This window comes from Anoxybacillus sp. TBDG-1, assembly GCF_054815885.1.
Map to the genome: position 1 here is coordinate 1 of NZ_JBTZSY010000011.1, position 57,671 is coordinate 57,671.

The following is a 57,671-nucleotide window of genomic DNA, read 5'->3' on the forward strand; positions in this document are numbered from 1 at the left end:
CTTTATAAATAATGAATAGATTATTTATAAAGTTTTGTAAGTTTTCTGTAACGGAAGATGATGCGTATTTCGACAATTGATGCAGTACGTGGTTTGGCGTTGCTTGGCATTTTGCTTGTGAACGTCCTTGATTTTTCGCTTCCGATGCTGTATGTCGATGCCTCGGTGTTTGCGAATGATGGTGTTGACCGCTTGTTGCTTCTGTGTGTCGATCTATTTGTGCAAGCGAGCTTTTATCCGCTTTTTTCGTTGTTGTTCGGTTGGGGAGCATGGGTGATGCTTGAAAAAGGTGGCGAGCAGTTTCGAGTGGCTTTTTTGCGTCGGTTGCTAGCGTTGTTGCTATTTGGCGTCATTCATGCGTTTTTCATTTGGCACGGTGATATTTTAATCGGCTATGCAGTCGTTGGTTTGTTTCTTTTTCCGTTTTTTCAAGCGACTGCAAAAACGTTGCGTAACTGGGCGCTTTTGCTTTGGAGCGGTTGGGCTTTCGGTTCAACAGTATTAATGTGGCTTATGTGGAAAATAAGTGGCGATGTCGATTTTTCACAACCGACGTTGGCGCAACAAGCGATAGCAAATTATCAACAAGGCACGTGGGAACAAATTTTTATGCAGCGAGCGTATGATTGGTTGTACGTCAATTCATTGACACAAGCATTTATTTTTATATTGACGATTTTACCGTTTTTTTTATTTGGTGCATATATCGCAAAAGAAAAGTGGTTTCATGATGTCAATCGACATCGCGCTACGATACAAAAATGGTGTATCGGCTCGTTTATTGTTGGTATGGTTTTTAAATGGCTCCCGTATGTCGAAAAAAATATCGTAACCGAGTATGCCCAAGATATGATTGGAGGTCCTGCGCTCGCTCTGTTTTATTTGACCGCATTTTCGTTTGTACCAGCGAACGTTATTCGTTTTTTTGCGCCTGTCGGCAAAATGGCATTCACGAACTATCTTATGCAATCTGTCATTTGCACGACCATTTTTTATTCATATGGCTTCGGATTGTATGGAAAAGTAACACCGAAACAAGCGCTCGCTGTCGCACTCGTTGTATATGTCATACAAATATGTTGGAGCCGTTGGTGGCTTAAAAAACATGACATCGGACCGCTGGAACGTATATGGCGATGGATGACGTATGGAAAAAAGAAAACGACATGAGTCGATCATGTCGTACACGGCTTGTCTTCTTTTTCTTTATGAAAAAGCACGGCTTCTTTCAAATGCTTATTTAACAATTCGTCAAGCTCTTGGCTACATTGGATCGTTTCTTTTGCAGAAAAACCGTACATTTGCGCCAATTCAATTAATTGTTGTCTTTTCTTTTCGATGAGGGAAAGAGACATAACGTTCACCAACATTTTTCATTTTCGTCAACAGTCTGTAAACGACTGTATGTATAAACTATTATACATATTCTGAAGAAAAAGGAAATAGTATAATGTGCTGAAAAATAATTTTTTTACAAAGGAGTTTAGTTATAAAAAAGAGAAAATAATGATGTTCGATCATACGAAAAAGGGGTTGAGGAAATGAAATTTGTTACAGCGCACGCCGGATCGGATGTGTTTGTGGGGGTTGTTCATGGGAAGAAAGTCGTTCATTTATCGAAAGCAGATGAAACGATACCGCATACGATGATCGAATGCATAGAACTTGGTGAATCGTTTATTGAAAAAGTGCAACGTGTACTTGAACGTGTGCGGCCGGAGTGGATGTATGAACTTCATGATGTCCAATTGCTTGCGCCGATTCCGCGTCCGACAAAAAATATTTTTTGTATCGGAAAAAATTATGCCGACCATGCGCAAGAAATGGGAGGTGTAGCGGATCACGAAAACATCATTGTATTTTCGAAAGCGCCAACGACAGTGATCGGGCATGAGGGAACGATTTTACGCCATGCGGATGTAACCGATCAGTTAGACTATGAAGGGGAACTTGCGATTGTTATTGGGAAAAAGGGAAAAGCGATCCCGAAAGAGCAGGCGCTCGATTACGTATTTGGTTATACGATTGTCAACGATGTGACGGCGCGCGATTTACAAGAAAGACATAAACAATATTTGCTTGGGAAAAGTTTAGATACGTCATGTCCGATGGGACCGTGGATCGTTCATCGTTCGGCAATTATTGAGCCACATGCGTTACATATTGAAACAAAAGTGAATGGAGAAGTGAGGCAATCGGCGTCGGCAGCGCAATTTATTTTCGACATTCCAACAATCATTGCGACATTATCGAAAGGAATGACGTTAGAGCCGGGAGATATTATCGCGACAGGGACGCCAGCAGGTGTTGGAAAAGGGATGCATCCTCCGCGCTTTTTACAGTCGGGAGATGTAATTGAAATTACGATTGAACAAATCGGGACGTTGCGTAATGTCGTGAAATAAAAAGCTGGGGAGTCCCAGCTTTTTACTGTTCAAATACTTTTTTCACTTTTTCAATTGCCCAATCGAGCTCTTCTTTTGTAATGACGAGCGGAGGGGCAAAGCGGATGACTGTATCATGCGTCTCTTTACATAATAGCCCTTCTTGTTGCAGTTTTTCGCAATACGGACGCGCAGGGACGTGTAATTCGACGCCGATAAATAACCCTCTGCCACGCACTTCTTTAATGTCTGGATGATCGATTTCGCGCAATTTTTCTTGGAAGTATTGACCGAGCTCCAATGAGCGTTCTGGTAATTTTTCTTCGACGATGACATCAAGCGCAGCGATGGAAACGGCGCAAGCGAGCGGGTTGCCACCGAATGTCGATCCGTGCGAGCCTGGATTGAATACACCAAGAATGTCGCGGTTTGCTGCTACGCATGAAATTGGGAATACGCCGCCACCAAGCGCCTTACCGAGAATGTACATGTCTGGTTCAATTTTTTCCCAATCGCATGCAAACATTTTACCTGAGCGGCCGAGACCTGATTGAATTTCGTCCGCAATATATAAAACGTTATGTTGTTTACATACGTCGTATGCCGCTTTTAAAAATCCTTCTTTCGGAATGTTAATGCCTGCTTCTCCTTGAATCGGTTCAAAAATAAAGGCGGCGGTGTTTGGTGTAATCGCTTGCTTTAACGCTTCTACGTCGCCGAACGGAATAACTTTAATGCCCGAAAGCATCGGACCGAATCCGCGCTTGTATTCTGGGTTTGATGACATCGATACCGCGGTCATCGTCCGTCCGTGGAAGTTATCTTCACAAACGATAATTTCCGCTTGATCAGCAGGAACACCCTTGACGTCATATGCCCAGCGTCGTGCTGCTTTGACTGCTGTTTCGACCGCCTCTGCCCCTGTGTTCATCGGTAATACCATTTCTTTGTTCGTTAATTTTGCTACTTTTTCATACCATGGACCGAGTTGGTCGTTATGGAATGCGCGCGATGTTAATGTAATTTTATTTGCTTGTTCAATAAGCGCTTGGACGATGCGCGGATGGCGATGTCCTTGATTGACCGCTGAGTAAGCGCTTAACATATCCATATAACGATTACCTTCTGGATCTTCTACCCATACACCTTCGCCTTTCGATAAGACGACTGGAAGTGGATGATAGTTATTTGCTCCGTACTTTTCCGTTAGTTCAATGATTTGTGCTGTCTTCACGTCAATCCCTCCGATTTCAATAGTCACATATATAACATACTTGAAGTGAATATAGAAAGTAAATAGAAAAGGTGAGCGTTTTCTTTTTCAAATTTTATATGGACGTGCTATGATAGGCATATATGAAATGAAGAAAGGAGCATCATTATGACACATGCACATATTACAACGTGGGTTGTTGCGCTTATTTTATTTATCGTGGCGATTGCGTTTCAAGCAAAAGGACATGAAAAAACAAAAATGGTGCACATGTTGTTGCGCTTATTTTACGTGTTCATTATAGCGACAGGTGCGTGGATTTTACATACCATGTCCTCATTTCCGTTCCTTTATATTGTCAAAGTGATTGTCGGTTTATGGGTGATCGGAACGATGGAAATGATTCTCGTTCGAACAGCGAAAGGAAAAAATACGAACATGTTTTGGCTTCAGTTTATTGTGGCGTTTGTGATCGTACTATATCTCGGATTTAAACTACCGTTCGGCTTTTCGTTCTTTTTATAAAGTTGGCATATGCGCCAACTTTTTTCTTTTTCCATCATATAGAAATGTGTTATAATGTTAATTGATTGATAATTCTAAAAATATAAAGAGAAAGAAAGAGTGGGAAAAAGGGGATGAAGTTATTTCAAACGGTTTGTCACACGTTTGCCGATTGGGAACAGTGGGTGAGCGACTATCGTTTATATGAGTATGACCAACTAACGATTTTCGTTTCTTCCCTCTCTCCTTCGTTTCGCATGCAAGTCGAACAATATGTGCAACATCATTTACCCCAGGCAAAGCTGTTTCCGATGATTGGGGATGCATCGGAACAAGCAGTCATTTGTGCCCTCGTTTTTGACGAATGTCGAGCGGATTTAGACGAAATGCGTCAAAAAATGAAGCTATCTGAACAATATTACCGCTCCTTGTTTGAACACAATCCAGATATTGTATATTCCACCGATTTAGAAGGCAATTTCACAAGTGTCAATCCTGCATTTGAACAAGTGTTCGGGTATAAAGCAAACGAAATTTTGCATACAAATTCACTTAATTACATTAAAAAAGAAGACATCCCGCGCGTTCGTCGCTATTTTTATCGCGCGCTAAAAGGAAAAGTGCAACAATACAATTTAGAAATTCCAGCAAAATCAGGAGAAGTATATTTATTCCAAATTAAAAACGTCCCGATTATCGTTGATGGACAAAAAGTCGGTATTTACGGCATCGGGCGCGACATTACGGAACAAAAGCGCGCGGAGGAACATATCAAATATATTGCATATCACGATATTGACACAGGGCTACCAAATCGGCTGAAATTTACAAATATCGTGAAAAATGCAATCGACAAAGCGAAAGAAACAGGCGATTCACTTGCAGTATTGTTTATTGATATGGATCGATTTAAAATCGTGAACGATACGATCGGTCATTACGGCGGGGATGAAATATTAAAGCAAATGGCGGAGCGGATAAAAAATATATTGCCATCGGGCGCGCATTTCGGCCGTTTTGGCGGAGATAAGTTTAGCCTATTGTTCACTGAGCAAACGGACGTGCAAACGGTCGTTGAATGGGTGAAAAAACTGCTTCAACATATTGCTTTACCGATCGTGTATGAAGAAAAAGAGTTTTTTTTAACCGCAAGCGTTGGTATAAGCTTTTATCCGACGGATGGGGTTGATGCGCATTCGCTATTAAAAAATGCGGATACAGCCGTGAATCGAGCGAAACAAAACGGCGGCAACAATGTGAAATTGTACGCGACAAAAATGAACGAGCAAGTGATGCATCGCGTCGAGCTAGAACGATATTTACGGAAAGCGCTCGACAAAAATGAATGTTTTCTCGTCTATCAGCCGCTTCTCGATTTAATGACAGGAAAAATTATCGGGAGCGAAGCGTTGTTGCGTTGGAAACATCCGAAAATTGGTCTTGTTTCTCCACTTGAGTTTATTCCGATTGCTGAAGAAATTGGATTCATTCACGATCTTGGGCGCTGGGTGTTAACAGAAGCGTGCATGCAAACGAAAAAATGGCACGATCTCGGCTTTGATTCGTTAATGATTTCTGTCAACGTCTCAGCAACGCAATTTCAGCATCCGACGTTTTTTGAAGACGTCCAACAAGCGCTCAAGCAATCGCAACTTCCTGCCCATTGTTTACATTTAGAATTAACGGAAAGCTCGATGTTGCGCAATATGTATTACAGCATTCACGTCATGAAAAAATTGCAACAACTTGGCGTGCACGTGTCGATTGATGATTTTGGCACAGGCTATTCATCGCTTAGTTACTTAAAAAATTTGCCGATTCATACGCTAAAAATTGACCGATCGTTCATTTATCAACTTCATAAAGATCGCTCAGATATTGCGATCGTCAAATCGATTATTACGATGGGGCACGGTTTGCGCTTAAAAGTTGTTGCAGAAGGCGTTGAAACGGCGGAACAAATGAAATTGTTGAAACGATTAAAATGTCATTATGCGCAAGGATACGCCATTTTTAAACCACTTCCTGCCGAACAGTTTGAACAACAAGTGTTGCAAGGAAGCGAATCCACCATTCAATGATCGAGTTGTACGCCAATCATTTTTTTTCCTGTTTGCAACGTCAGCTCGAAACGGTGTTGTTTCCCATCAAAATAATGTTGGACGTTACACATGTCGAGCGAGTTGTCGAACATTAAAAAATTAACCCCTTTTTCAGCAAATAACATATAGTTATAACAATACAAACAGTCATATACTGAAAAATTCCATTCGTTAATTAAATGAATGAAATGGAAAAACGCGTGATCGGGTAGCTGAGCGAGCCATTGTTCGTATGCGTGCGATAACGGTTTCGTGTAGCGAAGACGATCACCGTTTTTTAATGTATAACGTTCCGACATGTATATGTCTCCATGTTCGCCAAGCCATCCTTTTATCCATTGACCGAAGCGAAAAAGTTCAACCTCTTCAGGCAAACTTGTAAACTCATGTGCTTCATCGTCTTCGTCAAAAAACACCCATTCGCCATTTACTTGTTCAACAACACCGTAGATGTAAGCGCGTTTTTGCGCGCGTAATGATGCAAGGCGATCCATGTGTTCCACTCCTTTCGTATCAATTCCCTCCGTACGCCATTATAGACAACTCATCATTTATATAAACGGTGCATAAAATAAAAGCATGCTTCATACTTGTTTACAACAGAAGGGAATGATTGACGTGTGCGGAATTACCGGATGGGTTCATTTTAGACGTCGTTTACATCAAGAGGAAGAAACGGTACTCAAGATGACCAATACGCTCTCTTTCCGAGGGCCTGATGATACGAACGTTTGGCTTGATGACCATGTTGCATTTGGACATAAGCGGCTTATTGTCGTTGATCCAGCAGGTGGCGTGCAGCCGATGACGCGAATGAAAAACGGCTATCGTTATACGATTTGTTATAATGGGGAGCTATATAATACAGAAGATATTCGAACAGAGTTATTGAAAAAAGGATATACGTTTCAAGGACATTCGGATACAGAAGTGTTGCTTACGGCATACATGGAATGGCGCGAACAATGCGTCGATCATTTCAATGGCATTTTTGCATTTGCGGTGTGGGATGATGAACGGCAACGGTTGTTTTTAGCGCGCGATCGTTTAGGAGTGAAGCCGCTTTTTTATCGCCATGAACAAGGAGAGTTTTTGTTCGCTTCAGAAATTAAAGCGATTTTAGCACATCCAAACGTTCGAGCAGAAATTGATCGCGAAAGTTTATGCGAAATTTTAGCGCTTGGCCCGTCGCGCACTCCGGGACATGGCGTATTTCGAACGATTTATGAACTGCGACCGGCCCATGCGATGATCGTTGCTGAGCGTGGCGTGCATCAATGGCGCTATTGGAACGTACAAAGCGTACCGCATGTCCATTCATTTGATGAAACGGTCGAGCATATTCGAACATTGCTTATTGATGCGATTACACGTCAACTTGTGTCAGATGTTCCGGTGTGTACGTTTTTGTCAGGGGGCGTCGACTCAAGCGCCATTACAGCGATTGCGGCGCAGGCGTTTGAACGAGAAGGAAAAGGACCGCTTCATACGTATTCCATTGATTATGAAGAAAACGAACAATATTTTACAGCCAACGCATTTCAACCGAATAGCGACGGACCGTGGATTAAGCAAATGTCCGATGCGTTTCAAACCGTTCACCATACGTGTGTCATTTCGCAACAACAGTTAGCTGATGATTTAAAAGCGGCAGTCGTTGCCCGTGATTTGCCTGGGATGGCGGATATTGATTCCTCGCTTCTCTGGTTTTGCCGTCAAATTAAGCAACAGTTTGTTGTTAGTTTGTCAGGTGAATGCGCGGATGAAATTTTCGGTGGCTATCCATGGTTCCATAGAAAAGAAGATTTTGAGCGAGATGGATTTCCGTGGATGCGGTCGTTAGATGAACGATTTCATCTTTTAAATGAAGTATGGCGAGAAAAACTGCCACTTCATGAATATGCGCATATGCGTTATAAAGAAACGCTTCGTGAAGTTCCCCACGCAGACGGAGAAAGTGTGGAAGAAGCGCGCCGACGCGAATTATTTTATTTAAATATGATTTGGTTTATGACGACACTTTTAGATCGAAAAGACCGAATGAGCATGGCGGCAAGTTTAGAAGTGCGTGTGCCATTTGCTGATCATCGTCTCGTTGAATACGTATGGAACGTTCCGTGGGAGATGAAAATGCACAACAATCGTGAAAAAGGCATTTTACGTAAAGCGTTGGAAGGGATTTTGCCAGATGGCGTTTTGTATCGGAAAAAAAGTCCGTATCCGAAAACACATCATCCGCGCTATACGGACATCGTTGCTGAACGATTAGAGACAATTTTGGCGAATCGCTCGTCCATTTTATATGAATTGTTTGATGAAAAGAAGCTAAAAGAATTAGTTGAGACAAAAGGTAACTCTTTCCGCATCCCATGGTTTGGGCAGCTGATGTCTGGTCCGCAACTTTTAGCGTATTTTATTCAATTTCACGAATGGTTTGAGCATTATAACATTCGTTTAAAAGACAGCTAAAAAACGGCTGTCTTTTTTTCTTTCTTATTTTTTTATTATCTTGTATAATGTTTGTATAACTTTTGTTTAATGGTGGTGGATAGCGTGAAAAAAATTGTTGTCGTTGGGGCGGGACCTGGTGGGCTTGCTGCAGCGATGTTGCTTGCCGCGAAAGGATATGACGTTTCCGTATTTGAAAAACAATCGTACGTAGGCGGACGAAATGGACGATTTGAGCTTGGACCGTATCGCTTTGACATCGGACCGACGTTTTTAAGCATGCCTCATATTATTGAAGAACTATTTACAGCCGCAGGAAGAAACATACATGACTATGTTAAACTAGTTGAATTAAATCCGATGTATGAACTGATTTTTAACGATGTGAAGTTAGCGATGACGATGAATCGGAAACGAATGAAAGAACAAATTGCTGCGCTATTTCCAGGAAACGAAGGCGGTTATGACCGGTTTATGAATGAAAACGAGCGGAAGTTGCAGGCGCTTGCCCCAATTTTGCAAAGTAAAATGGATAGATTATACCATTATTTGCGACCGACGGTGTTAAAAGCGTTGCCGCAATTGACGTTATCGCAATCGCTATACGATATATTAAGCCGATATTTTCATGATGAGCGCCTTCGTTTAGCATTTACGTTTCAAGCGAAATATTTAGGCATGTCCCCTTGGGAATGTCCAGGTGCATTTTCCATTTTATCGTATATGGAACATGCGTACGGCATTTATCACGCCATCGGTGGATTAAATGAAATTCCAAAAGCGATGGCGCGCGTCGTTGAAGAATATGGAGGACGCGTGTATGTCAACACAGGGGTAAAAAAGCTTTGGCTTGATGGTCGTACGGTGAAAGGCGTCATACTAGAAAACGGTGAAAAAGTGGCGGCTGATGAAGTCATTATTAATGCTGATTTTGCTTATGCGATGACAAATTTCGTTGATGATGGGGTATTAAACAAATATCGCAAAGAAAAGTTGCAACAAAAGAAATATTCATGTTCAACGTTTATGATGTATGTCGGGATAAACAAGCAGGTTGATCTTGCTCATCATACGATTATATTTGCGGATGATTATAAGCGAAATGTCGATGAAATTACGAAAGAAAAAACGATTCCGCACGATCCATCTATTTACGTACAAAATGCGATCGTGACAGATGAAACAGTAGCACCAAAAGGAAAAAGTGCGCTTTACATTTTAGCGCCTGTGCCGAACAATACAAGCGGAATTGATTGGGAAAAAGAGAAAGAACCGTTTCGCCAAAAACTATGGGATACGCTTGCGAAAAAGTTAGGATGGGGGCGTATGGAACAACATGTTGAATATGAAAAAATCATTACCCCACACGATTGGGAGCATGACATATTCGTTTACGAAGGGGCGACATTTAACTTAGGGCATCAGTTGTCGCAAATGATGGTGTTTCGTCCACATAACGAATTTGAAGAGTTGCAACATTGCTGGCTTGTCGGTGGTGGGACGCATCCGGGAAGCGGTTTGCCGACGATTTTTGAATCGGCTCGCATTACCGCAAACGGCATATTGCATGCTCATCGTCAACCGCTTATTCCTGTTGGCGCTTTGCCGAAACGGAGGGAAGCGTGATGAACATTGCCGTTGTCGGTGGCGGAATTGGTGGAATGATGACGGCGTTATGGCTAGCAAAACGCGGCGCGCATGTGACGATTTTTGAACAAAACGATCGACTTGGCGGGCGGCTTTCGTTTGTTGAGCGAGACGGGTTTCGCATCGATGCTGGTCCAACGATTGTATTACTGCCAGAAAAGTTGCGCACGTTCCTTTCCGATGTTGGTATAACAGAAGATGAATACGAGCTTGTTCGCTGCGATCCGATGTATACGATTCATTTTGCAGACGGCATATCGTATACAAAATATGCGGAAGAAGAAAGACAAGTAGAAGAAATTGCTCGCCTGTTTCCTGGAGAAGAAAAAGGGTTTCAACGTTTTATGAATGAGATGAGGGAATATTTTGCGAAAGGCGATGAGCTCATTTTAACGAAGTCATTTATAAAGAAACAAACGTTTTTCACGAAAGAAACGATGGCGCTTTTTTCTCGTATGCGCGCCTATCAATCTGTGAAAACGAGAATGAGCCGTTATTTTCACGACGAACGGTTGCAGCTTGCTTATTCGTTACAAACGTTATATATTGGCGGCAATCCGTATGCAACGCCATCGCTTTACTCGCTCGTTTCGTTTAGCGAGCATGCGCACGGTGTGTATTACGTAAAAGGCGGCTACGCAAGTCTCGTTTCTTTGCTTGCAAGAAAGCTAGAAGAAACAGGAGTAACCGTTCGATTGCAAACGGAAGTGGAACGGTACGAAGTGAACGGTCCTACTGTTGAGGCGCTTTATGCGAAAGGAGAAAAGCATCGTTTTGATGTATTTGTGATGAATACAGATGAGCCGACAATGATGACGAACAAACGAACGTGGACTCCTTCATCGAGCTGCGTGTTGCTTTATATCGGACTTGGGCGTACGTACGATGCACCGATTCATCAATTTTTTTTACCGCATCATTTTCAACAACATATGGACGATGTATTTGATCGCAAAGTCGTCCCGCAAGATCCGTCATTTTATACGTTTTATCCGTCAGCAGTCGATCGTTCGCTCGCACCTGAAGGAAAAAGTGTGTTATATGTGTTAATTCCCGTGCCAGCTGGACGGCATATCGATTGGACGAAACAAGATCGTTGGATCGCTCGCATCGTCGATGAAGTAGAAAAACGGGCGTTTCCGAATGTCAAACAGGCGATCGAGTGGATGCATGTGCGTACGCCGCTTGATGCACAAAAAGAAGGGCTGTATGATGGTGGTATGTTTGGGATCGCCCCGACGTTATTTCAATCGGGTCCATTTCGCCCGCAAGTGAAGTCGACACGCTATGAAAACGTATATGGCGTTGGTGCGTCGATTCATCCCGGTGGAGGGGTGCCGATTGTCATGCAAGGAGCACAGTTATGTGCACAACAAATATCGTATGATTGGAGTGGGGAATGATGAATATAAGGCAAGCGTATGCGCAATGTGAAGCGTTGACGGCACATCATTCGAAAACGTTTTATCGCGCATTTTCAGTTTTATCGTTACATGATCGCAATGCGATTTGGGCGATTTACGCATTTTGTCGTCGCGTCGATGATATTGTCGATGAAGGGAAACAGCCACATCAACAACTACGACAGTTTGAAAAACAATGGAAATCGTTTTTGGACGGATATACAGAACATGACTTTATGTGGGTAGCGCTTCGCGATGTCTTTTCGCGCTATGACATGGACGCTGAACCGTTTTCGCATATGATTGAAGGACAAAAAATGGATTTAACCGTTCATCGTTATGATACGTTTTCACAGTTGCTGCACTATTGTTATTGTGTCGCAAGCACCGTTGGCTTAATGTTATTGCCGATTTTAGCACCGCATCGCCGCGAGCAGTTAAAAGAAAGCGCCATCGCGCTTGGGGAAGCGATGCAGTTGACGAACATTTTGCGCGACGTCGGGGAAGATATGATGCGCGGTCGCGTGTATTTGCCACGCGAATGGATGAATATGTATGGAGTGAATGAACAACAGCTCGCTTTTGGTCAAGTCACGAGCTCATTTATTGATTTATGGGAGCATATTGCACAAGAAGCGGAAAACAGATATGCGGATGCGGAAAAAACGTTTTCTCTTTATCCACTGTCTGCCCGTTTTGCCGTAAAAGGAGCGGCGCTTATGTACAAAAGTATTTTACACGTTGTTCGTGAGCAACAATATGACGTATTTACGAAGCGAGCGTTCGTGTCAGACGAGCGGAAAAAAGCGTTGCTCCAACAAATTGGAGGCGAAAACGTTGAAGTGGGGTGAGCGTTTATACCGCCTTTTTCTTATTTGGTATGGATGCGGACTTGTGCTCGTCGGCTTTCATCTTCTACCGCCGTGGTTAGAGTGGGCGAATGTTGTCTTTTTAATGCTTGCAGGAATGATTGGCGCATTATTTTTAATCGAAAGGTACGGTCGACGGGGAATCATCGCAACGATTGCAATCTTCATTGGTACAATGGCGGTGGAGTATGTTGGGGCGACGTATAGTCTCATTTTTGGCTCATATGATTATACGAATCAATTTGGTATGACCATATTTGGCGTTCCGATAGCGATCGGTTTTGCTTGGCTTGCGGTTATCGGTTGCACGCATGCGCTCGCGTTACGTTTCGTTTCGCAAACAAGCCCCATTGTTGCTTCCGTTGTTGGCGCATCTTTGGCGGTCGTATTAGATTTAGTTATTGACCCGGTGGCATATGTTGCAAAACAATATTGGCTTTGGGAAGGAACGAGCGTATATTATAACGTTCCGCTCCAAAATTTTGTCGGATGGTTTGTTGTTGCGTTTATCATTCATCTTTTATTGTTCGTTCTCCCTGCGCATGAAGCAAGTTCAGAGAGGAGAGCGATTTCTCTGTTTTTTCTTCTTGAAGTGATGTTTTTATTTCTTGCTTTACTAGAACAATTGTACGTTGCTTTTTTGCTTGGGTTGTCGCTTGCGACGTTTATTTTTTGGAAATGGAGACGGTCGGCATGATTGAGGCGAAAAAAAGCCGCGCATTTGAATGGATGTTTTCGCTTTACAACACATGGTTGTTGCGTACATCGTTTCATCGATTGTACGTACGGGGACATGTTGTACGAACACCTGCGTTATATGTGGCGAATCATAGTTCATGGTGGGATGGGCTCATCGCTTTTCAATTGAGCCGTTTTCTGTTTCGACAAAATAGTTATGCGATGATGAGCGAAGAAGGGTTAAAACAATATCCGTTTTTTCGTAAGCTTGGCGGTTTTTCGATTGATCGGACGAAACGAAAAGAGATGGTGAGGTCGCTTGACTATGCCGTTTCGTTATTGCGTGAGGGAAAAAGCGTTTGGATGTTTCCGCAAGGAGAGGAACAACATATTGAAAAACGACCGCTTCAGTTTTTCACAGGCGCTGTATATGTAGCGGAACGGGCGAACGTGCCGATTGTGCCGCTTGCGTTTTATCATAGTTTTCGTCACCATCGCAAGCCAGAATGGTTTATTCATATTGGCGAGCCGTTACGTATTTGTGACGTTTCAGGGAGCAATCGAAAAGAAAAAACGGCTGAACTCGAACGTATTTGCATCGCACAACTAGACGAGGTGAGGAACTTAGTTGCTAGTGAAGAGCTTCAGTCGTTTACACATTGGAACGGAGGGACGTTATGATTGGCGTATGGGCAAGTTTTTTCATTTGGACAGTTTTTAACTCTTTGTTTCTTATTTCGCTTCCGAAACGTCCGCAAATTGCTGATCGCCCGCTTGTCAGCGTCCTTGTTCCCCTTCGCAATGAAGAGCGCAATGTCGTGCGACTTGTTCGTTCGTTGAAGCAGTTGACGTATGAACGTGTTGAGTTTTTACTTCTTGATGATCAATCGACTGATCGCACGTATGAATTATTGTTGAAAGAAACGAAAGGGGACGATCGTTTTACGCTTTTGCAAGGAAAGGCGCTTCCTGACGGCTGGGCAGGGAAGGTGCATGCGTGTCATCAACTCGCTCAGCAAGCAAACGGGGCGTATTTGTTTTTTATTGATGCGGATGTCGAGTTAAAGCCTGCAGTCATTGAAAAATTGTTGGCGGTCGCCGAAGCGTATGATGCGAAATTAGTGACCGGTTTTCCGTCGTTTCATCCATCGTCGCTTCCACTTGTAGGAAAATGGCTCGTTCCGTTGCAACATTTTTTTATTTTGTTTCATTTACCGTTATTTTTAGCAAATTATACGCATATGCGTTCGGCGACCGCGGCGCATGGGGCATGTTTGTTTTTTGAACGCGCTGCGTATGAAGCGATCGGTGGGCATGCGTCTGTAAAAAGTGAGCTCGTTGAAGATGTGATGATTGCGCGTAAAATGAAAGCACGCCGTTACCGTGTCATTTTAGCGAACGTCAGCACACATGTTGTTTGTTATATGTATGAAACGAATAAAGAAGTATGGGAAGGTTTTTTGAAAAATGTATATATCGGGTTAAATCGCTCACCGTTTTTTGTTGTAATGCTCACGATGTTTTACGGACTATTTTACGTCGCGCCGCTCATTGTTGCTCCGTTGTCGTTGATGTATGGGATAACGTATGCGTTGCCGCTCATCATCGTTATTGCTCAAAAAGCGTATGTCGAATGGAGGACAGAGCGCTCGATTTCGACTTGTTATTGGATGCCGATAAGCGCAGTTGCGTTTATCGTATTAATGTATGCATCGATGCGCGCGAAACGTTATGAATGGAAAGGGAGGACGTACATGTGAAAAAAGTCGTCATCATTGGCGGGGGGCTCGGTGGGTTGTCTGCTGCTGTGACACTTGCACATCGTGGTGTTGATGTGCAGCTATTTGAAAAAAATCGTCATTTTGGCGGCAAGTTAATGCCTGTTCAACTTGGCGACTATTATTTTGATTTTGGGCCGAATACGATTACGATGCCGTTTGTGTTTCAACACGTCATCGAGCAAACAGGTGAACGCCTTGAAGATTACATGACGTTTCGGAAATTAGCTGTCCATACGAAAAACGTATACGAAGACGGAACGACGTTTTTTCTATCAAGCGATCGTGACTATATGAAACATCAGCTTGCGACGATCGATCGCGTCGGGGCATTAAAATACGATGATTTTGTACGCGAAGTGGAGAGGTTGTATAAACTTGCGAAAACGTACTTTTTTCCACGCATGTTTCGCTCGTTTGTTGATTATATGTCACCGTCGCTTGCGCTTGCTTTATTGAACGCTCGCCCGTTTCAGACGCTTCATTCTTTTTTTAGTCGCTATTTTACAAATGAACATGTCATTCAAGCGTACGACCGTTACGCGACGTACATTGGCTCATCACCGTATATGGCGCCAGCGACGTTTGCGATGATCGCTTATTTAGAAATGGTTGATGGCGTATATTATGTGGAAGGAGGAAACGCCCGCATTGCTCATACGTTTGCTAATATTGCGAAACGAGCAGGGGCATCGTTGTATACGAATCGGGCGGTCAAGCGCGTCATTGTCCAAAACGGTACGGTAAAAGGAGTCGAGCTTGAAGATGGGGAAAAGGTGGAAGCAGATGTCGTCATTATGAATGCTGATTTATTGCGGGCATATCGCGAGCTCGTCGATCCGTATGATCGTTCGTATGAACGAGCCGAGCCGTCCATTTCCGCCTTTGTCATGTTAGTTGGAACGAAAGAAAAATGGGATGATTTAGCTCATCACAACGTGTTTTTCTCCGCCGATTATAAACAAGAGTTTGAACATATATTTGCTGGGCGATATAGCGAACATCCGACGATATACGTTTGTGCCCCACCGTTTACGAAAGAAGGTTCATCTTTGTTTGTGTTAGTGAATGCTCCACCACTTACCGAAGATGGGCGTATGCAAATAGATGAACACGCATATAAGCAAATGGTGTATGAAAGACTTCAGTCATATGGTTTAGACATTGTCCCAGATGTTGAACAAGTGATCACTCCGCTTCATATTGCGGAACAGTTTGGCGCGTATCGCGGGGCGTTGTACGGAATGGCGTCAAATCGACGTCGGGATACGTTTTTACGTCCGTCGAACGCATGTCGGCGAGTGAAGGGATTATATTTTGTTGGCGGGACGACCCACCCGGGAGGCGGGTCGCCGATGGTTGTCATTAGCGGACAAAATGTCGCGAATCATTTGCTCGGTGCTAAGCTGTCGCTTCCTTTTTGACGAACGATTTTGTGCGCCATACGTTTGATTTCCAACGCCAATAGACGAGTAAGCCGCGTAACCATTCGTCCGCAGTAAAGGCGAGCCAGACGCCGACTAATCCGAGATCGAATGAAATACTAAGCACGTAAGCAAGCGGGACGCTCACCCCCCACATCGAAGCGATGCCGATATAGACGGGAAATTTCACATCGCCAGCAGCGCGCAAGGAGTTAATGACCACAAGGTTAAACGAACGCCCTGGTTCAAGAAGCATTGTGATTAAAATGAGCGTTCCGCCTGTTTCAATCATTCGTTTGTTGCTTGTGAAAATGGAAAACAGTTGATCAGAAAAAACAGAAAACAACGCTGCCATCGTAAACGAAATGATGACTGCAAGACGCAAACTTCGTAAGCAACGGGTATACGCTTCATGAAAACGTTCTGCCCCAACGAGATGCCCGATCATGATTTGTGTGCCTTGCCCGATGGCGACGCTAAATAAAAAAATAAACATCATGATGTTTTGTGTATATACTCTCGTCGTTAACGCCTCTGTGCCGAGCATTGTAATAAAATACGTGATGGCAAGTTGTGACGTATTGTAAGCGACATGTTCGCCAGCCGATGGAATACCAATTTTTAATAATTGTTTGATGTAACTAAATGAAAACGCCTCTTTCGATAAAAGTGGAAGAGGGTGCGGGAGGCGTTTCATGATGAGCAAAAATCCAACGACAAGCCCAATGATACGGCTAATCGTCGTTGACCAGGCGACCCCTTCCACCCCGAAAACAGGTAAGCCAAACGGTCCGAACAACACGAAATAGTTGCCGATTATGTTTAATATGTTGACCCCAATCGTAATATTCATCATATCGCGTGTAAAACCGTAGCTGCGCAATATAGCCCCGAGCGTCATAATGAGCGCTTGCACAAACGAAAAGCCGCCAACAATCCATAAATAGGCACGCGCATCAACCATCAACTCGTCTGGAACGTTCATTAGTTGAAGTAAACGATCGCTTCCTGCCCAAAGCGCAACGCTTAATATGACGCTAAATAATAAATTCGCCCAAATGGAAGTCGCTCCAATATAGGAAGCTGTTTTTTCGTCGTTTGCCCCAGCATATTGCGCAATTAAAATTGACGTTCCGGTCGCAATAAAGCCAAACATGACAATGACCATAAACAATAGTTGATTGGCTACACCGACCGCCGCCACCGCTTCATCAGCATATTGACTGAGCATAAACGTATCGGCATTGCCCGTCAACATATGAAGCGTCAATTCAATAAAAATGGGCCATGTGAGCGCAAATAAAGAAAGCTTTTTTGCCAAATAAGACAACCCCTTTACAATTTCCGACTTACAAACTGCTTTTAGTTTAATGGATTGTATATAATAGTGAAAAGAGAAAAAGGCGATTACTTTTGTACATTTCCGACTTAAAGGGGGAGGTTGTATGTATATATCGTTTTCCGTACCGCCGTTTCCTGTTTTTATTAAAGGGGGAGAGGCGGTTTTTCGAAAAGGGATGAAACATTTTCGGCGTACATTTTCCGTATTTGATTTACTGTATGTGCAAAAAGGGACGTTATATATGACGGAACAACAAGAAACGTTTGTTATTCGTGAAGGAGAGTACGTCATTTTATGTCCGGGGGTTGAACATTACGGACATGAGCCTTGCGATGGAGATACATATTTTATTTGGGTTCATTTTTCTGCCCCGCAATACGAGCGTGTCGAAAAACAGCCATGCGGATGGAGTGATATTATTGAACGAGAGGCAACATATGTGGACTATGCGCAATATCGTTTATTTATTCCGCAATACGGGAAATTGAACCAAGCAGGAATGGAGATGACGCTTCAACATATCGTACATGAACAGCAAACGCCGGATCATTCGCTGTCACAACAGTTATTATTTGCACAATGGATCGTTCAACTGCAAAAACAAACACTTCATATTCCGTCAGCGGCTGAACATGTATGTAGGGAGGCGATGGAATATATTCATCGTCATTATGATGAACCGTTTGAAATGGAGCATCTTGCTTATGCCCTCCGACTTCATCCTGACTACATTTCGCGCTGTATGCAAAAAACAATTGGCATGAGCGCGTTGCAATATGTAAATGATTATCGATTGAAAGTGGCAAAGAAAAAACTAGCCGCGACGAATGAAACGGTCGCGGCGATTGCAAAACAAGTCGGATTTGAAGATGGCGCGTATTTTTCGCGCATATTTAAAAAAATGGAAGGCATGACGCCAAGCGAGTATCGCCGTTTTATTCAGCGCACGTAGGCTGTACAAGCAGCATGCGAAATCCATACGGTTCAATATTCATTGTTTGCTCAGTCACGCATTCGTTCGTCCAAAGGTTGACGACCGTTTTGTCTTTTAGTGAAAATGGAACGGTCCATGTAAGCGATGTGTCCGCATTGTTTAACACGCAAACGATCGTTTCATCATCGTACGTTTTGACGTAAGCGATATGATTTGTTTCATCGTTCGCTTCTAACATATGAAATTCTCCAACACGCAAGGCGCGATATTGTTTGCGCAATGAAATAAGCGTCTGTACGTGCGCGAGTATATCGCGGTCTTGCTTTTCTTTTTCCCATACCATACATTTTCGGCAAAGCGGGTCTTGCCCACCTGTTAAGCCGATTTCATCCCCATAATAAATGCATGGTGATCCACTGAAAGAAAGCTGGAACGTAAACATGAGCTTCACCTTTTCTTTTCGTTCACCACATTGTGTTAAAATGCGTGGCGTATCGTGGCTGCCGAGCAAGTTAAAGGCGACTTCATTGACGTTTTGCGGATAGTTATGCAACACGTTCACGATTGTATGGGCAAATTCGCTTGCTTTTACGTTTTCTTTCGCAAAGTAGTTGAGCGCTCCGTTTGTAAACGGATAATTCATAACCGCATCAAATTGGTCTCCGCGAAGCCACGGCATTGCATCATGCCAAATTTCCCCGAGAATGTACACGTCCGGTTTGATCGCTTTTACCGCTTGGCGAAACTTGCGCCAAAATTGATGATCGACTTCGTTCGCAACGTCTAACCGCCAGCCGTCAATGTCAAATTCGCGAATCCAATATGTCGCGACATCTAATAAATATTGTTTCACTTCCGGGTTTTCTGTGTTTAATTTCGGCATCTCTGGCACGAACGCAAACGTATCGTAATTTGGAATCGGTTCCGTTTGAAGCGGGAATTCACGAATATGAAACCAATCTTTATAGCGTGATTTCGCGCCGTTTTTTAATACGTCTTGAAACGGGGCAAAATAATAACCGCTATGGTTAAACACTGCATCAAGCATGACGCGAATGCCTTTTTCATGGCATGCTTCAACGAGCCGTTTAAATGTTTGTTTGTCCCCAAATTGCGGATCGATTTCGAAATAGTCGATCGTATCGTATTTATGGTTCGATGGCGCTTTGAAAATAGGTGTAAAATAAATGCCGTTAATGCCGAGTTCGACAAGATAGTCTAATCGTGCGATGATCCCTTCAAAATCGCCGCCAAAAAAGCTCGTTGTCGTTGGATCGACGCTTCCCCATGGCAATGTATTTGGTGGGTTTAAGCGCGGATTGCCGTTGGCGAACCGTTCTGGGAAAATTTGATACCATATTGTGTCTTTCACCCATCTAGGCGCATGAAACACGTCGATGCGATTTAAAAATGGAAAACAAAAATAGTATGCTGTATCGTCCGATGGTGCTTCTTTGTAAAAACCTTTTTCTGTATAGATGAGCACGTCTTCACCGGCGTGCAATTCAAACCCATAACGCAAGCGGCGATACGGGGGCTGCACAGCGATAAACCAATAATCAAACAAAGCGTCACAACCGCTTTTTTGCATGGATTGTTTGTCAAATTGCCATGCGTCGTCTTTCCAAACGTACGGGTCGCCAAATAATAAGTATACCGCATCGACATCATCTTTTTTTGTCCGCAGACGAATATGTAGAGTTCGCTCGTCGTATGCATAAGCAAACGCATCTTTTGGGCGATGGTAAATCGCTTCTTTTAACATGTTTCAAACACTCCTTTCAACTGTAAGCGCAATCGATTGCGCTTTTTATCACATGTTTATACGCTTTCTCTGTTTTGATTGAAGGAAGCGGATACATTGCTTATGTCAAGCGTAAAATGAACAGAACTAAAAAGTCAACATTCATTCAAAAAAAGATGAAAAAAATAGTTGTCAAAACGGAAAATGATTGTATAATGAAGATAAAGGTTGTGCAATCGTTTTCGCAAAAAATGAAAGCGTTTGTACGTATTGCTTAAAACATAGGAGGGGTCGAAATGAAAAAGACGGTATCCATTTTTTCATCGCTTGCATTACTCGCAGGTGTGATGGCAGGTTGTGGTCCAAAAGATGAGGCGAAACCAGTTGAAAATGAAAACGAAGGAAAAACAGAAGTAACAGAAGACGGCATGCCACCAAAACCAGAAAAGCTTGTCGTTTGGGAAGACGTGAAGCGCGGTGTGGCGTTAGAGCCAGCAATTAAAGCGTTCGAAGAAAAGTATGGCATTAAAGTCGAGTACAAAGAAGTGGAAATGGCAACAAAACAACGCGATCAACTGCGTTTAGACGGTCCGGCTGGCACAGGTCCTGACGTCATTACTGTTCCACATGACCAAATCGGTCAGCTCGTTACAGAAGGGCTTATTCGTGAAATTCAAGTCGATCAATCGGTATTAGACACGTTTACAGAATCTTCGATCGCAGCGCAAATGTATGATGGAAAGTTATACGGACTTCCAAAAGCAGTAGAAACTCCTGTGTTCATTTATAACAAAAAATTAATGGACAAAGCGCCTGAAACGATGGATGAACTGTATCAATTCTCTAAAGAATTTACAAAAGGCGAACAATACGGTTTCTTAGCGCTCTGGGATAACTTCTATTTCGCACACGGTGTGATCGCTGGTATGGGCGGTTACGTATTTAAAAACAATAACGGTGCGTTAGACCGCAACGATATCGGATTGAATAATGAAGGAGCAGTCAAAGGGACAGAATATATTCAACAATGGTATAAAGAATTATTCCCGAAAGGTATTATCGGTGAAAACGGCGGCTCAGCGATGGACGGCTTATTCAACGAAGGAAAAGCAGCATCTGTCATGAACGGTCCGTGGGCGTTCCAAGGTATGCGTGATGCAGGCATCGATATCGGTGTAGCACCAATGCCGAAATTGCCAAACGGTGAGCCTGTAAAAACATTTATGGGTGTAAAAGGATGGCACGTATCTGCGTTCTCTAAACATCCTGAATGGGCAACAAAACTTATTGAGTTTATTACAAACGAAGAAAATGCGAAAAAACGTTTCGAGTTAACGCGTGAAATTCCGCCTGTGAAGTCGCTCATTAACGATCCGTTAATCGCAGAAGATGAAGGGGCAAAAGCGGTTGCGATCCAATCTCAATATGCGATTCCAATGCCAAACATTCCTGAAATGGCAGAAGTATGGGGACCAATGGCGACAGCACTTCAACTTGTGGCAAACCAAAAAGCGGAGCCAAAACAAGCGCTTGATGAAGCTGTAAAAACAATTAAAACGAACATTGAAACAAACCATCCAAGCAAGTAAGAAATAAGCGGTACCTCTCTTGTAGAGGTACTGCTTCAACTTTGTTTTATTTGTTTAGTTATTCACATTCAAGTGCGCTCCTCGCCATTGTTTAGAAAGGAGACAAAATCAATGGAAACACCAATGTATCAATCGAACCATCGGAAAATTGCCCTCGGTTTATCACTTATTCCGGGATTTGGACAACTGTATAATCGTCAATACGTGAAAGGCATTTCATTTTTTATTTTAGCTGCTTCGTTTTTCATCGTTTTTAAAGATTTATTAAATATGGGATGGTGGGGGATCTTTACCCTCGGTGAAGTTGTCGGACGTGACCATTCCATTTTCTTGCTTGTCGAAGGAATTTTAGCCGTTATCATTTCAGTGTTTGGACTTGGATTTTATGCGTTTAATTTGCGCGACGCCTATAAAAATGGGCAAAAGCGCGATTTAGGGTTGAAAATTAGCTCGTTGCGTGAGCAATATCGCGCGCTCGTGGACAACGGCTTTCCATATTTAATGATTTCACCAGGGTTCATTTTGCTTGTGTTTGTCGTCATTTTTCCGATTATTTTCGTCGTGTTATTGGCGTTTACAAACTATGATTTGTATCATTCTCCGCCAGCCAAACTTGTTGATTGGGTTGGATTTCAAAACTTTATTGACTTAGTGAAGCTCGATCTTTGGCGGAAAACGTTTATTAACGTCCTTGCTTGGACGATCGTTTGGACGTTTGGGGCAACGACGTTACAAATTGCGCTCGGTATTTTCTTAGCGATTATTGTAAACCAAAAAGACTTAAAAGGGAAAGCGATCATTCGGACGATTTTCATTTTACCGTGGGCCGTTCCAGCGTTTGTGACGATTCTCGTTTTCTCAGGTATGTTCAACGAATCGTTCGGTGTGATTAATAAAACGATTTTAGCATCGCTCGGCATCGGACCAATTGAATGGATGACTGATCCGTTTTGGACGAAAGTAGCACTTATTCTCATTCAAACGTGGCTCGGCTTCCCGTTCGTCTTTGCGATGACAACAGGGGTATTGCAAGCGATTCCGAACGAATTGTATGAAGCGGCGACAGTCGATGGTGCTTCAAGTTGGCAAAAGTTTACTAAAATTACCCTTCCGCTCGTGTTGTATGCGACAGCACCAATTTTAATTACGCAATATACGTTTAACTTCAACAACTTTAACATTATTTACTTATTTAATGGTGGCGGTCCTGCGGTATCTGGGCAAAATGCAGGTGCGACGGACATTTTAATTTCGTGGATTTATCGTTTAACGATGACGTCTGCGCAATATTCGAAAGCAGCAGCGATTACGTTATTGCTTTCTCTCGTTGTTGTATCTGTGGCATTATGGCAGTTTAGAAGAACAAAATCATTTAAAGAAGAGGATATGATGTAATATGGATATGAAAAGACAAAAACTCATTCGGTTGACGTTGTCGTATGCAGTCATTTTAGCGATGACGATCATTATCGTCTATCCGCTTCTTTGGGTCGTTGGCTCGTCATTTAACCCAGGGCAAAGCTTATCGGGGTCGAAAATGATTCCAGACAACGCCACGCTTGCCCATTATAAAAAGTTGTTTGATACATCGCAAAGCGATTATCTCATTTGGTATTGGAACTCGTTAAAAATTTCGACATTGACGATGATTTTTTCGGTCATTTTAGTTAGTTTAACAGCGTATTCGTTTTCGCGTTACCGGTTTATTGGACGCCAAAATGGGTTGATGACGTTTTTAATTTTGCAAATGATCCCAAACTTTGCGGCGCTCATTGCGATTTTCATTTTAGCGCTTTTAACTGGGTTAGTTGATACGCATTTAGGGCTAATTCTCGTATACGTCGGTGGTGCCATTCCGATGAATACGTGGCTGATGAAAGGGTATTTAGATACAATTCCGAAAGAGCTTGATGAATCGGCGAAAATTGACGGAGCCGGGCACTTGCGCATTTTCTTCCAAATCGTTTTACCGCTTGCGAAACCGATTATTGCGGTTGTGGCGCTCTTTACGTTTATTGCGCCGTTTGGAGATTTCATCTTAGCGAGCGTGTTACTTCGCAGCAAAGAAAAATATACGCTTGCGGTCGGATTGTACGATTTAGTTGCAAAACAGTTTGGTAGTGAATTTACAACGTTTGCGGCAGGATCTGTTTTAATTGCTGTGCCGATCGCTATTCTCTTCCTTTCATTCCAAAAGTATTTCGTCTCTGGCTTAACGGCAGGTGGAACAAAAGGATGAGAAACGAAAGGAAAGAATCGTTTTGGTTCTTTCCTTTCTTACTATTTAGAGATATATTAACATAAGAAGCTTTGGAATGAATGGGGAGTGAATAAGATGAAATATGTATTTCGTGCGCTACTTACTTTTATTTTGTTGCTGTCCGTTGCGACGCCAACAAGTGCGAAAACGGAGCGAACGTGGCAAGATGAACGCGTGTATTTTATTATGGTCGACCGTTTTAATAATGGGAATCCGAAAAATGACTATGAAGTGAACGTACATGACCCGAAAGCTTATCATGGCGGCGATTTGCAAGGAATTATTGACAAGCTTGACTACATAAAAGAGATGGGTTTTACAGCGATTTGGCTGACCCCGATTTTTGCGAATGAAAAAGGCGGGTATCACGGTTATTGGATTGAAGATTTTTACAAAGTGGAAGAACATTTCGGCACGCTCGATGATTTTAAACGGCTTGTAAAAGAGGCGCATAAGCGCGATATGAAAGTCATTTTAGATTTTGTTGTGAACCATACGGGTTACAATCATCCGTGGCTAAACGATCCAGCGAAAAAAGATTGGTTTCATGAGAAAAAAGACATTTTCAATTGGGCGAATCAACAAGAAGTCGAAAACGGCTGGCTATTTGGTCTCCCCGATTTAGCGCAAGAAAATCCGGAAGTGAAAGCGTATTTATTGGATGTTGCGAAATGGTGGATTCAAGAAACGGATATTGATGGCTATCGTTTAGATACGGTCAAACATGTGCCAAAGTGGTTTTGGGACGAGTTTTCTAAAGAAGTGAAATCAGTGAAAAAAGACTTTTTCCTTCTCGGTGAAGTGTGGCATGACGATCCACGTTATGTTGCGGAATATGGTAAGCACGGGATTGATGCATTAATTGATTTTCCGTTTTATAAAGAAGCATCAACTATTTTTTCAAACGTTGACCAATCGATTGAGCCACTTTACAACGTATGGAAGCGAAACGAGGCGTTTTATGAACGTCCGTATTTGCTTGGCACGTTTTTAGATAATCATGATACCGTTCGTTTTACACGATTAGCATTGCAAAATCGCATCAATCCGGTGACGCGTTTAAAGCTTGGACTGACGTATTTGTTTTCGGCACCGGGCATTCCGATAATGTACTATGGGACAGAAATTGCGCTTGATGGAGGGGAAGATCCAGACAACCGTCGTTTAATGAATTTCCGCACCGATAAAGAGCTCATTGATTATGTCACAAAGCTCGGTGAATTGCGCGAGAAGCTTCCGTCGCTTCGCCGCGGCGATTTTGAGCTGCTTTATGAAAAAGACGGCATGGCGCTCTTTAAACGAACGTACGAAAACGAAACAACGGTCATTGCGATTAATAACACGTCAAAAACGCAAAAAGTGACGCTCGATGACGAACTGGAACAAGGAAAGGAATTGCGCGGGTTGCTTGCAGGAGATTTAGTGCGGAGCAAAGATGGAAAGTATGACATCATTTTAGATCGTGAAACCGCAGAAATTTACGTACTTGCGCCAAAAACAGGGTTAAACATTCCGTTTATCGCGGCGCTTGTGGCGGTGTACGCTTCGTTTGGACTGTTTTTATATTTAGCGCGAAAACGGAAGCGATCATAACGATAGGGGGCGGCATGTATGCTAGAGGATACGAGCTTTGCGATTCGGCCGACGAATGGGACGAATGAAACAGATGTGTGGCAATCGGTTGGTGATGTGCAAAAAATTGAAGGAAAAAAACAAATATTTGCATTTACATGTGATCAAGCATTAGGTAAAATACATTTTTATCGTGACGATATCGTTCGAGTGACGATCGATCCGTTCGATGGGAAGTACGATTCCGTTAGCCCAGCGGTCATCGCAACGCCAGAAAAAGTAGACGTGCACGTTCGTGAAGGAGAAGATGGCTGGGAGTTGCAGTCGAAACAGTTGACGATTGTCATCGAGCGAAGCCCGTTTCGGTTAGCGATATACGACAATAAAGGAACGCTGCTTGTGCGCGATGAACAGCCCGTATGCTTTCAAGCAAAAGGGCGTATGCGGTGTACACATGCGCTCACCCCGACAGATGTCGTATATGGATTGGGAGAAAAAACAGGTGTGTTAAATAAGCGCGGTGCAGTATGGACGATGTGGAATACAGATGTGTATGCTCCGCACAATTTAGAAACGGATCCGCTATACCAGTCGCATCCGTACATGATGGTGTTAAAAGACGGACATGCACACGGCGTCTTTTTCGACCATACGTATGAAACGACGTTTGACTTGCGGCATGAATCGTTTTATACGTTCACGTCAGAAGGTGGTGCGCTCGACTATTACGTGTTTGCCGGTTCGCATCCAAAAGATGTGTTGACGCAATATACGCATCTTGTTGGCCGCATGCCGCTGCCGCCAAAGTGGGCGCTCGGTTATCATCAGTCGCGCTATAGTTATGAAACGGAACAAGAAGTGCGTGAATTAATTGATACATTTCGCACAAAACATATTCCTCTTGATGCGATATATTTAGACATTCATTATATGGACGAATATCGTGTTTTTACGTTTGATCAAAAACGGTTTCCACATCCGAAATCGCTTATTCACTATGCAAAGGAAAAAGGGGTTCATATCGTTCCGATTGTTGATCCGGGCGTGAAAGTCGATGCGGAGTATGATACGTATCGTGATGGAGTGCAAAAAGATTATTTTTGTAAATATGCTGACGGAACGCTATACAAAGGGGACGTTTGGCCGGGTACGAGCGTGTTTCCAGACTTTTTAAAGAAAAAAGTGCGCAAATGGTGGGGCGAACAACATACGTTTTATACGGACATCGGCATTGAAGGAATTTGGAACGATATGAATGAGCCGTCTGTGTTTAACGAGACGAAAACGATCGATGAACAAGTTGTTCATGATGGCTGGAAAACGCACCGCCAAGTGCATAACGTATATGGGATGATGATGACAGAAGCGACGTATCACGCATTGAAAAAGCAGCTGAAAGGGAAACGTCCGTTTGTGTTGACGCGCGCAGGGTTTGCCGGTATTCATCGCTACGCCGCTGTATGGACAGGTGATAATCGTAGCTTTTGGGAGCACCTTGAGCTGTCGGTGCCGATGTGCTTAAATTTAGGGTTATCCGCGGTGGCGTTTTGCGGGGCAGATGTCGGTGGATTTGCGCATGATGCGAATGGAGAACTGCTCGTTCGGTGGACGCAAGTCGGTGCGTTCTTCCCATATTTTCGCAATCATTGTGCGATTGGTTTTGCGCGGCAAGAACCGTGGGCGTTTGGGGAAACATACGAACAAATCGTAAAACGATATATTGAATTGCGTTATGAATGGCTCCCACATTTGTACACGTTATGTTTTGAAGCATATCAAACCGGTGTGCCGATGATGCGTCCGCTTATGATGGAATATCCGAACGATTGCGAAACGTGGAACATATCCGATCAGTTTATGGTTGGCGATCAAGTGATGATTGCACCAATTATACGTCCATATACAGCGCATCGCATCGTTTATTTCCCAGAAGGACGTTGGGTTGATTATTGGACAAAAGAAGTGTTTGAAGGTGGTCGACGGTATATCGTGGAAGCTCCGCTTGATTGTTTGCCGATATATGTAAGAGAAGGGGCGATGATCGCTCACGCCGATGTGAAGCCATCGACCGCTATTTCCGATGAACAAATTACATTGCACGTGTATACAATGAGAGAAGGAATATCGACATACACGCTTTATGATGATGACGGCACAACGTTTGCGTATGAAAAAGGAGAATATGCCCGCATGCATATTCAAGCGACGTTTTTTGATCATACCGTCCATTTTGACGTAAAAACAGATGGGACGTACGAACCAACATGGCAACTGCATGTCGCGTTCGTTGGGGACGTGCCGACAACGATTGTTGTTAATGGGGAACAACGAGTCATCGATGAAGCGACAAACACGTTTGTGTTGTAAGAGATGGGGGATTTTTATGACAGTAACGATTAAAGATGTAGCGAAGCGAGCGAACGTGGCGCCATCGACCGTTTCGCGTGTCATCGCAGATAGCCCGCGGATTAGCGAAAAAACGAAGAAAAAAGTGCGCGAGGCGATGAAAGAGCTTGGCTATCATCCGAATTTCATCGCGCGCAGTTTAGCAAATAAATCAACGCAAGTGATCGGGCTCGTCATGCCGAGTTCAGCAGATAAAGCGTTTCAAAACCCGTTTTTCCCAGAAGTCATTCGCGGCATTAGTAAAGCGGTGCATGATCGGCAATACGCTTTACAGTTATCGACTGGAGAGACGGAAGCGGAAATTTACGATGGCGTTGTGCATATGGTGCAAGGAAAGCGCGTCGACGGTGTAATTTTGCTGTATTCGCGTACGAACGATAAAATTATGGCGTATTTACAAAAAGAAGATGTGCCGTTTGTTGTGATTGGAAAACCGCATAAAAAAGCAGAGGAAATTACGCACGTTGATAACGATAACGTCCGTGCGGCGCGCGAGGCAACGGAATATTTAATTGAACTTGGTCATGAGCGCATCGCGTTTGTCGGTGGAAACGTCAATCTCATTGTGACGATGGATCGTTTGCGCGGTTATGAAAAAGCGTTGAAATCTGCAGGGCTTGTATATAGAAAAGATTACATCGTACATGAAGAATTTTTAAAAGAAGGCGGACAAGAGGCGATGAAGGAGCTTCTCTCGTTAGCCGAACCGCCAACGGCGCTCGTCGTGGCGGACGATTTAATGGCGCTCGGTGTGTTAAATACGCTTGCTGAAATAGGATTAAGCGTGCCGGGGGATGTATCAATCGTCAGCTTTAACAACGTACTTTTATCGGAAATTTCTCGTCCGCCGTTAACATCGGTAGACATTAACATTTTTCAACTTGGCTTTGAAGCGGCAAGAAATTTAATTCAACAAATCGAAAACCCGAATGAGCCAATTAAACGAATCATCATTCCACATACGCTTGTGAAACGATTTTCGTGCGATTATTACAAAGCGCCTTCTAAATAAGAAGGTGCTTTTTTTATAAAACAGGCTAGGCGAGAAGAAAAAAATGATGTATTATATTCTTAACATTCATGCTCTTTGAAAAAATGATACGATGAGCAAGTACGGTGCATACGTCCGTATGCTTAAAAGGGAAGAACGGTGCAAAGCCGTCGCGGTACCCGCCACTGTGATGGGGAGTTTCGTTGCAATATGCCACTGATTTTTTGGGAAGGCGCAACGAAACGATGAACCTAAGCCAGGAGACCTGCCTGCTTGCGATACGTCGGCTGCCTACGGGAATATAGGTAGACGTGCGGGGACGATGAAAAATAAACAACACTTGCGGGAGCTTTATTGTTTGAATATTTCGTTTTTTCTGCACCTCTACCTAGAGGTGCTTTTTTATTTTTAAAAAGGAGTGACATATATGGCGACATGGGATTTACAAGGAACGAAACATCATGTGTTGATTTGTAACGGGGGGAGTTGTATGCGAAAAGGTGGAGAGGAGGTGACGCAAGCAATTCGTGATGAAATTGACACGTTGCAACTACATGCGCACGTTCATACGACACGGACACGATGTAACGGTCGCTGTGAGGATGCGTGCGTCGTTATCGTTTATCCCGAAGGTGTTTGGTACCGTACGATTGACGAACAAGTTGGAAGGGACATCGTACGAAAACATGTGCGCGATGGTGAAATGTTGCATGAATATGTGACGTACACATATGACGAAGGCTTTGTCATGCCTGAATATAGCGTTGCGACAAGGGGGAAGAAAAAGTGAAGAAACCGTTGTTTTGGATTGTTAGTGTGTGCGCTGCTGCCTATATTTTGTTTGCACTTTCGCCTTCTGTATATGCGATGCACATTATGGAAGGGTTTTTACCTTGGCAATGGGCGCTCGTTTGGTGGCTGCTATTTTTACCGTTTTTCTTTGTCGGTTTGCGCACGATTACGCGCCTCATGAAACAAAAGCCAGAGGTGAGGTTATTTCTTGCACTTGCTACCGCGTTCACATTTGTATTGTCGGCGTTAAAAATTCCGTCTGTCACAGGAAGTAGCTCGCATCCGACAGGGACAGGTCTTGGCGCACTTTTATTTGGACCGTTTGTTATGACGGTCATCGGTACAGCAGTATTATTGTTTCAAGCCCTTTTGCTTGCGCATGGTGGATTGACAACGCTTGGAGCGAATGCATTTTCGATGGCTGTCGTTGGTCCATTTGTTGCATACGTATTGTTTACTGGATGTAAAAAAATTGGTGTATCGATGCGCGCTTCTGTTTTTCTTGCCGCAATGATTGCGAATATAACGACGTATATTATGACATCCGTTCAACTTGCGCTCGCGTTTCCAGACGCAGCAAGCGGTGTATGGGGAGCATTTTTGAAATTTGCTTCGATTTTTGCGGTGACACAAGTGCCGCTTGCTGTAACAGAAGGGTTGCTTACCGTCGTCGTATGGAATTTTTTACATACGTACACGAAGCAAGAGCTGGATATTTTGCAACAGAAAGGGGCGTCTTTTGAATGAACAATCGGACATTGCTGTTTGTTGCCGCGCTGTTAATCATGTTGCCGCTACTCATCGTGAAAAATACAGAGTTTGCTGGAGCGGATACGCTTGCGGAGGAGATGATCAGACAAATTTCGCCAAATTATGAGCCATGGTTTGATGTATTTTTTGAGCCCCCAAGCGGAGAAGTGGAAACGTTGCTGTTTTCTTTACAAGCTGCATTTGGTGCTGGGGTAATCGGCTACATTATCGGTTTGTATAGGGGAAGAAAACGGAATGGTTAGTTGGCTTGATGCATGGGCATATCGCAATCGTTTGTCTAAACTGAATGCGACATTCAAGTTAATATTTTCCTTTATTTTACTTATATTCGCACTATTTGGGACAAATGTCGGTCGTTTTTTCATTGTCGGATGGTTGCTTATTTGGCTCATTGTTTATGCGCGTTTGCCTTCGAGTGTTTGTTTACGTGTCTGTGCATTTATCACGCTTATTGCCATTGGAAGCAGCGTCCCTCTTCTCATTTCATTTGATGGACATATTCGCTTGATGAGTGACAATATTTCTAATGTCGGTACGATTTGTTTACGGACGTTTACAAGTTCAGTTATTTTATTTTTTCTTGCGGCAACAACGCCATTTTTCCGCTTAGCGCATGCGTTAAACAAGTGGCGCATCCCTAGTGTGTTTATTGAGCTGCTGTTGTTGACGTATCGTTTTATTTTTATAGTAGAAAAAACAGCAAAAGAGCTGTTTGTTACGGTGCAAATAAAACGTGGAGAGCGGGATTGGCGCTTTGCTTCACTGGCTGTTGCACAGTTGTTACGTCAAACATTGCATCATTATGAGGCGATGATGATTGCACAACAAGCGCGCAACGTTTCTTTTGCTGTTCCAATGTGTGCAGATGAACAGTTGCCAAGAAGGTATGTCATCGAAGCGTTTATTGGAATTGTTGTGCTATTTATTTTGGAGGGCTTATATGCTACGGTTTCATAATGTTCATTATACGTATCGAAACGGCGCATACGTGTTAAAAGGAGTATCACTTACGATTGAACGAGGAAAAAAATATGCATTAATTGGAAAAAACGGTTGTGGAAAAACGACGTGGTTGCTTCATGCGAACGGTATTTACCGCCCGACGAAAGGGGACGTGTATTGGGAAGAAAGGAAAGTAAATAGAGATTGTTTACGAAAACATGTTGGTGTCGTTTTTCAAAACCCGGAACATCAATTTTTAGCACCGACGATCGACGAGGAATTGGCACTTAGTTTACAAGCGAATCGTGAGCAAATGGAACATGTTATCGAACAGTTTTCACTCCATCAATGGCGCGATATACCGATTCATCATTTAAGCCTCGGGCAAAAAAAATGGCTGTCACTTGCGATAGCAATGGCACCAAAACCTCATTTGCTTATTGTCGATGAACCGTCTGCTTATTTAGATATTTCACAGAGCGAGCGCTTAGTCATGAAGCTAAATGAACTGCATAAAGCGGGAACGACGCTCGTTGTCATCACGCACGATCTTGATTTTGTTTGGCAATGGGCGGATGAAGTGTTTGTTATGCATGATGGTCGCATCGTTTTATGTGGTACACCAGCGTTTATATTTTCGCAAGCGAATATATTTCATAAGCTCGGTTTGCCACTCCCTCTTCTTTTACGCATATGGTTGAAGGAAAACAAGACGTGTACGGAACAACAATTGTTTGAATGGATCGAACGATGGAAAAAGGGGTGAAAGCAATGGCTGGAAAATTGTTTGTCGTCGGCTTTGGTCCGGGAAGTGTCGATCATATGACAAAGCGAGCTCGCGAAGCGATTGAAGAAAGCGATGTCATTGTCGGCTATAAAACGTATGTCGATTTAATCATCGATCTCATTGATGGAAAAGAAATCATTAGCACAGGAATGACGGAAGAAGTAAGTCGCGCTCAAGAGGCGATGAAACAGGCGGAACGTGGTAAAAAAGTGGCTGTCATCTCAAGTGGAGACGCAGGACTGTATGGAATGGCTGGGCTTGTTTACGAAGTGTTAATTGAAAAGGGATGGAAAAGGGAAACAGGCATCGAAGTGGAGATTATTCCTGGCATTTCAGCCATTCATTCGTGCGCCGCTTTGTTAGGGGCGCCGATTATGCACGATGCATGTACGATTAGTTTAAGCGACCATTTAACGCCATGGAACGTAATTGCAAAAAGAATGGAAGCAGCTGCAGCAGCCGATTTTGTTATTGCCCTATATAACCCGAAAAGCGGCCGTCGCACGCAACAAATTGTCGAGGCCCAGCGCATTTTATTAACATATCGTTCACCACATACACCTGTTGGTCTCGTCAAAAGTGCGTACCGCGAGCGACAACATATTGTGTTAACAAATTTAGGAGACATGTTAGCGCACGACATCGGCATGTTAACGACGGTCATCATTGGAAATTCTTCTACATTCATTCATGACGGCCTAATGATTACCCCTCGAGGCTATGAGCGGAAATATAAGCTATCAAGCGCTGTCCAGCCGTTAAAACCGCACGAGCGATTGCGACCAGAAGCAGAACCATGGGCGTTAACGAACGTGCGCTCACTAGCGGAAGAAGCGTATGAAAAAGTGACTGCTCCTAAGAAGCAAACAATGGGACGGTTAGAAGTAGCAGTTAGTTCGGGAGTGGCAAATAAAACATTTACGCCGAAGCAAATGATGGATCTCGCCCGCATCGTTGGCGAGCAAGGGACGATTACGTACACACGAGATCATTATTTAAAAGTAACGATGGAGACAGAGCGACCAACTGAAGTCATCGAAGCATTGGTGGAGGCTGGTTTCACTATTGCTCCAATGGGAAATGTATGTGTCATAAAAGCGTGCGACTTTTGCGATGGAGAAAAAAAAGATGCGATTCCTTATGCAGAACAATTGTACGAACGATTCGGTGGCATAGAGTTGCCAAAAGAGCTGCGCCTTGGATTTAACGGGTGTGGCATGGCATGTTACGGGGCTGTCCATGAAGATATCGGAATCGTTTATCGTAAAGGAGCGTTTGATTTATTTTTAGGTGGGAAAACAGTAGGAAGAAATGCACATCCTGGACAACTTGTCGCCGAAGGCATTCGTCCAGATGATCTTGTCGAAACGATCGCTCGCATCATTGCGCAATATAAAGAAGAAGGATATGCAAACGAGCGATTTCATAAGTTTTTTGAGCGAAAAAAAGAAGCCGGTGGCTTTGTTTATGGACAAACGATAAAAGTAGAGCCTGCGGCATGTGGAGAGTGAAGAAAATGAAAGCGATTTTATTCGTTGGGCATGGAAGTCGAGATGAAGAAGGAAACGAACAAGTGCGCCGGTTTGTTCAAACGCTTCGTCCGCAAATCGACAAAACGTTTTATGTGCATACATGTTTTTTAGAATTTGGCGTTCCATCTGTTACGGATGGCATCGTACATTGCGTACAACGAGGGGCAACGGACGTGATTGTTATTCCGATTATTTTGCTTCCAGCTGGACATTCCAAACTGCATATTCCAGCGGCGATTGACGAAGCGAAAGAGCGCTATCCGCACGTTTCGTTTACGTATGGGCGGCCACTTGGCATTCATAACGATACGTTTACGATTTTAAACGACCGCCTGCAAGAAGCAGGAGTTGTCATCGATGAGCAAACAGCGATCATTTTGCTTGGACGTGGGGGAAGCGATCCAGATGCAAATAGCGATTTGTATAAAATTGCTCGCTTATTTTGGGAGAGAAATAAACAGGTCACCATTGAGCCAGCTTTTATGGGTGTCACTCATCCGTCATTAGATGAAGCGGTCGTGCGATGTGTCAAACTCGGTGCAAAAAAAATCGTTATTTTGCCATACTTTTTATTTACAGGTGTGCTTATTAAGCGGTTAGAAAGGCGAGTTTCCGAGTTTCAAAGCACATACCCGAACATTTCTTTCGTTCTTGCCCATTATTTTGGTTTTCATCCGAAATTACAAACGATTGTGCTTGATCGGTTACAAGAAGCACTTAGCGATTCGGTTCATATGAATTGTGATACGTGCCAATATCGGCTTCATATGGCTGAACATCACCACCACCATCATCATGATCATTGAGGTGAAACGGATGATTATTATGTTATCGGGAACGAGCGATGCAAGACAGTTAGCGTTAGCCATTCGTGATGCTGGGTATGACGTGTTGGCTACGGTTGTCACCGAACACGCAGCAGAACAAATGGCATATGTCGGATTGCGTGCCCATATTGGACGTTTAACGGCGCGTGAAATGGTTGAGATCATAAAACAACATAAGGCGAAAGCGATCGTTGATGCGAGCCATCCGTTTGCAGAAGAAGCGTCACGTCAAGCGATGCAAGCGGCAGAGGAAGCGAACGTTCCGTATATCCGTTATGAGCGAAAAGAAAGCATGATTACGTATGATCGCGTTACATTTGTCGATAGCTACGAAGCAGCAGCAGAGTACGCAGCGGAAAAAAGAGGGGTCATCATGCTTACGACAGGAAGCAAAACGTTGCATATTTTTGCAGAAAAGTTGCTCTCGCTTCCAGATGTTCGTCTTATTGCCCGCATGTTGCCACGGAAAGACAATATGGAAAAGTGCGAGCAATTATGCTTTCCACAAGAAAATATTATTGCGATGCAAGGACCGTTTACGAAACAACTAGATATGGCTTTCATGAAACATTTTGGCGTGACGCTTCTTGTAACGAAAGAAAGCGGACAAGTTGGCTTTGTCGATGAAAAAACAGCTGCCGCGCAAGAGCTTGGCATTGAAACCGTCGTGATTCGTCGCCCAAAACTTGCTTATCCAAACATGTATCATGAGTTTTCCGATGTCATTTACGCATTAGGGCGAGAGATAAAAAAAGGGGGAGAAAAAGTAAATGTTTCGTCCGATTACTGTTCAGCCGGAGCAAATTGAACAAAAAAGTTTCCAAATCATTGATGATGAAATAGGAGAGCACGCATTTACCGAACAGCAATACGCCATCGTTCGGCGTGTCATTCATGCGAGTGCGGATTTTGAATTAGGAAAAAGTCTTTTATTTCACCCGCGCGCGATTGAAGCAGGTGTTGCTGCGATTCGTGCGGGGAAAAAGGTAGTAGCGGATGTGCAAATGGTGCAAGTAGGTATAAATAAAGCACGCATTGAAACATACGGTGGGAGCGTCCACGTGTATATTTCTGATGAAGATGTGATGAAAGAAGCGAAGCGGTTAAATACAACGCGTGCGATTGTTGCGATGCGCAAAGCGGTGAAAGAAGCGGATGGGGGTATTTTTGCGATTGGAAATGCCCCAACGGCTTTGCTTGAATTAATTCGATTAGTGAAAGAAGGAGAGGCTCGTCCGGGGTTAATTATCGGTCTCCCTGTCGGCTTTGTCTCAGCGGCAGAATCGAAAGAAGAATTAGCGAAACTAGATATTCCATTTATTACGAACATCGGGAGAAAAGGAGGGAGCACGGTGACGGTCGCTGCGTTAAATGCTTTGTCTATTTTAGCGGAGCGAGAATAAGTATGGAAAAGGGAAAATTACGTGAAGGGTATACGACCGGTGCATGTGCAACGGCTGCCACAAAAGCGGCATTGTTGGCGCTTATTACCGGCATAAAACAAACAGAAGCGACAATTATGTTGCCTATCGGACGAGGGGTTACGTTTCCAATCGTTTCTTGTGAGTTGAACGAACATATAGCAAGCGCAATTGTCGTGAAAGACGGTGGCGACGATCCGGATGTGACGCACGGTGCTTCCATTGTCGCAACAGTGAGCTGGACGGATGAAGGTATTCATATTGATGGAGGAGAAGGAGTCGGAAGGGTAACAAAGCCCGGGCTTCCCGTTCCCGTTGGTGAAGCGGCAATTAATCCAGTACCGCGACAAATGATAACGGGCGTCGCTCGCGATTTGCTTACGGAATACGGTGTGAAAGGTGGCGTACGCATTGTTATTTCTGTGCCAAACGGAGAAGAAATCGCGAAAAAAACGTTAAATGGTCGTCTCGGTATTGTTGGGGGCATTTCGATTTTAGGAACGCGCGGAATCGTCGTCCCGTTTTCGACATCTGCTTATCGAGCAAGTATTGTGCGTGCGCTTGAAGTTGCCGTCGCTTGCGGATGTGACCACGTCGTCATCACGACAGGAGGACGAAGTGAAAAATATGCGATGATGCAATATAGCCATCTTCCAGAAGAAGCGTTCATTGAGATGGGGGATTTCGTCGGTTTTACGCTGAAACAATGTAAACGTCTCGGTATGAAAACGGTATCGCTCGTTGGGATGATGGGGAAGTTTTCAAAAGTTGCCCAAGGAGTGATGATGGTGCACTCGAAAAGCGCCCCTGTCGATTTTCATTTTTTAGCTCACATCGCGGAGCAATGCGGTGCTCCACGACATATGATCGAAGCCGTTCAACAAGCGAATACAGCGTCGCAAGTTGGCGATATGATGTATGAAGCAGGATATATGTCGTTTTTTCATTTGTTATGTGACTATTGTTGCCAACATGCGTTACGTGAGGTGGGCGGAGGAATGACGGTGGAAACGACGATGTATACGTTAACAGGACAATGGCTAGGAAAGGCGGTGCGAAGCGGTGGAACAAATGAAATTAATCGGTATCGGAGCTGATGGAAAAGCGTCGCTTCCTTCATTATATAAACAATGGATTGATGAAAGCGAGCGGCTTATTGGCGGAGAACGGCAACTATCATTTTTTCCTGATTATACTGGAGAGAAAATTGTCATTCGCAACAATGTATCATCGCTCGTTTCCATATTGACGAATGAGCCGAAAAGAACAGTCGTTTTAGCATCAGGTGACCCATTGTTTTACGGTATCGGTAGTTATTTAGCGAAAAAAGTGCCGATCGCTGTGTATCCATCCGTTAGTTCGCTTCAATGGGCGTTTGCGAAAATAGGGGAAAGTTGGCATGATGCGTACGTTGTTAGTTTGCACGGACGTACGATAAAAGGATTGGCACAGCGAATTGACGGAAAAGAAAAAGTAGCGATTTTAACAGATGAGACGAACGATCCGCCTGCAATTGCCTCGTATTTACTATCATACGGGATGACGGAATATGAGGCGTTTGTTGGCGAAAATCTTGGTGGTGAAAACGAGCGTTGTCGCTTGTTGACGTTAAAAGAGATGAAAGAGGCGTCATTTTCCCCGTTAAATATTGTCGTTTTACGACGTGTAAATAGAGGACCGAGCTGGACGTTTGGGATTGACGATGAGGAGTTTTTGCAACGAAAACCGGAAAAAGGGCTCATTACGAAAAAAGAAGTGCGCGTATTAAGCTTGCAAGCACTTCGCCTTCATGAAAAAAGCGTCGTATGGGATATTGGTACGTGCACAGGATCAGTCGCTATTGAAGCGGCGAAAATCGCTCGGGAAGGGGCGGTATTTGCGATGGAAAAAAACGCTTTAGATATTGAAATATGTCAGAAAAATATGAAAAAATTCCGCGCAGACTTTACGCTTGTGCACGGTCGAGCTCCTGAAGGATTAGCGCAATTTCCTGACCCGAATGCGATTTTTATTGGTGGAACGTCCGGGCGTTTGCGCGACATCATCGACGTGTGTTGCGCGCGATTAAAAAAGGATGGACGCATCGTCATCAATGCAGTCACAATTGAAACGCTATATGAAGCAATAGATGCATTGCGTCATCACGGTTACGATGTCGATATTTTGCTCGCTCAGTTTTCGCGCAGTAAGCCGATTTTACAATTAACACGTTTTGATTCATTAAATCCGATATATATTATTTCAGCACGGAAGGGGGAGACCGAATGATCGGTATGTTATATGGCATTGGCGTCGGCCCAGGCGATCCAGAACTATTGACAGTCAAAGCGTTTCGTCGTTTAAAAGAAGCGCATGTGATTGCCTATCCGAAAAAAACGAACGGAAGTAAAAGTTACGCCCAACAAATTGTCGAAGCGTATTTTTCCGAAAAAGAAAAACAAATGCTTGGTCTAGTTTTTCCGATGACGAAAGACGAAAATGTGTTGCGCGAAAAATGGCGTGAGACGGTTGAAACGGTATGGGGGTATTTACGTGAAGGGAAACATGTTGCGTTTGTGACGGAAGGCGATCCGCTTTTATATAGCACGTTTATTCATTTTATGCGCACGATGCAAACGTATCATCCGAGCGTGCCAATTGAAGTCGTTCCAGGCATTTCGTCGATGAACGGAGCAGCAGCACGCCTGCAGTTGCCGCTAGCGGACGGCGACGAAACGATCGCCATCGTTCCCGCACGCGATGATTATGATGCGATGAAAAAAGCGCTACAAGATCACGATTGCGTCGTGTTTTTAAAAGTGGCGAAAGTGATGCCGCTCCTTCTTGCGCTTTTAAAAGAGATGAATTTGACGAAGCAAGCGGCAGTCGTGACAAAAGTGACGTCCCGTGAAGAAGTCATATGGGACGTTGAGCAATTGGAAAACGTGTCGTTGCCTTATTTGACGTTAATGGTGGTGAGAACGTGAAAGTATACATTGTTGGGGCTGGTCCAGGTTCGCCTGAACTCATTACAGTAAAAGGAATGACGTTGTTGCAGCGAGCGGATGCTATTTTTTATACGGATTCGCTTGTCAATGACGAACTGCTTACATATGCAAAAAAAGATGCGCGCATTTTTTGTACATCGGGCATGCATTTAAAGCAAATTGTCTCACTTATGCGTGAAGAAGTGAGAAACGGAAAGATGGTCGTTCGTCTTCATACAGGCGATCCATCGATTTATGGAGCAACGATAGAACAAATCGTACTTTTGAAAAAAGAAGGAATTGATGTCGAAATTGTTCCGGGGGTTAGTTCTGTATTTGCTGCCGCTGCTGCTGCGCAAGTGGAGTTGACCGTACCGAATTTAACGCAAACGGTTATTTTAACGCGTGCGGAAGGAAGAACACCGGTTCCGGAAAAGGAGAAGCTCACGTTGCTTGCTGAACATCGTTGTACGATCGCTCTTTTTTTAAGTGCAACGTTAACAAAAAAAGTGACAGCATCACTCCTTGAAGCCGGATGGAGCGAACATACTCCTGTCGTCGTTGTATATAAAGCGACGTGGCCAGACGAAAAAGTGGTGCGCTCGACTGTCGGTACGCTTCATGAAGATATGCAGCGCCACGGCATTCGACAACATGCCCTCATTTTAGCAGGCTGGGCGCTTTCTAATAAACTTGATGAGTCGTATCGTTCCAAATTGTATGATGAAACATTTACACACGGCTATCGCAAAGGAGAGAAGTAGTTATGTATGCCGTTGTAGCGATTACGAAACATGGGGTAGAAATCGCAAGAAAATTATATGAAAAACTTCCCGATGCGCACGTCTATTATACTGATAAATTTGCGAAAGGCGATGAAGAGCAAAAAGGTATTTATTTATTTTCAGGAAATGTTCGTTTTCTTTTGTCAGAATTGTTTGGGACGTACCGCGGACTCATTTTTATTATTTCGCTCGGTGCCGTCGTGCGCATGATTGCCCCGCTGTTAAAAGATAAAAAAACAGATCCTGCCGTTGTCGTCATTGACGATAAAGCGGAACATGTCATTAGTGTGCTATCTGGTCATTTAGGTGGGGCAAATGAACTGACACGTCAAGTGGCGAAATTGCTTCATGCCCGACCGATCATTACGACAGCGTCTGATGTCCAACAAACGATTGCTGTTGATTTATTCGGTCGCTCGTTCGGCTGGGAATGGGAAAATGAAGAAAATTTGACGCCTGTCAGCGCTGCCGTCGTCAATGAGCAACACGTTGCGATTGTACAAGAATCGGGTGAACGGCATTGGTGGACGTATGACACGCCGCTTCCAGCGAACATTCGCACATATCGTTCGACTGCTGAAGCGCTTGAAGCGAAGCCCGATGCGGCGCTCGTTGTGACGCATCGATTGCTTGAAAAAGAGGAAGAAGCCATTTTACAAAATGGGGTATTGTATCGTCCGAAAGTGATCGTCATCGGCATCGGATGCAATCGCGGAACGAGTGCGGAAGAAATAGAGAACGTCATTTGCGATACGTTGCAACAGCTTCGCTTCTCCATCAAAAGTGTAAAAGCATTATGCACGATTGATGTAAAAAAAGATGAAGAAGGTTTATTAGCTGTCGCAAACAAATATAAGTGGCCACTTATTTTTTATACGGCGGAACAGTTAAACGCCGTCCCGATCGACGAGCCGTCTGAAACGGTGTTTCGTTACGTAGGCGCGTACGGCGTCAGCGAACCTGCTGCGAAGCGATATAGCGGACAAAAGCAACTTGTTTTAACGAAGAAAAAAAGTGGCAACGTGACGATTTCGATTGCGCTATGGGAGGGAGAGCGGTGAGAAGAATTGTCGTGGCAGGGACGGGAAGCGGCGTCGGCAAAACGACGGTGACGCTCGGTTTAATGAGCGCATTTAAACAAAAAGGGTATGTTGTTCAAGGATTTAAATGCGGACCAGATTATATTGACCCGACGTACCATACAGCGGTGACGGGAAGACGTTCACGCAATTTAGATAGTTGGATGGGAAATAAAGACGTTGTGCGTTACGTATGCCGGAGAGGGAGCGAAGGAGCGAACCTTTCCATTATTGAAGGAGTAATGGGGTTATTTGACGGAAAACGGGCGACGACAAACGAAGGATCGACCGCGGAAATTAGTATGATTACCGAAAGCCCTGTATTATTAGTTGTTGATTGTTCAGGGATGGCGCGCAGCGCCGCAGCCATTGTACGCGGGTTTCAATTGTTTCATGAGCGTGTTCGTATCGTTGGCGTCATTGCGAATCGGGTCGGAAGCGAAGGACATTTTCGACTTGTGAAAAAAGCGATTGAACAACAATGTCATATTCCTGTTGTTGGCTATTTGCAAAAAGAGAGCGATTTAGCGATTCCAGAGCGCCATTTAGGTCTTGTTCCGTCTGTGGAACGAGGGGAACTTCAGCCGTTTTTTGATAAGCTTGGGAAGCGAATGTCTAAAACGGTTGATTTGGATGCAATATGGGAATTAGCAGAGGCGAATGATCTACCAAGCGTGCCATTTTTTAAACCGAAGCAAACGTACGACGTGCGTATTGCCATCGCGAAAGATGCCGCGTTTCATTTTTACTACGAAGAAAATTTGGAGATGCTTCAGGCGTATGGAGCGACGCTCGTTTATTTTTCACCGCTTGCCGGTGAACGTGTGCCAGATGACGTTGACGGCTTGTACATTGGAGGGGGATTTCCAGAGGAATTTGCCGCGGAACTGGCGCGTCATGAAGAAGTAAAACAGTCGATTGCCGAAGTGATTGAAAGTGGTTTGCCAACGCTTGCCGAATGCGGCGGATTTATGTATTTAACGGAAGGGATCGTGACGACAGCTGGGCAATATTATGAGATGGTCGGCGTCATTCCTGGGCATGTGCGCATGCAACGAACGCTTGCGGCGCTCGGCTATCGTGAAGTGACGGGAGCAGAAGGAAACTTTTTGTTCGAACGAGATTTAGCAAAAGGGCACGAATTTCATTATTCAACGTTTATTCCGCGCACGGAAGGAAAGTTTGCGTATGAAGCAAAAGGGTTGCGCGGGTGTAAAAAAGATGGCTATATGGACAAACGTCTTGTCGCTGGTTACGTTCATTTTTATTTTCCGTCAAACCCGTTGCTCGTTGAACGATGGCTGAAAACGTGTAGCGAGGTGAAGCGCGATGCGTAAGGCGCTTCCGATTATGTTTCAAGGAACGCATTCGGATGCTGGAAAAAGTGTCATTGCGACCGCTTTTTGCCGTATCTTTGCGCGAAACGGCTGGAAGACGGCGCCGTTTAAATCACAAAATATGTCGCTTAATTCATATGTGACGGTCGATGGAAAAGAAATTGGGCGCGCGCAAGGGGTACAAGCGGAAGCGGCAGGCGTGTTGGCAACGACGCATATGAATCCGATTTTAATTAAGCCGAGCCGCGATCAAGAAGCGCAAATTGTCGTGCACGGAAAACCGTATGCAAATATGAAAGCGACCGCTTATCGCAACGAGTTTTTTCATATTGGCCTCGAGCTTATTCGAAGGTCGCTTGACATATTAATGAAACAATATGATCGCCTTGTCATTGAAGGGGCGGGAAGTCCAGCAGAAGTGAATTTAAACGATCGCGAACTCGTGAATATGCGCGTGGCGCGTATGGCGAATGCGCCTGTCGTGCTTGTTGGCGATATTGAGCGCGGTGGGGTGTTTGCGAGTTTAGTCGGTACGTTGCAACTGTTAGAGGAACAAGACCGCAAGCGTATCATTGGAGTCATTATTAATAAATTTCGTGGCGACCGTTCGCTTCTTCAGCCTGGACTGCATTGGCTCGAACAATATACAGGCGTGCCGGTGCTCGGCGTTGTGCCATATGTGCCTATGCGAATCGATGCTGAAGATTCGGTGACGCTTTCTCGCTATGCGACAAAAAAAGACGATACGAAAGCGATTGATATTGCGGTCATTCAATATCCGCGCATTTCGAACTTTACAGATATCGATCCGTTGTTTGCAGAACCTGATTGTTCGGTGCGGTTTGTGACGGATGCTTCGGTATTAGGCGAGCCAGATATGCTCATTTTGCCAGGGAGTAAAAATACGATTGAAGACGTTCGCTTTTTAAAAGAAACGGGACTGTTTCCTGCGATCCAGCGTTTGTATGAGCGAACAGATGTGACAATGATCGGCATTTGCGGCGGCTATCAAATGCTCGGTGAACGTATTAAAGATCCGTTTCATGTCGAAACATTGCTTAATGGCATAGATGGATTAAGTTTGCTGCCGGTGGAAACGACGCTTGCATGTGAAAAAACGACGGTGTTATGCGAAGGAAGATTAACCTATAAAAACAAAACGTTTCATGTAAAAGGATATGAAATTCATATGGGACGTTCGATCGTGAAACGCGGTGAGCCACTTATTTTGCTTAAAGGGAAAACAGATGGGTGTAAAACGAAAGATGAGCGCGTTATCGGAACGTATATGCACGACCTATTTCATAACGATGCGTTTCGTCATGACTTGTTAAACGATATACGACGCAAAAAACAGCTTCCACCATTAGCGGAGCGACCGCTTTATCGGCAATTACGTGAGCAAGCATTCGATGAGCTGGCAGATTGCATTGAAACATATGTCGATGTAAAAGCGATTGAACAAAAAATGATTGCATTTCAAGGGGGTTAGTAACTGTTAAAATATTTTTGTTAAAATCTATAAAAATCTATAAAAATCTATATAAAATTTATAAAAAATTACAAGACAAAAGAGCCAATAAAGCCAAGAAAATGATGAAGGAGCTGACCGGAAGTGATTAAAACATATAAGGTTATGCTACTTCCGAATAACAAACAAAAAACAAAATTATTTGAGTGTGCGGGTGTTGCCAGATGGGCGTACAATTTTGCATTGGCACAACAACAAGAAAATCATAAACAAGGCGGTAAATTTTTAAATGATGGTGAATTAAGAAAAAGATTAACGCAGCTCAAACAAACGAAAGAGTACAGTTGGCTCAATCAATATTCCAACAACATTACAAAACAAGCGATCAAAGATGCGTGTCAAGCGTACAAAAACTTTTTTGAAGGACGGGCGAAGTGTCCAAAATTTAAAACAAAAAAGCGAACTCGCCCAAGTTTTTATCAAGATACATCCAAAATCAAAATCACCGACACGCATGTGAAACTAGAAAAACTGACGCCTTCCAAAAAGAAAAATAGACAGAAGCTCAATTGGATTCGTTTGGTGGAGCGAGGACGTATTCCGCACGGAAAACATGTAACATACGTCAATCCACGAATCGTGTTTGACGGACTACATTGGTTTTTAACGGTCGGTGTAGAGGAAGCGGAAGTAAAACACGACACGTACAGCGAAGGCATCGGCATTGATTTAGGGGTAAAGTCGTTCGCTACCGTCAGCAATGGCATGACGTTTCCAAACATCAATCAAACACCGAAAGTAAAAAAGCTGGAAAAGTCAATGAAGCGCATGCAAAGACGAATATCACGAAAGTACGAAATGAATAAAACGAAAACGGAAGGAGGTGAATTCCGTTACAGAAAAACGGAAAACATCAAGAAAATTGAATTCCTTGTTTTGAAAAAACGCCGAAGGCTGAAAAATATGCAGCTTAACCATACTCACCACATCACAGCGACGTTGGTGAAAGCCAAGCCAGCGTATGTCGTGATGGAAGACTTGAACACAAGTGGCATGTTAAAAAATCGGAAGCTATCGAAAGCGATTCAACAACAAACATTCCACGCGTTCAAGCGGCAAATGACGTATAAATGTGCATGGCACGGTATCGAGTTGATCGTCGTAGATCGGTTTTATCCGTCAAGCAAAAAGTGTAGCCGTTGCGGTCATGTGAAAGACCACCTTTCTTTATCGGAACGGACGTACCGTTGCGAAGCGTGCGGGATAGAAATCGATCGCGATTTGAATGCAAGCATCAACTTGAAACAATATGCCGAATCCATGATGTGACATGACCATGTACCCATACGTTAGTGGGGAAGTAAAGCCTTCGGAGCGCCAGGAAAACGAGAGTAGCTTTTTGCGAAATCGGGCGCGATGAACAAGGAAGGAAACAAAAACTTTGTAAAGAATTGTAGATGCTTTATAAAGTTTTGTAAGTTTTCTGTAACGGAGATGATCATGCTTTATGAACAAATTGGGAAAGAAGTACGCGACTATATTAATCAATTGACAAAACCGCGCGGCAGTCTTGGACGGCTTGAGGAGCTAGCGATCGAGGTTGCGAAAATGACAGGGGAACGCTTTCCGCGCGTGACACCGCCGGGCGTGCTCGTATTTGCGGCCGATCACGGCATCGCGAAAGAAGGGGTGTCCGCGTATCCGCAAGAAGTAACGGCGCAAATGGTGCTAAATTTTGCACGTGGTGGCGCAGCGATTAACGTATTTAGCCAACAAATTGGCGCCACGTTTGCGGTTGTTGATGTTGGCGTGGCGGTTGATATGCATGAAGAAAACGTCATCAACGAAAAAGTGGCGTACGGAACGAACAATTTTGCGCACGAACGAGCGATGACGAAAGAAGATGCAGAGCGAGCAGTGCAAGTCGGATATCGGCAAGCAAACCGAATAATTGACAGCGGTATTCGTTGTTTAATCGTTGGGGAAATGGGGATCGGAAATACGACAACTGCAAGTGCGTTGTTAGCGGCAATGAGCGGTCGTAGCGTTGCAGAGCTTGTCGGGAAAGGAACAGGCATTCATAATGAGGCGGTGAAACATAAACGGGCAGTCATTGAACGAGCACTTATGCTTCATCAGCCGAACGCATCAGACCCGATCGATTTATTGATAAAAATCGGCGGACTTGAAATCGCGGCGATGGCAGGGGCGATGCTTGCGGCGGCAGAGCGGCGCATTCCGATTTTGCTTGACGGTTTTATTTGTACCGTTGCCGCACTTGTTGCGACACGGTTTGATGAACGCGTCGTTCATTATATGATTGCTGGTCATGAGTCTATGGAGCCAGGGCATCGCATCGCCCTTCAGTTGTTAAACAAAGAGCCGCTCGTTCGTTTACATATGCGCCTTGGCGAAGGAAGCGGAGCAGCGGTCGCATTTCCGATTGTCAATATGGCGATGGCAATGCTTCATATGGCGACATTTTCATCTGCGAACGTATCAACTGGGGGCGATCATCATGAATAAAGGAAAAGTATATATTGTCGGCGCAGGTCCTGGTGATCCGAAGCTTATTACTGTATATGGACGAGAGTGTATCGAAAAGGCGGACGTTATTATTTACGATCGGCTCGTCAGTACGCAGTTGTTAACTTATGCGAAAGAAGGAACAGAGTTTTTGTATTGCGGCAAAGAGCCGAAAAAGCACGGAAACATTCAACAACAAATTCACGAGTGGCTTGTGGAATATGCGACGAAAGGAAAAACGGTCGTGCGGTTAAAAGGCGGCGATCCGTTTATGTTCGGTCGCGGCGGCGAAGAAGCGGAACATTTGCGCGCGCACAGCATTCCGTATGAAATCGTCCCTGGCGTGACAGCTGGCGTGGCAGCGCCAGCATATGCGGGCATTCCGGTGACGCATCGCAACTATGCGGGCGGAGTGACGTTTATTGCGGGACATCAAAGCGGGGAACGCGATCGTATTCGCTGGGATGCGCTCAGCCGTGCGACGGATACAATCGTATTTTATATGGGGATGGGAAATATCGTTTACATTTGTGAACAGCTGCAACGTCATGGCAAAGATGGACATACATCTGTCGCAGTGATTGAATGGGCAACGACAAATAAGCAGCGGACGGCCGTTGGCACGTTACAAACGATTGTTGACATCGTACAAGAGAAAAAACTTTCTTCTCCTGCCATTATTGTCGTCGGGGATGTTGTGAAGCTGCATGATCAATTAAAGTGGGTGGAAGAAACGTGGTCATAGTTTATACAGGAGATGGAAAAGGAAAAACGACTGCCGCTGTCGGGCTTGCCGTCCGCGCGGCAGGACATGGAAAAAAAGTGGTCGTCATTCAATTCATTAAGTCGCCCCACCGTCCATATGGTGAGGCGAAGATGTTACAGCAGCTCGGCATTGATGTGCATCAAACAGGTGTAGGATTTACATGGACGAAAACACCGACCGAGCATCGCGAAGCGTTAAAAAAAGGGTGGGCGCTGGCGAAAGAACGTGTGCTGTCAGGTGAGTACGACATCGTCATTTTAGATGAATTAAACGTCGCGTTAGCCATTACGTCGTTTCCGATCGATGATGTTCTCCCGCTTCAAGACGTTGTCCATACGTTAACGAACAAGCCTAACCATACGCACGTTGTCGTAACAGGAAGAGGCGCAAAAGAGGAAATCATTCAAATGGCCGATTTAGTGACGGAAATGAAAGAGGTGAAACATTATTACCGTGAAGGAGTTCATGCGATGAAAGGGATTGATTTATAAAGAATGGATGTTGTGAAAAAGCTGATTGCGATCAGCTTTTTCACAACACATTGAAGTATTTTGCTTCGGGGTGGGCGAAGACGATTGCTGAAACGGATGCTTCTGGTTCCATCATATAGCCTTCGGTTAAATGAATGCCAATTTCTTCTGGACGTAAAAGGCGGAACAGCTTTTCTTGGTCTTCGAGATTTGGACAAGCTGGGTAGCCGAAAGAAAAACGTTGTCCTTGGTATTTGGCAGCAAACCGTTCTTCCATTGTAAAATCAGGCGAATCAGGAAAGCCCCAACGGTCGCGCATAATTTGATGAACGCGCTCTGCTAATCCTTCCGCTAATTCAAGCGCTAACGCTTGAATCGCATGGCTTTTTAAAAACTGCCCTTCTTCTTTGAAACGTTGTGCCAAATCGCGCACGCCTCGGCCAGCGGTGACGGCAAATAGTCCGACGTAGTCCATTTGTTCACTAGAAAGATAGTCGGCTAAACATAAATACGGTGCTTTCGTTTGTCTTGGAAACGTAAATGTCTCGATGACTGTTTGTTGATCGCGTGGGTCGTAAATGATGACCGTATTGCCGTCGCTTTTTGCTGGGAAAAATTGATATACCGCTTTTAGTGCAAGTGACGTTGTTTGTTTTGCTTCGGCGAGCAGTTCGTCGATCAGCTCTTTTAACATCGTCGCTTTTTCATTTCCTTCCGCCAGCAGCTTTTTTACGTTTCCTTTTAAACCGAGATGGTGACCGAGAAGCATTTGCCAATTGACGTACGGTTCAATATGGGAAAGCGGAATGTGTTGCAATATGTGTCGCTCTGTATCGGTCGGAACATAAACGAGCGCCGGTTTCACGTTCGATTTTGTCATGACGGCAACAGCGCTTTGTCGTTTTGTTACACGTTCGATTTTTTCTTTTTTTTCATAGGCGATGTCTTGTTGGACGATGCGATTAGCAAGCGTCAACCCTTCCATCGCGTCTTTCGCGTATAAAACGATGCCGTCATATTCCGGGGCGATTTTCGTATCCGTAAACTTGCGCGATAAAGCTGCGCCACCAACTAAAATCGGTAGGGAAATGCCTGCTTGTTTTAAGTCTTGCGCCGTTAGCACCATTTGTTGGGCCGATTTGACAAGCAGCCCAGATAAGCCGATCATATCGGGTTGTTCGTGACGTACCGCTTCGATGAGCTGTTGTGGCGTGACTTTAATGCCTAAGTCAACGACGCGAAACCCGTTGTTACTTAAAATGATGTCGACTAAGTTTTTGCCGATGTCGTGCACATCGCCTTTGACGGTCGCAAGCAGCACCGTTCCTTTCACGCTCGTTTCATTTTTCTCCATATACGGCTCTAAAAAGGCGACAGCGGCTTTCATCACCTCTGCGCTTTGCAGCACTTCGGCAACGATGAGTTGGTTATCATTAAACAAGCGACCGACTTCATCCATTCCGCTCATGAGCGGGCCGTTAATAATGTCAAGCGGACTGTACGTTTGTAAAGCGAGCGTCAAATCTTCGATCAGTCCGTCTTTCGTTCCTTCAATGATATATGTGGCGAGCCGTTCTTCTAACGTCATATGGACGTTTGCTTGTTTCGGCTGTTTCGTTTTATCGCGATAAAATTGAATAAACGCGTTTAACGTCTCATCGGTTGTGTCGAATAACAATGCCTCGGCTAAACGTACTTCTTCTTCTGGAATGGAAGCGAACCGCTCTAATTTTTCCGTATTGACGATTGCATAATCGAGCCCGGCTTGTGTGCAGTAGTATAAAAAGACGGAGTTTAACACTTCACGTCCGACAGGTGGCAAACCGAAGGACACGTTACTAATGCCAAGTATCGTTAAACAGTTTGGCAAATGTTGTTTAATGAGACGAATGCCTTCGATCGTCTCTTTTGCTGCGCCAATATATTGTTCGTCTCCTGTACCGATCGGAAAAACGAGCGGATCGAAAATAATGTCGTGCGGTGAAATACCGTATTTGTTGACAAGCAAATCGTATGAACGAAGGGCGATGTCCAGCTTTCGTTTCGCGTCAATCGCCATCCCTTGTTCGTCAATCGTGCCGACGACGACCGCAGCCCCGTATTGATGAAGAAGTGGAACAATTTTTTCAAACCGCTCTTCTCCGTCTTCTAAATTAATGGAGTTAATGATCGCTTTTCCTTGCGAGTACGATAATGCACAGGCGATGACGTTTTCATCTGTCGAGTCGATAACGAGCGGCACTTTCACTTTTTTCACGACTTGTTGAATAAATCGCTCCATATCTTCTTTTTCATCGCGGTCAGGGTCAGCTAAACAAATGTCGATGACGTGCGCCCCGTTTTTTACTTGGGCACGGGCAATTTCTGCCGCTTCTTCATATTTTCCTTCCGCAATGAGTCGCTTAAATTTGCGCGAACCGATGACGTTCGTCCGTTCTCCGACAAAAAGCGGGCGCATCGTTTCGTCGTAAATGAGCGCATCGATGCCAGAGACGGCGTGCATCGCAAACTGCTTCGGAATCGTGCGCGGTGGGATGTCGCGAACGGCTTCGGCAATGGCGCGAATATGTTCCGGCGTCGTGCCGCAACAGCCGCCGACGATATTTAACCATCCTTTTTCGGCAAATTGGCGAATTTTTTTCGCGAGCATGTCCGGCGTTTCGTGATAATGTCCTTCTTCGTCAGGAAGCCCAGCGTTTGGATAACAGCTGACGGCGGTGTTTGCTAATGAAGCGAGCGAGCGCAAATGATCGGTCATAAATTCAGGACCCGTTGCGCAGTTTAAACCGACCGCAAATGGTTTCATATGTTGGATCGAAATAAAAAACGATTCGATCGTTTGCCCCGCAAGCGTCGTTCCCATCGGTTCAATTGTTCCGGAAATCATAAGCGGCACTTGCTTTCCGACCGTTTTGAACGCTTCGGTTATGCCGAGAAAAGCTGCTTTCACGTTTAACGTATCTTGGCACGTTTCTAATAACAACAAATCGACACCGCCAAGCAGTAAGCCACGCGCTTGTTCTTCGTAGGAAGAAACAAGTTCAGCAAACGTTGCTCCGCCTGTAACGGACAGCGTTTTTGTCGTCGGACCCATCGATCCAGCGACAAAGCGCGGGTGTGCAGTCGTCGCATATTTTTCTGCCGCGAGTTTCGCGAGTTTAGCGGCTTCGATATTTAATTCAAGCGCCAAATGGCCGAGGTTGTATTCGTCTAAGACGATGCGTGTCGCTCCGAACGTATTCGTTTCAACGATGTCTGCTCCTGCGGCAAAATACGCTTCATGAATGTGAGAAATGACGTGTGGAGCAGTGAGCGTTAAATATTCGTTACATCCTTCGTACGCTTCACCGCCAAAATCTTCCGCTGTCAAGTTTGCTGCTTGAATCATCGTTCCCATCGCACCGTCAATAATTAAAATTTTTTTCTCAAGCTGTTCAAATAAACTAGCCATGATAAACCGTCCTTTCTTTTGTGAGCCGCTCTTTTTCATGGATGTAGCGAACGAGTTCGACTGTCATGTCGTAACGTAAAAATGGTGTAATTAAATAAATGCCTTGGAATAAATCGAATGCTGCATCGATGAGTGATTTGGCGATTGCCAAGCCTTCTTTTGTTGATTGAACAGGATCGTTGGCGCACGCAGCCATGCGGGCACGAATGTCGTCTGACAGCGTAATGCCTGGCACTTCATGATGTAAAAAGTCAGCGTTTCGCGCGCTTGTAATCGGCATAATGCCAATGTAAATCGGCGTTGGTACATGTTTTGTCGCTTCATATACGTCTTCGATTTGTTTTTCGCTATACAGCGGCTGTGTTAAAAAGTAGTGCGCCCCGCATTCAATTTTTTTCTCTAGCCGCTTGACCGCTTTATCTAAGTGGCGCACGTTCGGGTTAAAGGCTGCAGCGATGGAAAAATTCGTTTTTTGTCCGAGCGGTTTGCCTGAATACGAAAGCCCTTCGTTAAATTGCCGAATTAACGAAATGAGGTCAAACGATGATAAATCGTATACGGACGTCGCGCCTGGAAAATCGCCGACTTTGGACGGGTCGCCTGTTAAAGCGAGTACATCGGTTATGCCGAGCGTATGAAGCCCCATTAAATGCGACTGCAAGCCGATTAAGTTGCGGTCACGGCACGTAATATGAATGAGCGGGCGTATATTTAGTTGTTGTTTGACGATCGTTCCGACAGCGACGTTGCTAATGCGAGGCGTCGCAAGCGAGTTGTCGGCAAGCGTTAGCGCGTCAATACGTGCTTCTTTTAATGCTTTTGCGCCTTCTAAAAATTTCGTTAAGCCGAGTTTTTTTGGCGGATCGAGCTCGACGATAATTGAACGTCGCGTGCGTGCAATGTCGGCAAGGGAAGGTTGTTTCGTTTGTTCTGCTTCTTGAACGACAATTGTATGCCGTTGTTTCACTTCTTTTTTATATACAGGTGTGCGGTCGGGAAGGGCGCGAGCAATCGCGGCAATATGTTTTGGCGTTGTGCCGCAACAGCCGCCGATGAGCCGTACCCCTTGATCACGAAACGCACGAGCCGTTTCTTCAAAATATTGTTCGCTCGTTTCGTAAATGAATCGTCCGTCGCGATATTGCGGCAAGCTCGCGTTCGGGTACACCGATAAAAAGGCGCGCGTTGGAATCGGCACTTCTTCGAGCGAGCGCAACATATGATATGGACCGAGATGGCAGTTTAAGCCGACGACATCGGCGCCAAGTTGTTCTAATTGATAAAGCGCTTCAGCAAGCGGCATACCTTGTTGCAAGACGCCAATGTCATGAAGCGTGACGTGGGCGATGATCGGCAACGTCGTTTCTTTACGAGCGATGGAAAGAACGGTTTGTAATTCTTCGAAATCGTAATACGTTTCAAGTAAAAGTCCGTCAACTTCTTCGTTTAACAAAACATACAGCTGTTCACGAAACGTCCGTTTCACTTCTTCAAGTGAAATCGTGCTTTTGTTTGTGCTGCGCAATCCTCCGATCGTACCGAGCACGTAGGCGCGTCCTTTTGCCGCTTTTTTGGCAAGTTGGACAGCCGCTTTATTGATTTCTTTTACATCATCTTGCAAGCCGTAGCGGGCGAGTTTCACATAGTTAGCACCATATGTGTTTGTTTGGATCACTTCAGCTCCTGCATCAATATACGCTTCGTGAATATGGATAATTTCTTTAGGTTTTGTGACGTTTAATTCTTCAAAGCAACGATCAATGCCGTGCGCATATAATAACGTTCCCATCGCTCCATCTGCGATGACGATGCGTTCTTTTAAATCATCTAACAATCCCACATCCATTCCTCCGTTTCCTTTTCAAACTAAAACGTCTTCTTCATAAGAAGAAGACGTTGGGCGCTTCTTCTTATCTTCCAAGCGAATCGCTTGTCTGGACTTAGCACCTTGACGATCGTCAGGTTGCTGAAGGTTCATCGGGCCAGTCCCTCCCCTTCTCTCGATAAGATGTTGTATGAAGTTACTCATAAATGTAACTGATTTTTTAGAAATATTCAACTATTTTTAATCGGAAAAGAAAAAGAAGGCAAAGCGCCTTCTTAACGATAGTTGACGAATTGGACGTCGATTGGCAAGTCTGCTTCGCGAATGGCGGCGATCACTTTTTGCAAATCATCTTTACTTTTGCCGCTGACGCGAATTTGATCTTCTTGAATTTGACTTTTTACTTTTAAGCCTGTATTTTTAATGATCGTGTTAATTTTTTTCGCGTTGTCTTTGTCGATGCCTTGGACGAGTTTGGCACGTTGGCGCACCGTTCCGCCAGAAGCAGGTTCAACTTTTCCGTATTGAATGTTTTTCGTCGGCACACCGCGCTTAATGAGCTTGCCGATGAGCACATCTTTGAGTTGTTCAAGTTTAAATTCATCGTCAGAAATTAAAACGAGCTCATCTTTTTCAAGTGAAATGTCGCTTTTGCTTCCTTTAAAATCATAGCGGTTTTGAATTTCTTTTAACGCGATGTTGACGGCGTTTGTTACTTCCGACAAATCGACTTTTGACACAATATCAAATGAACTTTCTTTTGACATAATGATCACCTCAATATGAATTCGTTGTGCTTCCATTATAGTCGATTGTTGGCATATGAACAACTTTACAAAATCTTTATATATAAAAAGTAAACAAATCGTCGAATCATGTCGATATAATAAACGAAGTAGGATTTGATCGAAAGATAAGGAGATGAGGGAATTTTATGAAAAAAATAATTTCACTCATGATGGCAGTTGTTTTGTTGATTGCCGCGGGGTGTTCACAAACGAGCTCCTTTCAGCCGAAAGAGCGTGTCAAAATTGGTATTATGTTGTCGGACGTCGGACTTGGTGATCAGTCGTTTAGCGATTCAGCGTTCCAAGGATTAATGAAAGCGAGAGATGAGCTCGGCATCTTTTTTGAATATCGCGAGTTAAAAGAAACAGGGACGTATGAGAAAGGGCTAACGGAGCTCGTTGAAGCAGGGAACGATCTCGTCATCGGACTCGGTTTTATGGTGCAACAAGATTTAGAAAAAGTCGCAAAAAAATATCCGAAACAGCAATTTATATTAATTGATGCGGTATCTGACCTTCCAAACATTACGTCCATTACGTTTAAAGAAGATGAAGGAAGCTTTTTAGCTGGCGTTGTTGCAGGAATGTTGACGAAAACGAACAACGTCGGCTTCGTTGGAGGAGCGGATGTGCCATTAATCCGTAAGTTTGCGAACGGCTTTATTCAAGGGGTAAAAGCGGTGAAGCCAGAAGCAAACGTGCAAGAAGTGTACGCAGGAAATTTCGGCGATGACAAGCTTGGGGCACAAATCGCAAAACAAATGATTGCTACTGGTGCGGATGTGTTGTATGCGGCGGCTGGGTTTACAGGCGTCGGGGTGCTACGCGAGGCGGAGATGAACGGAAAGTATGCGATCGGCGTCGATAGCGATCAATATTTTTATGCGGAAAAAGCGGTTGTTACATCGATGTTAAAAAATGTTAATGTGGCGTTATATACAGCCATTAAACAGTATGTTGAAAAGAAAGAAGTGCCAAAAGGAACGGTCGAACTTGGGTTAAAAGAAAACGGCGTTGATTTAGCGCCGATTCGTGTCGTGACGCTCAGTCCAGAGCAACAAGCGACGCTGGAAAAATGGAAAGAAAAAGCGACAAACGGCATCGCGCAATAAAGGAGGGATACGATGTCGATTAAACAACGATTATTATTTCATTCATTAGCAACGCCAGTCATTGCCGGCGCTATTATCGTCTTTATTATTATGAACATGCTTTCGATTCAATCGTCCAATCAAGATTTCGTACCGCTTATGATGAAAGCGCAACATTTGCAAGCAGAGCTAAAAGCAACGAAGCAAAGTTTAAGCAACTATGCGTATAGCCCAACAGAAGGAAATAAACAAGAAGTGATCGTTCATTTAGCGGAATCGGAAAAGTTACTTCAAGCATTAAATAAAGGATTAACTGAGCCGTATTTTCGTTCTGTGCTTGAGCAAGCTAATAAAAAATTCGCGGATCTTGCGAAACAATCGAATGATGCGCTTGATGCAAACGATGTAGCGGAAGTGCGCCGCCAGTCGATGCGCGCGGAAGGAGTACTAAACGATATATACGTCGTCAACACATATGTCGCTGAATATTATGGGCATATGCAACAAACGTTACAAAAACAAATTTCAAGCGTTATTACCATTTCGCTCGTTGCGATTGCGGTTGTGCTATTGTTTGCAGGATTTAGCGGATTCCGACTAACACAAAAAATTACAACTCCTCTTCGTCATATTGCAAAAAATGCAAAACAAATCGCGAGCGGCGATTTGCGTATTGAGCCTGTGAAGTATAACGGGAGAGACGAGCTCGCTGATTTAAATGAGGCATTTGCAACGATGGCTGATCAGCTCAATAGCTTGCTGCAATCTGTTGATACGGTAAGTAAGCAAGTTGAGTCGTTTGCAAAAGAAATTGATGAGGAAACAAAAACGTTAACAGAAATTAATAATCAAGTGGCTGTATCAACAAACGAATTGTCAGCCGGAGCGCAAAGCATTTCCGAAGACTTACAACATGCGGTACAGCTTATTGAACGAATGGAACATACTGTACAACAAAACGTTGGGCGCACCGAACAAACGGCTCGTTATAGCGATGAAGCGGTTGAAGCAATTGTGCACGGTCAAGCGGCGCTAGCAGAACAAAAAGCGTTTATTAACGAAAATGTACAAGCGACTGCCTCAATTGAACAATCGACGGAACAATTTGCGGCGTACGCAAGAAAAATTGAAGATATGGCAAAAGCAGTATCCGACATTGCGACGCAAACGAACTTACTGGCGTTAAATGCGGCGATCGAAGCGGCGCGGGCAGGAGAAGCAGGAAAAGGGTTTGCAGTCGTCGCCGAAGAAGTGCGCAAACTTGCGGAAGAATCATCGAAAGCGACAAGCCAAATTTTTGAGATGGTTCATCTCATTCAATCGGGATTAACGAACGTCACCGAAGCCGTTCGCCGTGGGGTAGATATTGCTGAAGCGCAAACGAAAGCAATTCAAACGACGACAGAGGCGTTTAGTGCCATTGAGAAAAAAGTACACCATATTACGACAGATATTCAAGCGCTTGTCATCGGCATGGATGAATCGAAAGAGCTTGGCAAAAACGTCTTGCAAAACGTTGAAAGCATTAGTGCAGTCGTCGAACAATCGGCAGCAGGCAGCGAAGAAATTGCTGCGTCGATGGTGGAGCAGTTAGAAGCGTTCAAAAAAATGAGCGAAAAAGTAACGACGTTGCGTCAACTTACAGATGATTTACAACAAACGATGGCAAAGTTTCAAATGAAATAGAAAAAGATGCTCCGCGCGAGCATCTTTTTCTTTACAAATGATTCGTTTCTTTGGAGTAGGCGCGTTTGCCGGCTTGACGGTTTTTTTCGCGCTCCATATTTTTTTCGTGTCGTTTCGCGTTATTGTCTTTTGCTTTTTTGTCGTTATCGCTCGTCATGATCTCACCCCCTTTGAAAGGTAGTGTAATCATTGCTCAAGCTGTTTATTCAAGAAAAAGAGGGCGATCGTGCCTGGACCAGCGTGCGCTCCGATGGCGCCGCCGATTTCAGAAATGAAAAATTGTTGACAACCGAACGCTTCTTCAATCATCGCTTTTAGTTCGAGCGCCGTTTGTTCATCGTCGCCGTGGCTAATGCCGATGAGCTGGTTTTGCACGTTTGCTCCGCGCTCTTGCATCAGTTCGATCATGCGCTTCAGTACTTTTTTCCGTCCGCGTACTTTTTCAATCGGGATTAATTTTCCGTCCTCAACGTGAAGAAGCGGTTTGATGTTTAATACTCCGCCGACAAACGCGGCCGTTTTGCTGACGCGCCCTCCACGCGCTAAATATTGCAAATCATCGACGGTAAAAATATGTTCCATATGACGGCAATACGTTTCGATTGTCATGACGACATGTTCATACGGCATGCCGCTTTCCGCCAGCTCGACTGCTTTTTTCACGACAAGTCCAAGACCGAGTGAGGCGCATTTGGAGTCGATCACTGTCAATTTTGCATGAGGGTATTGTTCAAGCACATCGTTTTTTATCATGACGGCTGTTTGATATGTACCTGACAAAGCAGAAGAAAAAGCAACATAAATGGCAGGGATGTTTTCTTGTGCAAGTGTCGTAAATAGCTCTTCCATTTGTGAAGGTTTTGCTTGCGACGTTTTCGGCACATCCCCGTTGCGCATCGCATCGTACACTTGCTTTGGTTGAATCGTTAGTTGGTCGTCGTAGTCGCGGTCGTTTATATGTACAGCTAACGGTAAAAAAGCAATTTGTTTTTCTTGTATAAAAGAAAGTGGCAAATCGCACCCGCTATCCGCTATAATTTTAATATTCATTTCAATCACCCCTATGTATG

The 57,671-nt window shown here is 44.2% G+C and carries 51 protein-coding genes and 2 riboswitches; of the genes, 41 read left to right on the forward strand and 10 right to left on the reverse strand.

Going from position 1 to position 57,671, the window contains the following annotated elements:
• Positions 1-60: 60 nt before the first annotated feature.
• On the forward strand, positions 61-1,170 hold the full coding sequence (locus ACYQY7_RS04950; RefSeq protein WP_461201007.1) for a DUF418 domain-containing protein: 1,110 nt from the start codon (positions 61-63) through the stop codon (positions 1,168-1,170).
• A 5-nt stretch (positions 1,171-1,175) separates the two neighbouring features.
• Here ACYQY7_RS04950 and ACYQY7_RS04955 read toward each other — a convergent pair whose 3' ends face one another.
• Positions 1,176-1,355: an aspartyl-phosphate phosphatase Spo0E family protein gene (locus ACYQY7_RS04955; protein ID WP_461201064.1), complete on the reverse strand. Its 180-nt coding sequence runs from the start codon at positions 1,353-1,355 to the stop codon at positions 1,176-1,178.
• Between the two features lie 186 nt (positions 1,356-1,541).
• Here ACYQY7_RS04955 and ACYQY7_RS04960 point away from each other — a divergent pair, with 186 nt between their 5' ends.
• On the forward strand, positions 1,542-2,405 hold the full coding sequence (locus ACYQY7_RS04960) for a fumarylacetoacetate hydrolase family protein (RefSeq protein WP_461201008.1): 864 nt from the start codon (positions 1,542-1,544) through the stop codon (positions 2,403-2,405).
• Between the two features lie 22 nt (positions 2,406-2,427).
• On the opposite strand, the gene ACYQY7_RS04965 is transcribed toward ACYQY7_RS04960, so the two are convergent.
• Positions 2,428-3,618: an ornithine--oxo-acid transaminase gene (locus ACYQY7_RS04965; RefSeq protein ID WP_461201009.1), complete on the reverse strand. Its 1,191-nt coding sequence runs from the start codon at positions 3,616-3,618 to the stop codon at positions 2,428-2,430.
• Positions 3,619-3,765: 147 nt separating this feature from the next.
• Between ACYQY7_RS04965 and ACYQY7_RS04970 the strand changes: the two genes are divergently transcribed.
• Together ACYQY7_RS04970 and ACYQY7_RS04975 are read left to right on the forward strand one after the other, a co-directional pair.
• Positions 3,766-4,122 (forward strand): YisL family protein, encoded by a 357-nt coding sequence (locus ACYQY7_RS04970; protein WP_461201010.1) that lies wholly within the window; start codon positions 3,766-3,768, stop codon positions 4,120-4,122.
• A gap of 113 nt (positions 4,123-4,235) precedes the next feature.
• A complete protein-coding gene (locus ACYQY7_RS04975) occupies positions 4,236-6,182 on the forward strand; it encodes an EAL domain-containing protein (RefSeq protein ID WP_461201011.1) in 1,947 nt (648 codons plus the stop codon).
• On the opposite strand, the gene ACYQY7_RS04980 is transcribed toward ACYQY7_RS04975, so the two are convergent.
• Positions 6,176-6,697, reverse strand: a complete 522-nt coding sequence (locus tag ACYQY7_RS04980; protein ID WP_461201012.1) for a DUF2777 family protein — start codon at positions 6,695-6,697, stop codon at positions 6,176-6,178. The genes ACYQY7_RS04975 and ACYQY7_RS04980 overlap by 7 nt on opposite strands.
• Positions 6,698-6,821: 124 nt before the next feature.
• On the opposite strand from ACYQY7_RS04980, the gene asnB reads away from it, so the two are divergent.
• The 8 genes from asnB (at position 6,822) to ACYQY7_RS05020 (ending at position 16,450) form a co-directional block, all read left to right on the forward strand.
• On the forward strand, positions 6,822-8,672 hold the full coding sequence (gene asnB / locus ACYQY7_RS04985) for an asparagine synthase (glutamine-hydrolyzing) (RefSeq protein WP_461201065.1): 1,851 nt from the start codon (positions 6,822-6,824) through the stop codon (positions 8,670-8,672).
• 69 nt (positions 8,673-8,741) lie between these two features.
• A complete protein-coding gene (locus ACYQY7_RS04990; RefSeq protein WP_461201013.1) occupies positions 8,742-10,277 on the forward strand; it encodes a phytoene desaturase family protein in 1,536 nt (511 codons plus the stop codon).
• Positions 10,277-11,701, forward strand: coding sequence for a phytoene desaturase family protein (locus tag ACYQY7_RS04995; protein ID WP_461201014.1), 1,425 nt, complete (start codon positions 10,277-10,279; stop codon positions 11,699-11,701). Before ACYQY7_RS04990 ends, ACYQY7_RS04995 begins: the two co-directional genes overlap by 1 nt.
• Positions 11,701-12,552, forward strand: coding sequence for a phytoene/squalene synthase family protein (locus tag ACYQY7_RS05000; protein WP_461201015.1), 852 nt, complete (start codon positions 11,701-11,703; stop codon positions 12,550-12,552). The genes ACYQY7_RS04995 and ACYQY7_RS05000 overlap by 1 nt, the downstream gene beginning before the upstream one ends.
• Complete coding sequence (locus ACYQY7_RS05005; RefSeq protein ID WP_461201016.1) at positions 12,539-13,267, forward strand: carotenoid biosynthesis protein; 729 nt, start codon at positions 12,539-12,541, stop codon at positions 13,265-13,267. The genes ACYQY7_RS05000 and ACYQY7_RS05005 overlap by 14 nt, the downstream gene beginning before the upstream one ends.
• Positions 13,264-13,929: a lysophospholipid acyltransferase family protein gene (locus tag ACYQY7_RS05010; RefSeq protein ID WP_461201017.1), complete on the forward strand. Its 666-nt coding sequence runs from the start codon at positions 13,264-13,266 to the stop codon at positions 13,927-13,929. The genes ACYQY7_RS05005 and ACYQY7_RS05010 overlap by 4 nt, the downstream gene beginning before the upstream one ends.
• On the forward strand, positions 13,926-15,008 hold the full coding sequence (locus ACYQY7_RS05015) for a glycosyltransferase family 2 protein (protein ID WP_461201018.1): 1,083 nt from the start codon (positions 13,926-13,928) through the stop codon (positions 15,006-15,008). Before ACYQY7_RS05010 ends, ACYQY7_RS05015 begins: the two co-directional genes overlap by 4 nt.
• Positions 14,984-16,450 (forward strand): phytoene desaturase family protein, encoded by a 1,467-nt coding sequence (locus ACYQY7_RS05020; protein WP_461201019.1) that lies wholly within the window; start codon positions 14,984-14,986, stop codon positions 16,448-16,450. The genes ACYQY7_RS05015 and ACYQY7_RS05020 overlap by 25 nt, the downstream gene beginning before the upstream one ends.
• On the opposite strand, the gene ACYQY7_RS05025 is transcribed toward ACYQY7_RS05020, so the two are convergent.
• Positions 16,428-17,771, reverse strand: coding sequence for an MATE family efflux transporter (locus ACYQY7_RS05025; protein ID WP_461201020.1), 1,344 nt, complete (start codon positions 17,769-17,771; stop codon positions 16,428-16,430). The genes ACYQY7_RS05020 and ACYQY7_RS05025 overlap by 23 nt on opposite strands.
• Before the next feature lie 124 nt (positions 17,772-17,895).
• Here ACYQY7_RS05025 and ACYQY7_RS05030 point away from each other — a divergent pair, with 124 nt between their 5' ends.
• Positions 17,896-18,744, forward strand: a complete 849-nt coding sequence (locus ACYQY7_RS05030) for a helix-turn-helix domain-containing protein (protein ID WP_461201021.1) — start codon at positions 17,896-17,898, stop codon at positions 18,742-18,744.
• On the opposite strand, the gene ACYQY7_RS05035 is transcribed toward ACYQY7_RS05030, so the two are convergent.
• A complete protein-coding gene (locus tag ACYQY7_RS05035) occupies positions 18,728-20,491 on the reverse strand; it encodes an alpha-glycosidase (RefSeq protein WP_461201022.1) in 1,764 nt (587 codons plus the stop codon). The two genes, ACYQY7_RS05030 and ACYQY7_RS05035, sit on opposite strands and share 17 nt — an antisense overlap.
• A gap of 275 nt (positions 20,492-20,766) precedes the next feature.
• On the opposite strand from ACYQY7_RS05035, the gene ACYQY7_RS05040 reads away from it, so the two are divergent.
• The 26 genes from ACYQY7_RS05040 to cobO all read left to right on the forward strand — a co-directional run bounded on the left by ACYQY7_RS05040 (position 20,767) and on the right by cobO (position 47,781).
• Complete coding sequence (locus ACYQY7_RS05040; protein ID WP_461201023.1) at positions 20,767-22,059, forward strand: extracellular solute-binding protein; 1,293 nt, start codon at positions 20,767-20,769, stop codon at positions 22,057-22,059.
• A gap of 111 nt (positions 22,060-22,170) precedes the next feature.
• Positions 22,171-23,454 carry a carbohydrate ABC transporter permease gene (locus tag ACYQY7_RS05045; protein ID WP_183248475.1) on the forward strand — a complete coding sequence of 428 codons (1,284 nt, stop codon included), beginning with the start codon at positions 22,171-22,173 and terminating at the stop codon, positions 23,452-23,454.
• A gap of 1 nt (position 23,455) precedes the next feature.
• Positions 23,456-24,298: a sugar ABC transporter permease gene (locus ACYQY7_RS05050; RefSeq protein ID WP_461201024.1), complete on the forward strand. Its 843-nt coding sequence runs from the start codon at positions 23,456-23,458 to the stop codon at positions 24,296-24,298.
• A gap of 96 nt (positions 24,299-24,394) precedes the next feature.
• Positions 24,395-25,912, forward strand: a complete 1,518-nt coding sequence (locus tag ACYQY7_RS05055) for an alpha-amylase family glycosyl hydrolase (protein WP_461201025.1) — start codon at positions 24,395-24,397, stop codon at positions 25,910-25,912.
• A gap of 18 nt (positions 25,913-25,930) precedes the next feature.
• Positions 25,931-28,258 (forward strand): glycoside hydrolase family 31 protein, encoded by a 2,328-nt coding sequence (locus ACYQY7_RS05060; RefSeq protein WP_461201026.1) that lies wholly within the window; start codon positions 25,931-25,933, stop codon positions 28,256-28,258.
• Between the two features lie 16 nt (positions 28,259-28,274).
• The gene (locus ACYQY7_RS05065; protein WP_461201027.1) at positions 28,275-29,309 is read left to right on the forward strand and encodes a LacI family DNA-binding transcriptional regulator; all 1,035 of its coding nucleotides are present in this window, start codon (positions 28,275-28,277) and stop codon (positions 29,307-29,309) included.
• Between the two features lie 84 nt (positions 29,310-29,393).
• A riboswitch (cobalamin riboswitch) is annotated at positions 29,394-29,575 on the forward strand.
• A gap of 140 nt (positions 29,576-29,715) precedes the next feature.
• On the forward strand, positions 29,716-30,078 hold the full coding sequence (locus ACYQY7_RS05070; RefSeq protein ID WP_461201028.1) for a (2Fe-2S) ferredoxin domain-containing protein: 363 nt from the start codon (positions 29,716-29,718) through the stop codon (positions 30,076-30,078).
• Positions 30,075-30,827 carry an energy-coupling factor ABC transporter permease gene (locus tag ACYQY7_RS05075; RefSeq protein WP_461201029.1) on the forward strand — a complete coding sequence of 251 codons (753 nt, stop codon included), beginning with the start codon at positions 30,075-30,077 and terminating at the stop codon, positions 30,825-30,827. The genes ACYQY7_RS05070 and ACYQY7_RS05075 overlap by 4 nt, the downstream gene beginning before the upstream one ends.
• Positions 30,824-31,093: an energy-coupling factor ABC transporter substrate-binding protein gene (locus tag ACYQY7_RS05080; RefSeq protein ID WP_461201030.1), complete on the forward strand. Its 270-nt coding sequence runs from the start codon at positions 30,824-30,826 to the stop codon at positions 31,091-31,093. The genes ACYQY7_RS05075 and ACYQY7_RS05080 overlap by 4 nt, the downstream gene beginning before the upstream one ends.
• Positions 31,086-31,808 carry a CbiQ family ECF transporter T component gene (locus ACYQY7_RS05085; protein ID WP_461201031.1) on the forward strand — a complete coding sequence of 241 codons (723 nt, stop codon included), beginning with the start codon at positions 31,086-31,088 and terminating at the stop codon, positions 31,806-31,808. The genes ACYQY7_RS05080 and ACYQY7_RS05085 overlap by 8 nt, the downstream gene beginning before the upstream one ends.
• A complete protein-coding gene (locus tag ACYQY7_RS05090; RefSeq protein WP_461201032.1) occupies positions 31,792-32,559 on the forward strand; it encodes an energy-coupling factor ABC transporter ATP-binding protein in 768 nt (255 codons plus the stop codon). Before ACYQY7_RS05085 ends, ACYQY7_RS05090 begins: the two co-directional genes overlap by 17 nt.
• Before the next feature lie 5 nt (positions 32,560-32,564).
• On the forward strand, positions 32,565-34,091 hold the full coding sequence (gene cobJ, locus ACYQY7_RS05095) for a precorrin-3B C(17)-methyltransferase (RefSeq protein WP_461201033.1): 1,527 nt from the start codon (positions 32,565-32,567) through the stop codon (positions 34,089-34,091).
• 5 nt (positions 34,092-34,096) lie between these two features.
• Positions 34,097-34,918, forward strand: a complete 822-nt coding sequence (locus ACYQY7_RS05100) for a sirohydrochlorin chelatase (RefSeq protein WP_461201034.1) — start codon at positions 34,097-34,099, stop codon at positions 34,916-34,918.
• Between the two features lie 10 nt (positions 34,919-34,928).
• Entirely contained in the window at positions 34,929-35,747 is an 819-nt protein-coding gene (cobK, locus tag ACYQY7_RS05105; RefSeq protein WP_461201035.1) for a precorrin-6A reductase, read from the forward strand.
• Positions 35,710-36,342: a precorrin-8X methylmutase gene (locus ACYQY7_RS05110; RefSeq protein WP_461201036.1), complete on the forward strand. Its 633-nt coding sequence runs from the start codon at positions 35,710-35,712 to the stop codon at positions 36,340-36,342. Before cobK ends, ACYQY7_RS05110 begins: the two co-directional genes overlap by 38 nt.
• A gap of 2 nt (positions 36,343-36,344) precedes the next feature.
• A complete protein-coding gene (locus ACYQY7_RS05115; protein ID WP_461201037.1) occupies positions 36,345-37,457 on the forward strand; it encodes a cobalt-precorrin-5B (C(1))-methyltransferase in 1,113 nt (370 codons plus the stop codon).
• Positions 37,423-38,628, forward strand: a complete 1,206-nt coding sequence (cbiE, locus tag ACYQY7_RS05120) for a precorrin-6y C5,15-methyltransferase (decarboxylating) subunit CbiE (protein WP_461201038.1) — start codon at positions 37,423-37,425, stop codon at positions 38,626-38,628. Before ACYQY7_RS05115 ends, cbiE begins: the two co-directional genes overlap by 35 nt.
• Entirely contained in the window at positions 38,625-39,326 is a 702-nt protein-coding gene (gene cobI, locus ACYQY7_RS05125) for a precorrin-2 C(20)-methyltransferase (protein WP_461201039.1), read from the forward strand. Before cbiE ends, cobI begins: the two co-directional genes overlap by 4 nt.
• Positions 39,323-40,090, forward strand: coding sequence for a precorrin-4 C(11)-methyltransferase (gene cobM / locus ACYQY7_RS05130; protein ID WP_461201040.1), 768 nt, complete (start codon positions 39,323-39,325; stop codon positions 40,088-40,090). Before cobI ends, cobM begins: the two co-directional genes overlap by 4 nt.
• 2 nt (positions 40,091-40,092) lie before the next feature.
• Entirely contained in the window at positions 40,093-41,172 is a 1,080-nt protein-coding gene (locus ACYQY7_RS05135) for a cobalt-precorrin 5A hydrolase (RefSeq protein WP_461201041.1), read from the forward strand.
• The gene (locus ACYQY7_RS05140; protein WP_461201042.1) at positions 41,154-42,527 is read left to right on the forward strand and encodes a cobyrinate a,c-diamide synthase; all 1,374 of its coding nucleotides are present in this window, start codon (positions 41,154-41,156) and stop codon (positions 42,525-42,527) included. The genes ACYQY7_RS05135 and ACYQY7_RS05140 overlap by 19 nt, the downstream gene beginning before the upstream one ends.
• Entirely contained in the window at positions 42,520-44,019 is a 1,500-nt protein-coding gene (locus tag ACYQY7_RS05145; RefSeq protein WP_461201044.1) for a cobyric acid synthase, read from the forward strand. The genes ACYQY7_RS05140 and ACYQY7_RS05145 overlap by 8 nt, the downstream gene beginning before the upstream one ends.
• A 123-nt stretch (positions 44,020-44,142) precedes the next feature.
• Complete coding sequence (locus tag ACYQY7_RS05150) at positions 44,143-45,327, forward strand: RNA-guided endonuclease InsQ/TnpB family protein (protein ID WP_461201045.1); 1,185 nt, start codon at positions 44,143-44,145, stop codon at positions 45,325-45,327.
• Between the two features lie 171 nt (positions 45,328-45,498).
• Positions 45,499-46,524, forward strand: coding sequence for a nicotinate-nucleotide--dimethylbenzimidazole phosphoribosyltransferase (gene cobT, locus ACYQY7_RS05155; protein ID WP_461201046.1), 1,026 nt, complete (start codon positions 45,499-45,501; stop codon positions 46,522-46,524).
• Entirely contained in the window at positions 46,517-47,269 is a 753-nt protein-coding gene (cobA, locus tag ACYQY7_RS05160) for a uroporphyrinogen-III C-methyltransferase (RefSeq protein WP_461201047.1), read from the forward strand. The genes cobT and cobA overlap by 8 nt, the downstream gene beginning before the upstream one ends.
• Positions 47,260-47,781 carry a cob(I)yrinic acid a,c-diamide adenosyltransferase gene (gene cobO / locus ACYQY7_RS05165; protein WP_461201048.1) on the forward strand — a complete coding sequence of 174 codons (522 nt, stop codon included), beginning with the start codon at positions 47,260-47,262 and terminating at the stop codon, positions 47,779-47,781. The genes cobA and cobO overlap by 10 nt, the downstream gene beginning before the upstream one ends.
• Positions 47,782-47,821: 40 nt before the next feature.
• On the opposite strand, the gene metH is transcribed toward cobO, so the two are convergent.
• The 3 genes from metH to ACYQY7_RS05180 form a co-directional block, all read right to left on the reverse strand.
• Complete coding sequence (gene metH, locus ACYQY7_RS05170) at positions 47,822-51,211, reverse strand: methionine synthase (protein WP_461201049.1); 3,390 nt, start codon at positions 51,209-51,211, stop codon at positions 47,822-47,824.
• Positions 51,204-53,051, reverse strand: coding sequence for a bifunctional homocysteine S-methyltransferase/methylenetetrahydrofolate reductase (locus ACYQY7_RS05175; protein ID WP_461201050.1), 1,848 nt, complete (start codon positions 53,049-53,051; stop codon positions 51,204-51,206). Before ACYQY7_RS05175 ends, metH begins: the two co-directional genes overlap by 8 nt.
• A 67-nt stretch (positions 53,052-53,118) precedes the next feature.
• A riboswitch (SAM riboswitch) is annotated at positions 53,119-53,221 on the reverse strand.
• 90 nt (positions 53,222-53,311) lie between these two features.
• Entirely contained in the window at positions 53,312-53,803 is a 492-nt protein-coding gene (locus ACYQY7_RS05180; protein ID WP_461201051.1) for a YajQ family cyclic di-GMP-binding protein, read from the reverse strand.
• Positions 53,804-53,970: 167 nt separating this feature from the next.
• Between ACYQY7_RS05180 and ACYQY7_RS05185 the strand changes: the two genes are divergently transcribed.
• Positions 53,971-54,936: a BMP family lipoprotein gene (locus ACYQY7_RS05185; RefSeq protein ID WP_461201052.1), complete on the forward strand. Its 966-nt coding sequence runs from the start codon at positions 53,971-53,973 to the stop codon at positions 54,934-54,936.
• A 12-nt stretch (positions 54,937-54,948) separates the two neighbouring features.
• Positions 54,949-56,601, forward strand: a complete 1,653-nt coding sequence (locus ACYQY7_RS05190; RefSeq protein WP_461201053.1) for a methyl-accepting chemotaxis protein — start codon at positions 54,949-54,951, stop codon at positions 56,599-56,601.
• Positions 56,602-56,632: 31 nt separating this feature from the next.
• Here ACYQY7_RS05190 and ACYQY7_RS05195 read toward each other — a convergent pair whose 3' ends face one another.
• Together ACYQY7_RS05195 and ACYQY7_RS05200 are read right to left on the reverse strand one after the other, a co-directional pair.
• Positions 56,633-56,758, reverse strand: coding sequence for a DUF3941 domain-containing protein (locus ACYQY7_RS05195; RefSeq protein ID WP_003395443.1), 126 nt, complete (start codon positions 56,756-56,758; stop codon positions 56,633-56,635).
• 29 nt (positions 56,759-56,787) lie between these two features.
• Complete coding sequence (locus ACYQY7_RS05200; RefSeq protein ID WP_461201054.1) at positions 56,788-57,651, reverse strand: DegV family protein; 864 nt, start codon at positions 57,649-57,651, stop codon at positions 56,788-56,790.
• Between the last annotated feature and the right edge of the window lie 20 nt (positions 57,652-57,671).

What these genes read in the sequence shown, in the direction of transcription:
- ACYQY7_RS04950 (WP_461201007.1), top strand. Translation starts at nt 61, where the DNA reads ATGCGTATTTCGACAATTGATGCAGTACGTGGTTTGGCGTTGCTTGGC.
- ACYQY7_RS04955 (WP_461201064.1), bottom strand. Translation starts at nt 1,355, where the DNA reads ATGTCTCTTTCCCTCATCGAAAAGAAAAGACAACAATTAATTGAATTG.
- ACYQY7_RS04960 (WP_461201008.1), top strand. Translation starts at nt 1,542, where the DNA reads ATGAAATTTGTTACAGCGCACGCCGGATCGGATGTGTTTGTGGGGGTT.
- ACYQY7_RS04970 (WP_461201010.1), top strand. Translation starts at nt 3,766, where the DNA reads ATGACACATGCACATATTACAACGTGGGTTGTTGCGCTTATTTTATTT.
- ACYQY7_RS04975 (WP_461201011.1), top strand. Translation starts at nt 4,236, where the DNA reads ATGAAGTTATTTCAAACGGTTTGTCACACGTTTGCCGATTGGGAACAG.
- ACYQY7_RS04980 (WP_461201012.1), bottom strand. Translation starts at nt 6,697, where the DNA reads ATGGATCGCCTTGCATCATTACGCGCGCAAAAACGCGCTTACATCTAC.
- ACYQY7_RS04990 (WP_461201013.1), top strand. Translation starts at nt 8,742, where the DNA reads ATGGTGGTGGATAGCGTGAAAAAAATTGTTGTCGTTGGGGCGGGACCT.
- ACYQY7_RS04995 (WP_461201014.1), top strand. Translation starts at nt 10,277, where the DNA reads ATGAACATTGCCGTTGTCGGTGGCGGAATTGGTGGAATGATGACGGCG.
- ACYQY7_RS05000 (WP_461201015.1), top strand. Translation starts at nt 11,701, where the DNA reads ATGAATATAAGGCAAGCGTATGCGCAATGTGAAGCGTTGACGGCACAT.
- ACYQY7_RS05010 (WP_461201017.1), top strand. Translation starts at nt 13,264, where the DNA reads ATGATTGAGGCGAAAAAAAGCCGCGCATTTGAATGGATGTTTTCGCTT.
- ACYQY7_RS05015 (WP_461201018.1), top strand. Translation starts at nt 13,926, where the DNA reads ATGATTGGCGTATGGGCAAGTTTTTTCATTTGGACAGTTTTTAACTCT.
- ACYQY7_RS05020 (WP_461201019.1), top strand. Translation starts at nt 14,984, where the DNA reads ATGGAAAGGGAGGACGTACATGTGAAAAAAGTCGTCATCATTGGCGGG.
- ACYQY7_RS05030 (WP_461201021.1), top strand. Translation starts at nt 17,896, where the DNA reads ATGTATATATCGTTTTCCGTACCGCCGTTTCCTGTTTTTATTAAAGGG.
- ACYQY7_RS05035 (WP_461201022.1), bottom strand. Translation starts at nt 20,491, where the DNA reads ATGTTAAAAGAAGCGATTTACCATCGCCCAAAAGATGCGTTTGCTTAT.
- ACYQY7_RS05040 (WP_461201023.1), top strand. Translation starts at nt 20,767, where the DNA reads ATGAAAAAGACGGTATCCATTTTTTCATCGCTTGCATTACTCGCAGGT.
- ACYQY7_RS05045 (WP_183248475.1), top strand. Translation starts at nt 22,171, where the DNA reads ATGGAAACACCAATGTATCAATCGAACCATCGGAAAATTGCCCTCGGT.
- ACYQY7_RS05050 (WP_461201024.1), top strand. Translation starts at nt 23,456, where the DNA reads ATGGATATGAAAAGACAAAAACTCATTCGGTTGACGTTGTCGTATGCA.
- ACYQY7_RS05055 (WP_461201025.1), top strand. Translation starts at nt 24,395, where the DNA reads ATGAAATATGTATTTCGTGCGCTACTTACTTTTATTTTGTTGCTGTCC.
- ACYQY7_RS05060 (WP_461201026.1), top strand. Translation starts at nt 25,931, where the DNA reads ATGCTAGAGGATACGAGCTTTGCGATTCGGCCGACGAATGGGACGAAT.
- ACYQY7_RS05065 (WP_461201027.1), top strand. Translation starts at nt 28,275, where the DNA reads ATGACAGTAACGATTAAAGATGTAGCGAAGCGAGCGAACGTGGCGCCA.
- ACYQY7_RS05070 (WP_461201028.1), top strand. Translation starts at nt 29,716, where the DNA reads ATGGCGACATGGGATTTACAAGGAACGAAACATCATGTGTTGATTTGT.
- ACYQY7_RS05080 (WP_461201030.1), top strand. Translation starts at nt 30,824, where the DNA reads ATGAACAATCGGACATTGCTGTTTGTTGCCGCGCTGTTAATCATGTTG.
- ACYQY7_RS05085 (WP_461201031.1), top strand. Translation starts at nt 31,086, where the DNA reads ATGGTTAGTTGGCTTGATGCATGGGCATATCGCAATCGTTTGTCTAAA.
- ACYQY7_RS05090 (WP_461201032.1), top strand. Translation starts at nt 31,792, where the DNA reads ATGCTACGGTTTCATAATGTTCATTATACGTATCGAAACGGCGCATAC.
- cobJ (WP_461201033.1), top strand. Translation starts at nt 32,565, where the DNA reads ATGGCTGGAAAATTGTTTGTCGTCGGCTTTGGTCCGGGAAGTGTCGAT.
- ACYQY7_RS05100 (WP_461201034.1), top strand. Translation starts at nt 34,097, where the DNA reads ATGAAAGCGATTTTATTCGTTGGGCATGGAAGTCGAGATGAAGAAGGA.
- cobK (WP_461201035.1), top strand. Translation starts at nt 34,929, where the DNA reads ATGATTATTATGTTATCGGGAACGAGCGATGCAAGACAGTTAGCGTTA.
- ACYQY7_RS05110 (WP_461201036.1), top strand. Translation starts at nt 35,710, where the DNA reads ATGTTTCGTCCGATTACTGTTCAGCCGGAGCAAATTGAACAAAAAAGT.
- ACYQY7_RS05115 (WP_461201037.1), top strand. Translation starts at nt 36,345, where the DNA reads ATGGAAAAGGGAAAATTACGTGAAGGGTATACGACCGGTGCATGTGCA.
- cobI (WP_461201039.1), top strand. Translation starts at nt 38,625, where the DNA reads ATGATCGGTATGTTATATGGCATTGGCGTCGGCCCAGGCGATCCAGAA.
- ACYQY7_RS05135 (WP_461201041.1), top strand. Translation starts at nt 40,093, where the DNA reads ATGTATGCCGTTGTAGCGATTACGAAACATGGGGTAGAAATCGCAAGA.
- ACYQY7_RS05140 (WP_461201042.1), top strand. Translation starts at nt 41,154, where the DNA reads ATGGGAGGGAGAGCGGTGAGAAGAATTGTCGTGGCAGGGACGGGAAGC.
- ACYQY7_RS05145 (WP_461201044.1), top strand. Translation starts at nt 42,520, where the DNA reads ATGCGTAAGGCGCTTCCGATTATGTTTCAAGGAACGCATTCGGATGCT.
- cobT (WP_461201046.1), top strand. Translation starts at nt 45,499, where the DNA reads ATGCTTTATGAACAAATTGGGAAAGAAGTACGCGACTATATTAATCAA.
- cobA (WP_461201047.1), top strand. Translation starts at nt 46,517, where the DNA reads ATGAATAAAGGAAAAGTATATATTGTCGGCGCAGGTCCTGGTGATCCG.
- metH (WP_461201049.1), bottom strand. Translation starts at nt 51,211, where the DNA reads ATGGCTAGTTTATTTGAACAGCTTGAGAAAAAAATTTTAATTATTGAC.
- ACYQY7_RS05180 (WP_461201051.1), bottom strand. Translation starts at nt 53,803, where the DNA reads ATGTCAAAAGAAAGTTCATTTGATATTGTGTCAAAAGTCGATTTGTCG.
- ACYQY7_RS05185 (WP_461201052.1), top strand. Translation starts at nt 53,971, where the DNA reads ATGAAAAAAATAATTTCACTCATGATGGCAGTTGTTTTGTTGATTGCC.
- ACYQY7_RS05190 (WP_461201053.1), top strand. Translation starts at nt 54,949, where the DNA reads ATGTCGATTAAACAACGATTATTATTTCATTCATTAGCAACGCCAGTC.
- ACYQY7_RS05195 (WP_003395443.1), bottom strand. Translation starts at nt 56,758, where the DNA reads ATGACGAGCGATAACGACAAAAAAGCAAAAGACAATAACGCGAAACGA.
- ACYQY7_RS05200 (WP_461201054.1), bottom strand. Translation starts at nt 57,651, where the DNA reads ATGAATATTAAAATTATAGCGGATAGCGGGTGCGATTTGCCACTTTCT.